This window comes from Enterobacter cloacae complex sp. 677-3DZ2D5B, assembly GCF_004136695.1.
In the GTDB taxonomy this organism is placed as follows: Bacteria; Pseudomonadota; Gammaproteobacteria; order Enterobacterales; family Enterobacteriaceae; genus Enterobacter; species Enterobacter hormaechei_C.
The window spans coordinates 114,703-172,373 of the sequence record NZ_QFLS01000001.1 but is presented as its reverse complement, the minus strand read 5'-3'; the positions used below and the strand labels follow the sequence as shown (position 1 = coordinate 172,373).

The window sequence follows — 57,671 nt, the reverse complement described above, 5'->3', positions numbered from 1 at the left end:
CAGACTTTTCAACAACTCTAACATGGTTTTCTCCAGATCTTGTGAACGGCTTATTCTACCCTGAAAAGTAAGAAAAACATCCCCTTTTGTGCGGTGCGCTTTCCGCCCCCGGGCATTTGGGTCACAATAGCCTTTTTGCCGGGACACTGTTATGCAGGCCGAAATTCTCCTCACCCTACGACTTCAGCAGAAGCTTTTCGCCGATCCGCGACGTATCGCCCTGTTAAAACAAATAGAACAAACTGGCTCGATTAGCCAGGGAGCAAAAAACGCCGGCATCAGCTATAAAAGCGCCTGGGATGCGATTAACGACATGAACACCCTGAGTGAACACACGCTGGTTGAGCGCGCCACCGGCGGGAAAGGCGGCGGCGGCGCCGTGTTGACGCGTTACGGGCAACGTCTGATCCAGCTCTACGATTTACTGGCGCAGATCCAGCAAAAAGCATTTGATGTGCTGAGCGATGACGACAACCTGCCGCTGGACAGCCTGCTGGGCGCCATCTCCCGTTTCTCTTTGCAGACCAGCGCCCGTAACCAGTGGTTTGGTACGGTGACGGGGCGCGATCATTCGCAGGTGCAGGAGCATATTGAGATCCTGCTCGCGGACGGCACGACGCGCCTGAAAGCCGCCATCACCGCGCAAAGTGGTCAACGCCTTGGGCTGAACGAAGGTCAGGAGGTGCTGGTATTACTCAAAGCCCCCTGGATCAGCATCACGCTTAACCCTGAGCAGGCCGCAGAGGCCGACAACCAGCTGCGGGGACGCATCAGCCACATCGAGCGCGGCGCAGAACAGTGTGAAGTGCTGATGACCCTGCCGGATGGACAGTTGCTCTGCGCCACCGTTCCGGTGAACGACGCGACCGAATTAGACGAAGGTGCTGTGGTGACCGCATATTTCAATGCAGACAGGGTAATTATCGCCACATTGTGCTAAGCGCATTGACAACCCTGCTTACACTGAGTATCCCTGACATCTGTTGCTGCAAAAAATGGGATAACACATGTCATCATTGCATATTTCGCAAGGCACGTTTCGTCTTAGCGATACCCGTACCTTATCGCTGCCAGAGTTAACCCTTCGCGCCGGAGAAAGCTGGGCGTTTGTGGGCTCTAATGGCAGCGGAAAATCCGCGCTGGCCCGCGCTTTGGCAGGCGAATTAACCCAACTGAAGGGTGAACGTCGGTGCACCTTTACCCGGCTGACGCGCCTTTCCTTCGAACAGCTGCAAAAGCTGGTCAGCGATGAGTGGCAGCGTAACAATACCGATTTGCTCAGCCCCGGCGAAGAAGATACCGGCCGCACGACGGCGGAAATTATCCAGGATGAGATAAAAGATCCTGCCCGCTGTCAGCAGCTGGCGGAGCAATTTGGCATTACCGCCCTGCTTAACCGCCGTTTCAAATATCTTTCTACCGGTGAGACGCGCAAAACGCTGCTGTGTCAGGCGCTGATGAGCGAGCCGGAACTCTTGATCCTGGATGAACCGTTTGACGGACTGGATGTACAGTCCCGCGCGCAGCTGGCAGCGTTGCTGGCGTCGCTTAACCAGCAGGGATACACCCTTGTACTGGTCCTGAACCGCTTTGATGAGATCCCGGATTTCGTACATTATGCAGGCGTGCTGGCGGACTGTAGCCTGACCGAAACCGGCGAGAAAGCCGTACTGCTTCGGCAGGCGCTGATTGCGCAGCTGGCCCACAGCGAGAAACTGGACGGTATTGCCCTGCCGGAGCCGGATGCGCCTTCGGCGCGCCACGGGCTGGATCCTGACCAGCCGCGCATTGTGCTGCGCGATGGGGTGGTTGCTTACGACGATCGCCCTATTCTTAATCACCTCAGCTGGACGGTTAATCCTGGTGAGCACTGGCAGATCGTCGGCCCCAACGGGGCGGGTAAATCCACGCTGCTGAGCCTGATCACCGGGGATCACCCGCAGGGATACAGCAACGATCTCACCCTGTTCGGCCGTCGCCGCGGCAGCGGGGAAACCATCTGGGATATCAAAAAGCACATCGGCTATGTCAGCAGCAGCCTGCATCTGGACTACCGGGTGAGCACCACGGTGCGAAACGTGATCCTCTCTGGCTTCTTCGACTCCATTGGTATTTATCAGGCGGTATCCGACAAGCAGCACAAGCTGGCGCAGCAGTGGCTGGATATTCTGGGTATGGATAACCGGGTCGCCGATGCACCCTTCCACAGCCTGTCGTGGGGGCAGCAGCGGCTGGCATTGATCGTCCGCGCGCTGGTCAAGCACCCTACGCTGCTGATTCTGGATGAACCGTTGCAGGGGCTGGATCCGCTCAACCGTCAGCTGATCCGCCGCTTTGTGGATGTCCTGATTAGCGAAGGTGAAACCCAGCTGCTGTTTGTGTCCCACCATGCTGAAGATGCCCCGTCCTGCATCACCCATCGGCTGGAATTTGTGCCTGACGGCGAGCAATACCGCTACCTGCTGAGCAAAATCGATTAACGCTCGGAGGGCGCTGCCCTCCGCTTTTCAGACAACCTGCAACAATACATCTCTATCTCTTTGATCTACAATGCACTCAGTCTGAGAAAAAGCGCGTGTGAAAACCAGTGTAAACGATACCACTATTTTATCCCATGTCACACTTTTCGCGTCTCTGATATGCTATGGTTAATTCATACCATAAGCCTAATGGAGCGAAATATGCGAGTTCTGGTAACAGGTGGTAGCGGTTACATAGGAAGTCATACCTGTGTGCAACTGCTGCAAAGCGGCCACGATGTTGTCATTCTTGATAACCTGTGCAACAGTAAGCGCAGCGTGCTGCCGGTCATTGAACGCCTTTCGGGTAAACAGCCGACTTTCGTGGAAGGCGATATCCGCAATGAAGCATTGATGACTGAAATCCTTCACGATCACGCGATTGAAACCGTTATCCACTTCGCGGGCCTGAAAGCGGTTGGCGAATCGGTGGCAAAACCGCTTGAGTACTATGACAACAACGTCAACGGTACCCTGCGTCTGATCTCCGCCATGCGTGCGGCCAACGTTAAAAACTTTATCTTCAGCTCTTCCGCAACCGTCTACGGCGATCAGCCAAAAATTCCTTACGTTGAAAGCTTCCCGACCGGTACGCCGCAAAGCCCGTATGGCAAAAGCAAGCTGATGGTAGAGCAGATCCTGACCGACCTGCAAAAAGCCCAGCCTGAGTGGAGCATCGCGTTGCTGCGCTACTTCAATCCGGTCGGCGCGCATCCTTCAGGTGATATGGGCGAAGATCCGCAGGGCATTCCTAACAACCTGATGCCGTATATCGCGCAGGTTGCCGTAGGGCGCCGCGATTCCCTGGCGATTTTTGGTAACGATTATCCCACCGAAGATGGCACCGGCGTGCGCGATTACATTCACGTCATGGATCTGGCCGACGGCCACGTGGCGGCGATGCAGCAGCTGGCGGACAAACCGGGCGTGCATATTTACAACCTCGGCGCCGGGGTTGGCAGCAGCGTGCTGGATGTGGTGAATGCCTTCAGTAAAGCCTGCGGCAAGCCAGTGAAGTATCACTTCGCTCCCCGCCGTGATGGCGACCTCCCGGCTTACTGGGCCGATGCCACCAAAGCGGATAAAGAGCTCAACTGGCGTGTCACCCGCACGCTCGATGAAATGGCACAGGATACCTGGCACTGGCAATCACGCCATCCGCAGGGCTATCCGGACTAAGGATTTGTCATGACGCAATTCAATCCCGTCGATCACCCGCATCGTCGTTTTAACCCGCTCAGCGGGCAATGGATTTTAGTTTCACCGCATCGCGCCAAGCGCCCCTGGCAGGGGGCGCAAGAGACGCCTGCCAAACAGACGCTGCCGCAGCATGATCCGGACTGTTTCCTCTGCCCGGGCAATACCCGCGTGACGGGCGATAAAAACCCGGACTACAAAGGCACCTTCGTGTTTACTAACGACTTTGCCGCGCTGATGACCGATACGCCGGACGCGCCGGAAAGCCATGACCCGCTGATGCGCTGCGAAAGCGCCCGCGGCACCAGCCGCGTGATCTGCTTCTCGCCCGATCACAGCAAAACGCTGCCGGAGCTGAGCGTGGATGCCCTGAAAGAGGTGGTCAGCACCTGGCAGGTGCAAACCGCGGAGCTGGGCCAGAGCTATCCGTGGGTGCAGGTGTTTGAAAATAAAGGCGCGGCGATGGGCTGCTCCAACCCACATCCGCACGGTCAGATCTGGGCGAACAGCTTCCTGCCGAACGAAGCCGAGCGTGAGGACCGACTGCAAAAAGCGTATTTCGCCCAGAACGGTTCGCCTATGCTGGTGGATTACACCCAGCGTGAGCTGGCGGATGGCAGCCGTACCGTGGTGGAAACCGAACACTGGCTTGCGGTAGTCCCTTACTGGGCGGCGTGGCCATTTGAGACGCTGCTGCTGCCGAAAGCCCATGTTCAGCGCATTACCGAACTCAGCGACGCCCAGCGTGACGACCTGGCGCTGGCGCTGAAAAAACTGACCAGCCGCTACGACAACCTCTTCCAGTGCTCCTTCCCCTACTCCATGGGCTGGCACGGCGCGCCGTTTAACGGCGAAGAGAATCAACACTGGCAGTTACATGCACACTTCTACCCGCCGCTGCTGCGCTCAGCAACGGTACGTAAATTCATGGTGGGCTATGAAATGCTGGCGGAAACCCAGCGCGACCTGACGGCGGAACAGGCGGCAGAACGTCTGCGTGCCGTTAGCGACGTCCATTACCGCGAATCAGGAGTCTAAAAATGAGTCTGAAAGATAAAACACAATCCCTGTTTGCTGAAAAATTTGGCTACCCTGCCACCCATGTTATCCAGGCGCCAGGCCGCGTTAATCTGATCGGCGAGCACACCGACTATAACGACGGTTTTGTCCTGCCGTGTGCCATCGACTACCAGACGGTGATCAGCTGTGCGAAACGCGACGATCGTCATGTGCGAGTAATCGCCGCGGATTACGGCAACGAAATTGACGAATTTTCCCTCGATGCGCCGATCGTGACCCACGACAGCCAGCAGTGGTCGAACTATGTTCGCGGCGTGGTGAAGCACCTGCAAAAGCGTAACAAGAATTTCGGCGGGGCCGATCTGGTGATCAGCGGCAACGTGCCGCAGGGGGCGGGATTAAGCTCTTCCGCATCTCTGGAAGTGGCGGTCGGCACCGTGTTCCAGCAGCTTTATCATCTGCCGCTGGACGGGGCGCAGATCGCCCTGAACGGTCAGGAAGCGGAAAACCAGTTCGTGGGCTGCAACTGCGGCATTATGGATCAGCTGATTTCCGCGCTGGGCAAGAAAGAACACGCTTTGCTGATTGACTGTCGCTCCCTCGGGACCAAAGCGGTTCCGCTGCCTAAAGGTGCGGCTGTGGTGATCATCAACAGCAACTTCAAACGCACCCTGGTGGGCAGCGAGTACAACACCCGTCGCGAACAGTGCGAAACCGGCGCGCGCTTCTTCCAGCAGCCAGCCCTGCGTGATGTCTCACTTGATGAATTTAACAAGGTCGCCCACGAGCTGGACCCGGTTGTCACGAAGCGCGTGCGCCATATACTGACCGAAAATGCCCGTACCGTAGAAGCCGCCTCCGCGCTGGCGAAAGGTGACCTGAAACGGATGGGCGAGCTGATGGCCGAATCGCATGCCTCCATGCGTGACGATTTCGAAATCACCGTGCCGCAAATCGACACCCTGGTTGAAATTGTGAAAGCCACGATTGGCGACAAAGGCGGCGTGCGTATGACCGGCGGCGGATTTGGCGGGTGCGTCGTCGCCCTCGTGCCGGAAGAGCTGGTCCCTGCCGTCCAGGACGCCGTGGCTAAGCAGTACGAAGCCAAAACGGGCATCAAAGAAACTTTCTACGTCTGTAAAGCATCACAAGGAGCCGGACAGTGCTAAACGAAATACCTACACTCGCACCGGATGGTCTGCCGTATCGCCTGTTAACCCTGCGCAACAGCGCCGGGATGGTGGTTACGCTGATGGACTGGGGCGCAACGTTACTTTCTGCCCGCGTACCGATGCCTGACGGCAGCGTGCGCGAAACCCTGCTCGGCTGCGCATCGCCGGAGCAGTATATCGAGCAGACCGCTTTTCTGGGCGCATCCATAGGCCGCTACGCTAACCGCATCGCCAGAAGCCGGTTTACGCTGGACGGCGTAACGTATTCCCTGCTTGCCAGCCAGGGCGAAAATCAGCTGCACGGCGGCCCGGAAGGGTTTGATAAACGTCGCTGGAAGATTGTGCAGCAAAATGACGCTGAGGTCTGGTTCTCTCTGGACTCCCTCGATGGAGACCAGGGTTTCCCGGGCAATCTCACCGCAACGGCGCGCTTCACCCTGACCGAAGATAATCGCATCGCCATTGAGTACCGCGCGACCGTCGATAAGCCGTGCCCGGTCAACCTGACTAACCACGCCTATTTCAACCTTGACGGTAATCAGACCGATGTCCGCAGCCACAAACTCCAGATCCTGTCGGACGAGTATCTGCCGGTCGATGAGATGGGTATCCCTTATCAGGGGCTGAAACCGGTAAGCGGTAATAGCTTTGATTTTCGTCAGCCGAAAACCATCGCCCAGGATTTCCTGAGTGATGACGATCAGCGCAAGGTGAAAGGCTACGACCACGCGTTCCTGTTGCAGGCGAAAGGCGATCTTTCTCAACCTGCCGCACAGGTCTGGTCTGCTGATGAGAAATTACAGATGACGGTCTACACCACCGCCCCCGCCCTACAGTTCTATTCCGGTAACTATCTGGAGGGTACCACGGCGCGCGAACATGACGCCTACGGCGCCTGGCAAGGACTGGCGCTGGAGAGCGAGTTCCTGCCGGACACGCCTAACCATCCTGAATGGCCGCAGCCGGACTGCGTGCTACGTCCGGGTGAAGAGTACGTAAGCGTCACCGAGTATCATTTCATTCCGCGCGCTTAATGTCCGGCGGCGCACGGGCCTACAAATGTAGGCCTGATAAGCGAAGCGCCATCCGGCAAAAAAGCCTGGCCCTCACCGCGAGGGCTTTTTTATCTCCGCCTTGCTGAAAATAGCGGCGATCGCAGACAAAATCATAACCCTGGATTCACATGCATCTTACACTCTCGAACTATTTTCGCTATGGTTAGGGTTAAGCGTTGCTGCTGGCACAGTCACGGCAATATAATGAGAATTGTTATCATTCAAAATGCTTGAGGAGTAAGAAATGGCTAATACTAAGCTTGTCCTGGTGCGCCACGGCGAAAGCCAGTGGAACAACGAAAACCGCTTCACCGGTTGGTATGACGTTGATCTGTCCGAGAAAGGCGTGAGCGAAGCAAAAGCGGCAGGTAAACTGCTGAAAGAAGAAGGCTTCACCTTTGACTTTGCTTACACCTCTGTGCTGAAACGTGCCATCCATACCCTGTGGAACATTCTGGACGAGCTGGATCAGGCCTGGCTGCCGGTTGAGAAATCCTGGAAACTGAACGAGCGTCACTACGGTGCGCTGCAAGGTCTGAACAAAGCGGAAACCGCAGAAAAATACGGTGACGAGCAGGTTAAGCAGTGGCGTCGTGGTTTTGCGGTTACGCCTCCAGAGCTGAGCAAAGATGACGAGCGCTACCCGGGCCACGATCCGCGTTACGCGAAGCTGACTGAGGCTGAACTGCCGCAGACCGAAAGCCTGGCGCTGACCATCGACCGCGTTGTGCCTTACTGGAACGAAACCATTCTGCCACGCCTGAAAAGCGGCGAGCGCGTCATTATCGCTGCTCACGGTAACTCCCTGCGTGCGCTGGTGAAATACCTGGACAACATGGGTGAAGATGAAATCCTCGAGCTGAACATCCCTACCGGCGTGCCGCTGGTGTACGAGTTCGACGAAAACTTCAAGCCAGTTAAACATTACTACCTGGGTAACGCCGACGAAATCGCTGCAAAAGCGGCAGCCGTGGCGAACCAGGGTAAAGCGAAGTAATATTTGCCGGACATAAAAAAAGCGTGGAGAAATCCACGCTTTTTTATTACCCGCGACATACTTAGCCGCGACGCGCTTTAACCGCATCCGCCAGCTGACGAAGGATCGCATCGGTATCGTCCCAGCCAATGCAGGCATCCGTCACGCTCTTACCGTAGACCAGCGGCTCGCTGCCCTCCAGGTTCTGGTTGCCTTCAACCAGATGGCTCTCAATCATCACCCCAATCACTGCGCGTTCACCGCTGGCGATTTGCTGACACACATCTGCGCCGACTTCCATCTGCTTTTTGAACTGTTTGCTGGAGTTGGCATGGCTGAAATCGATCATCACCTGCGGTGCCAGACCTGCTTTCTCCAGCCCTGCTTTTACCTCCGCTACGTGTTTAGCGCTATAGTTAGGCTCTTTACCGCCGCGCAGTATGATATGGCAATCGCCATTACCGCTGGTATTCACGATAGCCGAGTGGCCCCACTTGGTCACCGACAGGAAGCAGTGCGGCGCGCCCGCCGCATTAATGGCGTCAATGGCGACCTTGATGGTGCCATCAGTGCCATTTTTGAAACCCACCGGGCATGACAGGCCAGACGCCAGCTCGCGGTGAACCTGAGATTCAGTCGTACGCGCACCAATAGCGCCCCAGCTCATCAGGTCAGCCAGATACTGCGGGGTGATCATATCGAGGAATTCTCCGGCAGCAGGCAGCCCGCTGTCGTTGATCTCCAGCAGCAGCTTACGCGCAATGCGCAGGCCGTCGTTAATCTGGAAACTGTTGTCCATATGCGGATCGTTGATTAACCCTTTCCAGCCCACGGTGGTACGCGGTTTTTCGAAATAAACGCGCATCACGATTTCCAGTTCGCCTTTCAGCTCTTCACGCAGGGCGAGCAGACGCGACGCATACTCTTTGGCCGCAGCAGGATCGTGAATGGAGCATGGCCCGATCACTACCAGAAGACGATCGTCGCTACCTTTCAGGATCTTGTGGATCGCCTTGCGGGCATGAGACACCGTGTTGGCGGCATTTTCGGTGGCGGGGAATTTTTCAAGGAGCGCTACGGGAGGTAATAACTCATTGATCTCTTTAATGCGTAAATCGTCGTTCTGATAATTCATCTTCTTTCCGGCTCTGCCATATCTTTAGTAATGAAAGCAATCCTTTCAATCTAACTTGTCGGCCACGAAGTGTAAACGGGCTTTTACACTTCGCGCAGATAATTCCTGGAATTCGCCTAAAATACGCAACAAAATAGCGAAAAATGAGATCTGGCCTAAGCTTTTTACTTGTAACGACTGTTTATAAATATTTATACGCGATTCCATCCTGACATAATTCAGGAGTCCGGAATCTTTCGCCACTGAACAAGATGCACTGTTGGAGAATGTTATCCAGCGTAACGATAAGAACAGGAGCACCATGATGAAAATGACGAAACTGACTACGCTTTTCCTGACGGCAACCCTTACCCTGGCAAGCGGTAGCGTACTGGCTGCTGATGCAGGCTCATCCGGCAGCAACGGCGACGCGAATGCCGCTGCCGAAGCAGGCCAGGTTGCGCCGGATGCAAAACAGAATATCGCGCCAAACAATGTTGATAACAGTAATATCAACACGGGCAATACCAATACTGGCGGGACGAACACAGGCACAATGAACCATGAGGGTATGACTACCGACGAGGTGCATAAAAACTCAGTCTGTAAAGACGGGAAATGCCCGGACCCGAATGACAAAGTGGGCAGCGATGCCAATACCAAAACGGACGGTACTACCCAGTAACCTTCCATAAGGTAAAACAGGGAGAGCGAATGCTCTCCTTTTTTATTTAAGCTCTTAAAAACGCTACACTAAAAATTATAATAAATCAGGAACGATACCATGGCGCACTCCCACTCCCATTCCCACTCCACTGGCGATGAAAATGCCAAACGGCTTTTGCTGGCTTTTGGCGTCACTGCCACCTTTATGATTATTGAGGTCACAGGCGGGCTGATATCCGGATCGCTGGCGCTGCTGGCCGATGCCGGGCATATGCTGACCGACGCTGCCGCGCTCCTGTTTGCTCTGCTGGCCGTGCAGTTTGCCCGTCGCCCTCCCAATACCCGCCACACCTTTGGCTGGCTCAGACTGACCACGCTTGCCGCCTTTGTGAATGCGATTGCACTGGTGGTCATTACTATTCTTATCGTCTGGGAGGCTTTTCAGCGCTTTCGGCATCCACAACCGATAGCCGGGACGACAATGATGGTTATCGCCATTGCCGGGTTGGTCGCCAATATTCTGGCGTTCTGGATATTGCACCGCGGCAGCAGTGAAAAAAATCTGAACGTACGGGCCGCGGCGCTTCATGTGCTGGGCGATCTGCTGGGTTCTGTTGGTGCGATTGTGGCCGCGCTGATCATTATGGGCACGGGCTGGACCCCTATCGACCCGATTCTTTCCGTGCTGGTATCGTGCCTGGTATTGCGCAGCGCCTGGCGGCTGTTAAAAGAGAGCGTCAATGAGCTGCTGGAAGGCGCGCCCACATCACTGGATATTGGCGAACTGAAGCGCAACCTGAGTCGCTCCATTCCTGAGGTTCGTAACGTCCATCACGTTCACGTCTGGCTGGTGGGTGAGAAACCTCTTATGACGCTGCACGTTCAGGTTGTTCCACCCCACGATCACGACGCGCTGCTTGAACGTATTCAGCATTTCCTCGAGCATCACTATGAGATTGCGCACTCCACTATCCAGATGGAGTACCAGCCTTGCAGCGGGCCAGACTGCCACCTTAACGAGGCGCAGTCCGGCCACTCACACGCACATCATCATTAACGGGAAAGCGCGCGAGAGCCACGCTCACGCGCGCTGTTAATCCACATGCGGCTGCCGTTGAGAGCAATGAAGGTCAGGAGCATATACTCCAGCGACATGGCATAAACGCCCTGAAGGGCAAAAATCACCACGCTAATCACGTTAATCACCACCCACAACAGCCAGTTCTCAACGTATTTACGGGTCATCAGGATCATTGCGGCAATCGACAGCACCATCATGCAGGAATCCCAGAACGGGAAGGCATCCGGCTGAAGCTCAGGCAGGGTGACGTTCAATCCCAGCCCCGACATCACCGAGACCGCCACGCGCGTCAGGAAGGCAAATACCGGATCAATAAAGACGGTCATAAAGCCGATAGCCACCACGCAGGCCGCGAACCAGGCGATGGCTTTAGGCAACGGCAGCCAGCGGATTTGCAACTCCGCCTCCTGCTGGCTGTTTTGCCGAGACCAGGCGTACCAGCCATAGATATTGGCCGCGAAGAAGAACAGCTGTAGAAGCAGGCTGGCGTAGAGCTGGATCTGGAAGAAGATGATCGCAAACAGCGTGACGTTTATCAGCCCGAACGCATAGTTGCTGATCTTCTCAAGGCTGGCCAGCCAGATACAGAGTAAACCGGCCAGCGTACCCACCGCTTCAATCCACGACAGGTCATAGCCGCCCGCACCAATCGGGATATGAACCAGGATGTTCTGTGTGCTAAAAAAATCCATTTTTTCTCCGGGGCGTAATAAGTTAAGTACGTAGTGTAGCCGCAAAATCCAGCATACGGTTAAGTGGAATTAACGCGCCTTCACGCAGAGCGGCATCCACGTGGATCTCATGCGCTGCGCCACCGTTCTCAAGCGCCTCCGAAATCGCTTTGAGCCCATTCATCGCCATCCACGGGCAATGCGCGCAGCTTCGGCAGCTCGCCCCTTCTCCGGCGGTTGGCGCTTCAAGCAGCTCTTTTTCCGGCACGGCCTGCTGCATCTTGTAGAAGATACCGCGATCGGTCGCCACGATGAGCTGCTTGTTCGGCAGGGTTTTCGCAGCATGAATAAGCTGGCTGGTTGACCCGACGGCATCCGCCATGTCGACGATGGACTGCGGGGATTCCGGGTGCACCAGAATCGCGGCCTGCGGGTATAAGCCTTTCATCCGGGTCAGCGCCTGGGTCTTGAACTCATCGTGGACGATACAGGCGCCCTGCCAGCACAGCACATCAGCACCGGTCTGTTTTTGTACGTAGTTTCCCAGGTGACGATCGGGCGCCCAGATGATTTTCTCCCCCAGGCTGTCCAGATGTTCAATCAGCTCAACGGCGATACTGGACGTCACTACCCAGTCCGCCCGGGCTTTCACCGCCGCAGACGTGTTGGCATAGACCACCACGGTACGGTCAGGGTGGGCATCACAGAAGGCGGTGAACTCATCAATCGGGCAACCGAGGTCAAGGGAGCAGTCGGCATTCAGCGTCGGCATCAGTATGGTTTTTTCCGGGCTGAGAATTTTTGCCGTTTCGCCCATGAAGCGCACACCTGCAACCAGCAGCGTGGAGGCAGGATGTTTAGCGCCGAAACGCGCCATCTCAAGCGAGTCTGAGATACAGCCGCCCGTCTCCTCTGCCAACTGCTGAATTTCCGGGTCAGTGTAGTAATGCGCCACCATCACCGCATCACGCTCTTTAAGAAGGCGCTTAATTTTCTCACGATAGAACTGCTTCTCATCCCGGCTTAGCGGCGCTGGCTTCGGCGGGAAGGGATAGATTGCGGTTTCGGGATCAAACATCACACTCATTATGGCTTCTCGTTTTACTGGCTTAACAATATTGCCTTTGTTTTGCGGTAGATAGCAAAAATGACGGCAATGGTGTTTTATATACTAAACAAGATAGCGAATATTAGGTGGAATGTCATCGGGAATTGGTGCCGGCAGCATTTGTCGGGTGGCGGCTTCGCCTTACCCGACCTACAAAGCACTGGGGAACGACAGATAGCAAAAAGGCGCCTTTAGGGCGCCTTTTTACATTGGTGGGTCGTGCAGGATTCGAACCTGCGACCAATTGATTAAAAGTCAACTGCTCTACCAACTGAGCTAACGACCCCTTACGGGATGTACTTCAAATCTATTCAGGCTGGTGGGTCGTGCAGGATTCGAACCTGCGACCAATTGATTAAAAGTCAACTGCTCTACCAACTGAGCTAACGACCCATTCGGGTGTTGCCTGAATTATCACTCGGTACCAATAAAATTGGTGGGTCGTGCAGGATTCGAACCTGCGACCAATTGATTAAAAGTCAACTGCTCTACCAACTGAGCTAACGACCCGAGTGGTGGGTGATGACGGGCTCGAACCGCCGACCCCCTCCGTGTAAAGGAGATGCTCTACCAACTGAGCTAATCACCCACTCTGTACTGCCGGAACTGCTTTAAGTGGTGGGTCGTGCAGGATTCGAACCTGCGACCAATTGATTAAAAGTCAACTGCTCTACCAACTGAGCTAACGACCCACTTTTGCGCTGCTTTCACGTTGTTTGATATCCCGTGGCAACGGCGGCATATATTACTGATTTAAGAATTCTGCGCAACAAAAATTTCGATGAAGATCACTTAACTGCTTAGGAATCATGCTGCACGACCAGAAATAACGCGATTTCTGGTCATGCGATAATCAACCCATCGAACTCAAACGTTTTTGTGCCTGTTTGGCGCCGTCTGTACCCGGGAATTTCGCAACCACCTGCTGATAAACCGCTTTGGCTTTTGCAGTGTCGCCTTTGTCCTGCATGATCACGCCGACTTTATACATCGCATCAGGCGCTTTCGGTGATTTCGGGTAATTTTTCACCACAGAGGCAAAATAAAACGCCGCATCATCCTTTTTACCCTTGTTGTAATTCAACTGACCCAGCCAGTAGTTCGCATTTGGCTGGTAAGTGGAATCAGGGTACTTCTTAACGAAGTTCTGAAACGCAACGATAGCATCGTCCTGGCGCGATTTGTCCTGCACCAGGGCAATGGCCGCGTTGTAGTCCGTATTCGCGTCACCGCTCTGTACAGGCGCACCAGACGACGCGGAGGCATCTGCCGCAGGTGCAGGCGTCGCCGCACCGCTTTGATCGCCTGCTGCTGGCTGTGCTGCTGCTCCGCCGCTGTTCAGGCTATCCATCTGCAACAAAATTTGCTTCTGGCGCTCCACAACCTGATTAAGCTGATACTGACTCTCCTGGATCTGACCACGAAGGGAATCAATATCATTCTGGTTATCGGAAAGCTGCTGCTGGAGTTGAGTTAAAAGCTGGCTGTGAGCGTTAGAAATACGCTCGAGTTGAGTGACTCGATCTTCTACCGAGCCTGAGCCGACACTACTGATTGGTGCCTGAGCAAAAGCGGCCCAGGGGGCCGCTATTCCAACCAGTAACGACAGACTCATCAGATGATGTCTGAAGTTACTGCTCATGCAATTCTCTTAGTAAACGAGTACGGCACGACGGTTTTTGGAGTAAGCCGCTTCGTCGTGACCCAGTACTGCTGGTTTTTCTTTACCGTAAGAAACGATGGAGATCTGGTCAGCAGAAACGCCTTTACCCTGGAGGTACATTTTAACAGCGTTTGCACGACGTTCACCCAGGGAGATGTTGTACTCCGGAGTACCACGTTCGTCCGCATGACCTTCTACGGTGACTTTGTAAGACGGGTTGCTACGCAGGAAGTTTGCGTGCGCATCCAGCATTGCAGCGAAGTCAGAACGAATGTCGTATTTATCCAGATCGAAGTAAACGATGTTGTTCTGCTGTAACTGCTGCATCTGAAGACGCGCTTGCTCTTCAGAAGACATATTGCCATTGCCGTTAGCGTCCATACCGGTGCCGGCACCCATCATGCCTTCGCCGCTCTGGTCATTGCTTGCGTTCTTGTTAGAAGAACACGCTGCGATTGCCATAACAGGCAGAGCGATCATCAGCCCCTTCAGCACTTTGTTCAGTTGCATTTCTAAGATTCCTTTAGTAATCAATTAATTATTATTACAGATACGGCGACCAGGCAGGTGATTTTACCTGTCCATCAGTTGCCGGAAGACGCGCTTTGAAACGCCCATCTGTAGAAACCAGATTCAGCACGGATCCCATCCCCTGAGAAGAGCTGTAGATTACCATGGTGCCGTTAGGTGCCAGACTTGGCGTTTCATCCAGGAACGTTGACGACAGTACTTGTACGCCCCCCGTTACCAGATCTTGTTTGGCAATGTGCTGCTGACCACCCGCAGTACTGACCATTACCATTGTTTTACCATCGGCACTGACGTCAGCATCCTGGTTCTGAGAACCTTCCCAGGTAATACGCTGCGCTGCTCCGCCGTTGATATTCACTTTATAAACTTGTGGACGACCTGCCTGGTCAGACGTAAATGCCAGATTCTGGCTGTCCGGGAACCAGGTTGGCTCAGTGTTGTTGCTACGACCATCCGTGACCTGACGGATCTGACCAGAACCAATATCCATCACGTACAGGTTCAGGCTACCGGTTTTAGACAAGGCAAACGCCAGCTTGGTACCGTCCGGAGAGAACGCAGGCGCACCGTTGTGACGTGGGAATGACGCAACCTGACGCACAGCACCGTTAGACAGTGTCTGGATAACCAGCGCGGAACGGCCGCTTTCGAAGGTCACGTACGCCAGCTTAGAGCCATCCGGAGACCATGCCGGAGACATCAGCGGCTGTGGTGAACGGTGTACGGTGAACTGGTTGTAACCATCGTAGTCAGAGACGCGCAGCTCATAAGGGAACTGGCCGCCGTTGGTCTGTACTACGTACGCGATACGGGTACGGAACGCACCTTTAATACCGGTCAGCTTCTCAAACACTTCGTCACTCGCCGTGTGGCCTGCATAACGCAGCCACTGCTTGTTCACCTTATACGTGTTTTGAGCCAGAACGGTACCCGGCGCACCGCCGGTATCCACCAGCTGATAAGCGACGTTATAGCCGCCGTCTGGCGCAGGAGTAACCTGTCCGACAACCACGGCATCAATACCCAGTGCAGACCATGCAGCAGGTTGAACTTCCTGAGCTGTACCCGGCTGCTGCGGCAGACGAGAACGATCCAGGGGGTTAAATTTACCGCTGTTACGCAGGTCAGCTGCAACAATGCCGCCAATATCTTCAGGCGCAGCGCCCGGGCCTGCCCACTGGAACGGAACGACACCGATTGGACGCGCTGAGTCGTTCCAGTCGGTAATGTCGATGCTTACTGTGGCATGCACTGCTGACGTCAACAGTACTAAAAAACCAAAAGCTAATCGTAATGCCTGCTTCATCATATCTCCCTTATCCGAACAATAAGTCCTGGATAATTTAGCAGAAGGTTAACAAACTCAAATACACAAAACTATCAGAACCGGATAACAGCAGCTCTGCTTATGGCTTAAAGTTCAGCGAAGCGTCTTTGAACACTTCATAGACAGCCTGTGATGGAGGTTTTGGCAGTTTTGCCTGATTCACTGCCACAAGTGCAGCCTGGCATAACGCTTCATCTCCCCCTTCTGACTCAACGCTCAGCACCATACCATCCGTAGCCAGTTTAATATGCAGTCGGCACGTTTTCCCGGTATAGAGCGATTTATCGTTAAGTCTGCTGGCAATAGCCGCGGCAATCTGATTCTTATAGTCATTGATCTCAGCGCCAGAAGCACCGTTGTTCTTAGTGTTACCACTTCCTGCCGGTGCTGCGTTACTTCCTTTCGCCCCTCCGCCCGTTTTCGGTGCATTCTTACCGGAGCTCAGATCGCCCAGCAGATCGTCAACCCCTGCGGCAGCGGCTTTTTCCGCAGCAGCGGCCTTCTTAGCTGCGGCTTTTTCAGCAGCAGCTTTCTTATCAGCAGCGGCTTTCTCAGCTGCCGCTTTTTTTTCCGCAGCGGCTTTTTCCGCAGCGGCGGCTTTTTCTGCCGCAGCTTTCTCGGCGGCGGCCGCTTTTTTCGCAGCATCGGCAGCCGCTTTCTTCTCTGCTTCCTGCGCAGCTTTTTTGGCGGCTTCCGCTTCGGCTTTCTTCTGTGCGTCAGCGGCAGCTTTTTTCGCCGCTTCGGCTTCTGCTTTCTTCTTCGCATCAGCAGCGGCTTTCTTCGCCGCTTCGGCTTCCGCTTTCTTCTGCGCATCAGCAGCCGCTTTCTTCGCGGCTTCTGCGGCTAACTTAGCCTGAGCATCTGCCTGCGCCTTCGCGTCTGCCGCGGCTTTGGCTGCCGCCTCTTCCGCCTGCTTCTGCTGTTCCTGAGCTTTCTTCGCTGCGGCTTCAGCCTGTTTCTGCTGCTCCGCCTGCTCTTTAGCGGCTTCCTGCGCCTGCAAACGCTCTTTCTCAAGCTGCTTCAGACGTTCCTGCTCGGCGGCCTGCTTTTCACGCAGCTCTTCCGCCTGCTGTTGCGCCTGTTTTTCACGCTGTTCTTCCGCGCGTTTTGCGCTCGCCTGCTGCTGTTGCTGGCGATTATAGTTCTGCACTACCGCACCGGGATCCACCATGACGGCGTCGATGGACGAGCCCCCACCGCCGCCTGATGCATCAAGGTGCTCATCGAACGAACTCCAGATCAGCGCTGCAAAAAGAATTACGTGCAGCACTGCGGAGACGATTATCGCTCGCTTAAGCTTGTCGTTCTGTTCGGTTGCCTTTGACACTATCGGTTCCCAAAAACTACGCAGATGATCAAATAGGCTGAGTCATTAAGCCAACTGACTTAACGCCCGCGCTATGTAGCAAGTTCAGCGCTTTGATAATTTCATCGTATGGTACGTCTTTCGCACCACCGATTAAGAAGACCGTCTTCGGATTTGACTCCAGACGTCGTTGCGCTTCAGCAATAACCTGCTCTGGCGGAAGCTGATCCATACGATCTTTCTCTACCACCACGCTGTACTGCCCTACGCCGGAAACCTCAATGATGACCGGAGGATCGTCATTGGTGCTTACCGCCTGTGATTCTGTCGCATCCGGCAGATCAACTTGCACGCTCTGGGTGATGATGGGCGCTGTCGCCATAAAGATCAGCAGCAGCACCAGCAGCACGTCCAGTAACGGAACGATATTGATTTCGGACTTGAGCTCGCGACGACCTCGTCCACGCGATCTGGCCATGGTTTACCCCTTGTTGCTCTCGGTGCTGGTAAACGCCTGACGATGCAGAATCGCGGTGAACTCTTCCATAAAGTTGTCGTAGTTCAGTTCCAGTTTGTTCACGCGCTGGTTCAGACGGTTGTACGCCATTACCGCCGGAATTGCGGCGAACAGACCGATTGCGGTCGCGATCAGTGCTTCTGCGATACCCGGTGCAACCATCTGCAACGTTGCCTGCTTCACCGCCCCCAGGGCGATAAAGGCGTGCATGATCCCCCACACCGTACCAAACAGGCCGATATACGGGCTGATGGAGCCAACGGTTCCGAGGAAAGGAATATGCGTTTCAAGATTTTCCAGTTCGCGGTTCATGGAGATGCGCATCGCACGCGACGCCCCTTCTACCACGGCTTCCGGCGCATGGCTGTTAGCGCGATGTAAGCGAGCGAACTCTTTGAAACCGCTGTAGAAAATTTGTTCGGAGCCTGAAAGGTTATCACGGCGTCCCTGGCTTTCCTGGTACAGACGAGAAAGCTCAATTCCCGACCAGAACTTATCTTCAAACGCTTCGGCTTCGCGGCCGGCGGCATTAAGGATACGCGTTCTCTGGATGATGATGGCCCAGGATGCGATTGAAAAACCAATCAAAATCAACATGATAAGTTTAACCAGAAGGCTTGCCTTCAGGAACAAATCAAGGATATTCATGTCAGTCACTGCTTAAACTCCGCGACAATAGACTTAGGAAGCGCACGAGGCTTCATTATGGTTGGATCAACACAGACAATCAGGACTTCAGCTGAGTTCAGTACCGTGTTCTCTGCATTGACTATCCGCTGCGTGAAAACCAGTGAAGTTCCGCGCATTGATGTAATTTCTGTTTGAACTTCGAGCATATCGTCGAGTCTGGCAGGCGCAAAATACTCAAGCGTCATCTTGCGTACCACGAAGGCAACTCGCTCAGCCAACAGCACCTGTTGACTAAAGTGATGATGGCGCAGCATCTCTGTGCGTGCCCGTTCATAAAAAGCAACGTAGCTGGCGTGGTAGACCACACCACCGGCATCGGTATCTTCGTAATAGACACGTACCGGCCATCGAAACAGCGTTGTATTCACTTTACATCCCGGTAATACAAGAAAAGTTGGAGCTTTCAAACTTCGCTACTATACGCGCGGGAATGATGGTTTGGAATGGGGGAAAGTAAACGGAGAGTAAATTTTTATGGGCCATGGTAAGCCCATAACGTTAACGGACATTTCTTATTCAGAAGAAGAAGAAAATCAAACCGGCGAGGAGAACCAGATCGGCAATCAGTGGGCAGAAGATGCCCTGCCAGTGTAGCGCTTTCGGACGAAAGCCGACACCGTGAATCACGCCTGCGCACACAGCCCACATAATCAGGAAACCGTGCCAGATTTCAAGCTCGCTGGTTTTCGCCGCGAAGCGCGACGGGTCCCAGAAGATACAGCCTGCCAGCAGTAATGCCATAATGAGGGAAAGCGCCCTCAAGGGGCGCTTATCCATTACCGCATATAAGGTTGCGATAATATTCATTAGTGCTTTTCTTCACCTGCTTTGGTCGCTTCTACATGCTCAAGCGCCAGGGCAGTGATGACACCAAACGCACAGGCAAGAAGCGTCCCTAAAATCCATGCGAAATACCACATATTCAGCTCCTTACTTAGTACATAGAGTGGGTGTTGCTTTCGATATGTTCTTTAGTGATGCGACCGAACATTTTCCAGTAACACCAGGTGGTGTAGAGCAGGATAATCGGTACGAACACGCAAGCAACATAGGTCATTAAGTTCAGCGTCAACTGACTGGACGTTGCATCCCACATGGTCAGGCTGGCATTCATCATGGTGCTGGATGGCATCACGAACGGGAACATCGCAATCCCCGCCGTCAGGATGATGCACGCCAGCGTCAGTGAAGAGAATACGAACGCCAGAGCGCCTTTCTCCAGACGAGACGTCAGCACGGTCAGCAGCGGCAGCAGCACACCCAGAGCCGGGATAGCCCACAGCGCAGGAGTATTGTTGAAGTTCACCAGCCATGCACCGGCCTGACGCGCCACTTCTTTGGTCAGCGGGTTAGACGGTGCAGTATGGTTGATCGCGGAGGTCACCACGTAACCATCAATACCGTACACCACCCACACGCCAGCCAGCGCGAAGCAGACCAGCGTCACCAGCGCCGCCACCTGAGCGGTAGCGCGGGAACGCAGGTGCAGTTCACCTACGGTACGCATCTGGAGATAGGTTGCGCCCTGGGTGATGATCATCGCCACGCTCACCACGCCCGCCAGCAGACCAAACGGATTCAGCAACTGGAAGAAGTTACCGGTGTAGAACAGACGCATATATTCGTCGACGTGGAACGGTACGCCCTGCAACAGGTTACCGAACGCCACACCAATGACCAGCGGTGGAACGAAGCTACCGATGAAGATGCCCCAGTCCCACATGTTACGCCAGCGGGTGTCTTCAATCTTGGAACGGTAGTCGAAACCCACCGGACGGAAGAATAAAGAGGCCAGCACCAGAATCATCGCCACATAGAAGCCGGAGAACGCAGCCGCGTAGACCATCGGCCAGGCAGCGAACAGCGCGCCGCCTGCGGTGATCAGCCACACCTGGTTACCGTCCCAGTGCGGGGCGATGGAGTTGATCATGATTCGACGCTCGGTGTCATTACGACCGAGGAAACGGGTGAGCATGCCCACGCCCATGTCGAAACCATCGGTGACCGCGAAACCAATCAGCAGAACACCGATCAGCAGCCACCAGATAAAACGCAATACTTCATAATCGATCATTTGATGACTCCTGTCTTAGCGTGCCGGCTGAGTAGTCGCAACAGACTGCTCGTAGTGATAGCGACCGGTTTTCAGGCTGCTTGGGCCAAGGCGCGCGAACTTGAACATCAGGAACAGTTCAGCCACCAGGAACAGGGTGTACAGACCGCAAATGAGCAGCATGGAGAAGATCAGGTCGCCTGCGGTCAGGGAGGAGTTCGCTACCGCTGTTGGCAGCACCTCACCGATCGCCCACGGCTGACGGCCATATTCCGCAACAAACCAGCCGGACTCGATAGCAATCCATGGCAGTGGGATACCGTAAAGCGCGGTGCGCAGCAGCCATTTTTTCTCACCGATACGGTTACGAATGACTGACCAGAACGAGGCCGCGATGATCAGCAGCATGATAATGCCGCAACCCACCATGATGCGGAACGCGAAGTACAGCGGCGCAACGCGTGGAATAGAGTCTTTGGTTGCCATCTGAATCTGCGCTTCCGTCGCGTCAGAGACGTTCGGGGTATAGCGTTTCAGCAGCAGACCGTAACCGAGGTCTTTCTTCACGTCGTTAAATTGATCGCGAACGGCCTGGTCGGTAGAGCCGGCGCGCAGCTGTTCCAGCAGCGAGTAAGCTTTCATCCCGTTACGGATACGCTCTTCATGCTGCACCATCAGATCTTTCAGGCCAGTCACCTGTTTGTCGACGGAGCGCGTGGCGATAATACCCAGAGCGTAAGGAATTTGAATGGCGAAGCGGTTTTCCTGCGCTTCCTGGTCAGGCACGCCGAACAGGGTAAACGCTGCCGGTGCCGGCTGGGTTTCCCATTCAGCTTCAATTGCGGCGAGTTTGGTTTTCTGCACGTCGCCCATTTCGTAACCGGATTCATCACCCAGAACAATAACGGACAGAATCGCGGCCATACCGAAGCTTGCTGCAATAGCAAAAGAACGCTTGGCGAACGCGAAGTCACGGCCGCGCAGCATATAGTAGGAGCTGATGCCCAGCACGAACATCGCGCCGCACACATAGCCAGACGCCACGGTGTGAACGAATTTAACCTGGGCAACCGGGTTCAGGACCAGCTCAGCGAAGCTGACCATCTCCATACGCATGGTTTCGAAGTTGAAATCAGATGCGATTGGGTTTTGCATCCAGCCGTTCGCCACCAGGATCCACAGTGCGGACAAGTTGGAGCCTAATGCCACCAGCCAGGTTACCGCCATATGCTGGACTTTACCCAGACGGTCCCAACCGAAGAAGAACAGACCTACAAAGGTGGATTCGAGGAAGAAGGCCATCAGACCTTCAATGGCCAGCGGCGCACCGAAAATATCCCCCACATAGTGGGAATAGTAAGACCAGTTTGTCCCGAACTGGAACTCCATGGTCAGACCGGTTGCCACGCCCAGCGCAAAGTTGATACCAAACAACTTGCCCCAGAACTTGGTCATATCTTTATAAATCTGTTTGCCGGAGAGGACGTAAACCGTTTCCATGATGGCCAGCAGGAACGCCATACCGAGCGTCAGCGGCACAAACAGGAAGTGGTACATCGCGGTCAAGGCAAACTGTAAGCGCGACAGTTCGACTACGTCTAACATTATGACTCCTTGCTCATCGCATGAAGACTCCGAGAGTGAACCCCGTTAGATAAGGATCCACACGCATGCCCCAATACAAAGTTATCTGCTTCCCTTCTTCGTTGCTTATTCTCTACAAGAGGAAAAAGCAATGATGAAAGGTTACAAATACGTTAAGAAAAAACCAAATTGATCCCGTAAATATAATACGCTGCAAAACCCTTACAATAAACAGGTTTTTATTCGAACAGATTTACGTTTTTCGACGGCGATCAATTTATAGCAAAATTACCACTTTTCGGCCATTTTGATCGGGAACAATTTAACGCCTTTTGGAGCCTTTTTCCAAGGATTAAACATTGATTTAAATCAAAAACGGCCAGAGCTGTTAATGATGTTTCTTTGTGGTGCGGATAGTAAAAACCTTGTTAATGATATGTACATTTAAAGGCGTTGATGGTTATAAAAGCCAGAAGATAATATAAACAGTTGTGATTTTTATTAACGCGCGTGAAAAAACGCATTTTGCCGGAAGATAAACATATAATGTTATCTGCTTCACAGTATTTTTCTTTCGCTTTGCTACCTGCCGAAACGATTACATTTTATTCACTTTTAATAATCTTAAAATTAACACCCTTTCGTGACTATTTGATGAAATAAAGGCCGCAGGAATGCGGCCTTTATTTTATTTTGAGGATTACCTTTCAATTTTCATGCTGAAGGTACGTGACTGGCCTGGCCGGAAAGACCCCATAATGGCTGAGCCCTCTTCCCCTTGCGCCTTGTACACCTCATTCATGTCCGTTTCGCAGCAGGCCTGGACCTCACGGTTCACAGACAAAGCCACGTCACAGGAGCGGGTCTCCGAAGGGTTGTACAGACGAAGAATCATCTCGTCACGATCCTCCGCTTTTTTCAGCACACTGAGTACGCATCCGTTAGGGGGCAGTGTTAGCAGGCTATAGCTACAGGGGGTGGTGAAAGAGGCGCGGTTAAGCTTCATCGCATCCCACGGAATTTTGTTATAACAGTGCACTGGCGTTAACCACGACTTCGCCTGCTGCGCAACGCCAGCACTGACGGGCAAACCATTAAAACTGAACAGGCTAAAGCGACAGGTTAACTGGCCCCGCATCTGCGAATCAGGCACCGGCATTTTGATCCCGGACGGTCTGCCGGGGCGCAGAAGTAAGTCTTCCTTCCCAAGCACCCCCACGCCGCGAAGCAACGTCAGGGCAAACGTTTTTTGACGCTCGCCAGTCACTTCAAATTCGCGTAACCCTTCGGTAAACAGCGCCATCCCGTTACGCCGTTCCTGGAGCACCGCGTAGTTAAGCAGATTCCACACCGGCAGCGGCGCTTCCTTCCAGCCCTCCTCCTGCCAGTTCGCCATCGCTTCATCCTGTACAGGTCGCGTCAGCGAACCGAACTGGGTATCAGCTAACACCGTGTCTGCGGTGAAGGGCGTCGGGATCAACACCCGAACACGGTGGTCATCCGCGTGATTTCCGAGACGCGCCTCAATGTCGATACGTCGGCTGTTATGGCTGAGCGTGACCGTGAGTTCTGCCTCAAGCGTTCCCGTCTGCTGACGCGCAGAACGTTCAGCGAGATCCGCCGGCACCGCCATGCGATGGCGGATCACCGCCCTGCTCTGCCAGACCTCGTGGATCACCTCAACCTCATGCTCGCCCTGCGCGGAAGTGAGTCTCCACTCTTCCCGTGAAGGCGAGTAGTCGTACTCATCGCCATCATCCGAGCTCTCTTCTATTTCCAGCGCGCGGTCATAGATAAGCCCGGACGCTTTATCGAGCAGACGCAGGGTGCCGTCGTCGTTTAACGTTATTTCCCAGAAAGCATTTTCCAGTAATGCCTCCGACGTTGTTTCTGGCGCCAGCAGCTTGCCAGCCACGTGCGGCTCGATATAGAGCGTGCGGTAACCCATTGATGGCAGGATCTGGTTGAGCTGGATATCAAACTCCATAAAGGGATCGTAGTTGCCGTAATGCACAATCTGCCGGTCTATTAAGCCGGGGTCGATTTCACGCGCGCTGCGCAGGCAGTAAGGGATTTCATTCCCCCTATCGTCCAGCAGGCGGAACTGGCTGGCGCGCAGACGTATCGTAGTGTTAATCACTTCCTCACGCGGCCAGGGCGTGAGGTTAAACATCACCAGTTTGTCTTCCTCGCACTGCGGCATGTTGTCGACAATCTTGCGCATATAGAAGCATGTCAGGTTATCGGCCATGTCTTCCGCCAGCTCGAAGCGTGACATCACCTCACGATGCACTTTGTCACTACAGCAGCAGCCGATACTGTCATGGGCGTGATTCTTGAGGATCTCTTTCCACATTTTTTCCAGCAAGCCGTGGTGATACTCAAAGCCCAGCGTCCAGGCAAGCGTGGCCAGCGGCTCAAGGACATTGACGATTTTATGCTCTATCCGGGCGTGGGCGATTTTGATGTCCATTCGCGTGGAGCCTATTGTCCGGTGCACCCGCATATATTTACCGTCAATAAACTCTCCTTTCAGCGTCGCCAGTTCATCGCGGTGCTCGTCAATGTGGTCAAACACCTCCTCGAAGCGGCTCATCACAAACTGACGCTGCGGATAGATTTCGCGCAGCTTATCCATCACCGCAAAGATGTTCTGCTGGAGCGGCATCTGATCATGGCCGTTAGGCAGCAAAATTTCTTTCGTCACGGAGGCTTTTTCCAGCACCTCGAAGTACGTGTCGAGCCGTTTGCGCAGCCCGGCCTCATCCTCCGGTAAGTACTTACCAATCGCGTAGCCCAGCGGTAGCACCTGTGCCGTCACTTCACTGCCGTCCTGACTTTGCCAGAGAAATTCGGTTTTATCGGTACCATGCCGCTCGGAACACCCGCGCCAGAACATGGTGCGCGTGATGCCAAAACCGTTGTAAATGTGTGGCAGCTGGGAAGACATGCCGAAGGAGTCCGGCAGATAGCCAATTTTCATCGGCTCGCCAAAGGCCAGACAGTCGCGAATGCCGTACATCAGATTTCGGACAATCGACTCGCCGGAGACAAGGGTGGTGTCCGTCTGGGTATACCACGGCCCGATAATCAGCTTCCCGGCCGCCACCAGCGCCTTCACGCGTGGCCTGTTTTCCGGTTTCACGGCAAAATAATCTTCCAGCACCGCCGTCTGGCCGTCGAGAACGTAGTATTTATACTCTGCGTCCTGCTCAAGACGGGTAAGGATCTCTTCCATATTATTGACCAGAAGAATACGTGACGCTTCGGTGGTGAAGTACCACTCCCGGTCCCAATGCATATGTGGCGTGATATGAACGCGAGATACAGCTTTCATCTTCGTTTCCTGTCAGTGCGTGTTTAGGATGTTATGTCTTCAGTCACGTAGGTGCCGCTCTTCACGGCCTGGCGTCGCCAGAGGAGTAAAATGAGCGTAGAGATTGCGGCGCCAATCAGCGCGGCGCCAAACCAGCCGGCAGCGGCCAGCACGCCGCCCAGCCCGGCATCATGCAGTAAGAAGAGAGAGAAAATGCCCGCGCCCGGGGTGGATAGCCCAATCCCCATCGCCCCGACAATCGCTCCGGTCGCCATTGACCCCAGAACAAATGAGCCGATGACCCGCAACGGATCCTCGATAGCCATCGGAATTGCTCCTTCGGTGATGCCCGCCAGCCCCAGCAGCCAGGTGGACTTGCCGGTTTCAATTTCGAACTGTTTGAACAGGTTCGGAGCCAGCATCGTTGATGCCGTCACGGTAAAGGCCGATACCATTTTGACGGAGGCAAAAATCGCATAAGGCCCGTATACGCCATTGGCCATCGCCCCCAGACAGAACGCGTAAGAGGCTTTGTTGACCGGACCGCCCAGATCGAACGAGCACATAAAGCCCAGGATCGCCCCCAGCAGCAGCGCGTTCGCGCCGGACAGACCGTTAAGCCAGGCGGTGAGGGCGTTATTGATCCAGGCCACCGGTTCGCCGATCACAAACAGCATCAGGCTGCCTGCGCCCAGCACGCCAATCACCGGATAAAGATAAAAGGTCAGAAAGCCGTTGTAGCGGCTACTCAGCCGGATGTGGTTTTTCACCCAGCGCATCAGGTAGCCCGCAATCAGCCCGCCGACGATGGCCCCCAGAAAGCCGGAGCCGATCATATTGGCGGCAAGACCCGCCGCAAAGCCTGGCGTTAGCGCAGGTTTATCCGCCAGCGAGTAAGCGGTGTAGGCCGCCAGAACAGGCACCATCAGAATACCGAGCATCCCGCCGCCCAGTTTGCGGTACATCCACAGCCACGAATTTTCCTGATCGAACAGATGCTGCAAGCCCAGGATTTGCGCCAGCAGTACCGACACGGCCAGCACCGTGCCGCCAGCGACAATCAGCGGCACCGCAAAGGAGATACCGCTGAGCAGCGCCTGCTTGAGTTCGGTTTTAACGCACTTTTTCGCGTCCGTGTCGACGTGTGCAGGACGCACATCGGATACAGGCTGTAGCGCCAGCGCACGCTCAATGAGCGCTTCCGCATGGCGCAAGGGTTCCGCGACGGGCACGGAAATGGCGGGGATCCCCTGAAAACGCTCGCGCTCTTTAATCGCCACTTCCGCCGCGAAGATACACGCTTTTGCCTCCTGCAACTGCTGCGCGGTGATGCGCCCCTCAATACCGTTTGCCCCCTGCTTTTCGACCACCACATTGACGCCGAGCTTTCGTCCCGCTTTTTCGAGATACTCCGCTGCCATGTAGGTATGGGCGATCCCGGCCGGACAGGCGGTAACGCAGACGATCGTCGGGGCATTCTCCGCAACGGCGGTTTCTTGCGCCTCAGGCGCCGTTTCCAGCGCTGCAAGCACCGCTTCCGCGCTGGTCGCCGTCATCACGCGCGCCCTGAGATCGTCATCCGCCAGGCGAGACGTCAGTTCCGTCAGGACCTGAATATGCGTTGACCCCGCTTGTGCGGGGGGAATGGCGAGCAGAAAAATCAGCTCGACCTCCTCCGGTCCGTCTACGCCTTCCCAGGCCAGCGGCTCGCACAGTGTGGCCACGGCAAAAGCCGCTTCCTTTACCGCCGCTGATTTACCATGAGGTACGGCCAGCCCCTCGCCCAGCGCCGTCGGGCCAAGCGATTCGCGATGGAAAACCTCTGCCAGAAACGTATCGGCGTCGGCTATTTTGCCCAACGCTACCAGCCGCGTCGCAAGCTGACGGATTGCCTCATCACGGCTGGTAAACTGCGCCTGCACGCAGACAGCACGGGGGTCGGTCAGAGTCGTCAGGTTCATAAAGATCCTCACCTATCCAAAGTTATTGTCTGGGGAGGATTGTGGCAGAGCGAATAATACATTTATGTGATCATTTTCACTAACACCGAAATTTGTATCTTATTTGTATTATTTACAAATCCGACGCTGAAGGCATAATTCCCTGAAAAGGTATTAAATAGGCGTGACCCAATGGGCAATAAACCGATGTACCGGCAGATCGCCGATGCGTTCCGCGAGAAAATTAATGCCGGTGAGTTAAAACCTGGCGACGCGCTGCCGACAGAATCCAGCCTTCAGGAGGCGTTTAGCGTCAGCCGTGTCACCGTGCGGCAGGCGTTGAAGCTGCTCGCCGACGAGCAGATCATCGAAAGCATTCAGGGCAGCGGCTCGTATGTAAAAGAGGAGCGGGTGAATTACGATATTTATCAGCTTACCGGCTTTTACGAAAAACTGGCGGATCGCAACGTTGATACGCACAGCGACGTCAGCGTCTTCGAAGTGGTGAAAGCCGATGAGCGGCTCGCGGCAAAACTGGCGCTCAATCCAAATGATAAGGTCTGGCACGTCAAGCGCGTACGCTTCATCAGGGAAAAGCCGGTGAATCTGGAAGAGACATGGATGCCGCTGGCGATGTTCCCCGACCTCACCTGGGAAGTGATGGAACAGTCGAAATACCATTACATTGAGCAGATCAAAAAGATGGTTATCGATCGCAGCGAGCAGGAGCTGGTGCCAGTCATGCCATCGGACGAGGCGATTGCCGCCCTGGCGCTCGATCCGGCAAAACCGATTCTGGAAAAAGTCTCCCGTGGCTTTCTGAAAGACGGCCGGATATTTGAATACAGTCGCAACGTGTTTAACTCCGACGACTATAAATTCACTCTGGTGGCTAAACGCAGACAATAAAAAAAGGCCGCTTTACAGCGGCCAACCATGTCGAAACGGACATTTTTTTATACTTCAACGCGCCCCATACGGGGAGCAGAGAGGACTTACTTAATGATGGATTTCAGTGCTTCACCGATATCCGCCAGGCTGCGAACGGTTTTCACGCCTGCGGCTTCCAGTGCTGCGAATTTCTCATCAGCCGTACCTTTACCGCCTGCGATAATCGCGCCCGCGTGACCCATACGTTTGCCTTTCGGCGCGGTCACACCCGCGATGTAACCCACCACCGGCTTGGTCACATGATCTTTGATGTAAGCAGCCGCTTCTTCTTCCGCGCTACCACCGATCTCACCGATCATCACGATCGCTTCGGTCTGTGGATCTTCCTGGAACAGCTTCAGGATGTCGATGAAGTTAGAGCCCGGGATCGGGTCACCGCCGATGCCCACGCAGGTGGACTGGCCGAAACCGTAGTCGGTGGTCTGCTTAACCGCTTCATAGGTCAGGGTACCGGAACGGGACACAATGCCCACTTTGCCTGGGCGATGAATGTGGCCCGGCATGATGCCGATTTTGCATTCGCCCGGGGTGATAACGCCTGGGCAGTTCGGGCCGATCATGCGCACGCCTGCTTCGTCCAGCTTCACCTTCACGGTCAGCATATCCAGCGTCGGGATACCTTCGGTGATGGTGATGATCAGCTTAATGCCTGCGTCGATCGCTTCCAGAATAGAGTCTTTGCAGAACGGCGCCGGAACGTAGATCACGGTCGCGGTCGCGCCCGTCGCTTCTACCGCTTCACGCACGGTGTTGAACACCGGCAGGCCCAGATGCGTGGTGCCGCCTTTACCTGGCGTTACGCCGCCTACCATCTGCGTACCGTAGGCAATTGCCTGTTCGGAGTGGAAAGTCCCCTGGCTACCGGTGAAGCCCTGGCAGATAACCTTGGTATCTTTATTAATTAAAACGGACATTATTTCCCCTCCACTGCGGCAACAACCTGCTGAGCTGCATCCGTCAGACTTTTCGCTGCAATAATATTCAGGCCGCTGTCAGCCAGTTTTTTCGCGCCGAGTTCAGCGTTGTTCCCTTCCAGACGTACAACAACCGGAACGTTAACGCCCACTTCTTCTACCGCGCCGATGATACCGTCGGCGATCAGGTCGCAACGTACGATACCGCCGAAGATGTTCACCAGAACCGCTTTCACGTTGCTGTCAGAGAGAATGATTTTGAACGCTTCGGTTACGCGCTCTTTGGTTGCGCCACCGCCCACGTCGAGGAAGTTCGCTGGCTCACCGCCGTGCAGCTTAACGATGTCCATGGTGCCCATTGCCAGACCCGCACCGTTAACCATGCAGCCGATGTTACCATCCAGCGCCACGTAGTTCAGTTCCCACTGTGCAGCCTGCGCTTCACGCGGATCTTCCTGAGACTGGTCGCGCATTTCGCGCAGATCGGACTGGCGGAACAGCGCGTTGCCGTCAGCGCCCAGCTTGCCGTCGAGGCAGATCAGGTCGCCCTGGGTGGTGATCACCAGCGGGTTGATCTCGATCAGCGCCAGATCGCGTTCCAGGAAGATGGTCGCCAGACCCATGAAGATCTTGGTGAACTGCTGAACCAGCTTGCCTTCCAGACCCAGTTTGAACGCCAGCTCACGACCCTGGTAAGGCATTGGGCCCGCCAGCGGATCGATAGCCACTTTGTGGATCAGGTGCGGGGTCTCTTCCGCCACTTTTTCGATTTCCACACCGCCTTCGGTAGACGCCATGAACACCACGCGACGGGAGCTACGGTCTACGACTGCGCCGAGGTACAGTTCTTTCGCGATGTCGGTCGCCGCTTCAACCAGGATCTGGTTAACCGGCTGGCCGTTCGCATCTGTCTGGTAGGTTACCAGACGCTTGCCGAGCCAATGTTCAGCAAACGCACGGATCTCTTCTTTGCTCTTAACAACCTTCACACCGCCCGCTTTACCACGGCCACCAGCGTGAACCTGACATTTAACTACCCACGGGCCGGCACCGATTTTAGACGCGGCTTCTTCTGCTTCACGCGGGGTAGTACAGGCATAACCCACCGGAGCCGGTAAGCCATACCGGGCAAACAGCTGTTTGGCCTGATATTCATGTAAGTTCATGTGTTCTATCCATCCTTCAGGTAATCGTTAGGTAGTGCTTTTGTAAGCCCGGCAAGCAACGCGCCGCCGGGCAAGACTGCAAAAACTAGACGTCCAGCAGCAGACGCGTTGGATCTTCCAGCAGCTCTTTAATGGCAACCAGGAAGCCCACGGATTCGCGGCCATCGATCAGACGGTGATCGTAAGAGAGCGCCAGGTACATCATCGGCAGGATCTCCACTTTACCGTCTACCGCCATTGGACGATCTTTAATGGCGTGCATACCCAGGATCGCGCTCTGCGGCGGGTTGATGATCGGGGTAGACATCAGCGAGCCGAACACGCCGCCGTTGGTAATGGTGAAGTTACCGCCGGTCAGGTCCTCAACGGTCAGCTTGCCGTCGCGGCCTTTCACGGCCAGCTCTTTGATTTTCTTCTCAATGTCAGCCATACCCAGGGTATCTACGTCACGCAGAACCGGGGTCACCAGGCCGCGTGGAGTAGAAACCGCCATGCTGACATCGAAGTAGTTGTGGTAAACCACGTCATCGCCATCGATAGACGCGTTCACTTCCGGGTAGCGTTTCAGCGCTTCAACTACCGCTTTCACGTAGAAGGACATGAAGCCCAGACGGATACCGTGACGTTTTTCAAACGCGTCACCGTACTGCTTGCGCAGGTCCATGATTGGTTTCATGTTGACTTCGTTGAAGGTAGTCAGCATCGCGGTGGAATTTTTCGCTTCCAGCAGACGCTCGGCCACGCGCTTACGCAGGCGGGTCATTGGCACGCGTTTTTCGCTACGTGCGCCCAGAGCGGGCTGTGCCGCTGGTGCTGCCGCAGGGGCTTCCGCTTTCGCCTCAGAAGGCGCTTTTGCCAGATGCTTGTCGATGTCTTCGCGCGTCAGACGGCCACCCACGCCGGTGCCTTTGATGGCTGCCGGATCGAGGCTGTGCTCAGCCAGCAGGCGACGGATCGCCGGGCTGAGCGCGTCGTTGGTCTGATCGGACAGAGACGCCTGCTGGCGCTGGGCCGGGGTAGACGCTTTTTCTTCAGATTTGGCGCTGGACTCTTTGCCCGCGCTATTGCCTTCACGCAGGCGACCCAGGATCTGGCGAGAAGTGACGGTCGTACCTTCATCTTCCAGGACTGCATCCAGAATGCCATCCGCTGAAGCCGGTACTTCCAGTACCACTTTGTCAGTTTCGATTTCTACCAGCACTTCGTCACGGGTTACCGCGTCGCCTGGTTTTTTGTGCCAGGTGGCGACGGTTGCATCTGCTACGGACTCAGGCAGGTCGGGAACAAGAATATCTACGCTACTCATTATGTATCCTTTAATTAATCGACGTTCAGCGCGTCATTGACCAGATCTTGTTGCTGCTTCTGGTGAACGGACATATACCCTACCGCCGGAGAGGCGGAGGCCGGGCGACCTGCATAACGCAGGGCAGACCCAAATGGAATCACTTCACGGAAATGATGCTGGCTGCAATACCATGCGCCCTGGTTGAGCGGCTCTTCCTGGCACCAGACAAAATCATGAACGTGAGCGTACTGTTTCAGCACTTCCTGCATCGCCTGATGCGGGAACGGATAAAGCTGCTCGATACGCACGATGGCGACATCTTTTTGATCGTTTTTACGGCGCTGTTCCAGCAGGTCGTAATAAACCTTACCAGAACACATTACGACACGCTTAACGGCCTGCGGATCCAGCTCGTCAATTTCACCGATGGCCGGCAGGAAGGTGCCGTTTGCCAGCTCTTCCAGGCTGGAGACCGCCAGTGGATGGCGCAGCAGGGATTTTGGCGACATGACTACCAGCGGACGGCGCATACCGCGCAGCGCCTGACGACGCAGCATGTGGTAAACCTGAGCCGGAGTGGACGGCACGCAAACCTGCATGTTCTGCTCGGCGCAGAGTTGCAGATAACGCTCCAGACGCGCGGAGGAGTGCTCCGGCCCTTGTCCTTCATAGCCGTGCGGCAGCAGCATCACCAGACCGCACATACGGCCCCACTTCTGCTCACCGGAGGAGATGAACTGGTCGATAACCACCTGCGCACCGTTGGCGAAGTCACCGAACTGCGCTTCCCAGATAGTCAGGGTGCGGGGTTCTGCGGTGGCATAGCCGTATTCGAAGGCCAGAACCGCTTCTTCTGACAGCACGGAGTCCCAGACCTTGAACTGGCCCTGACCGTTATGCACGTGCTGAAGCGGAGTATACGTTGAACCGTTAGACTGGTTATGCACAACCGCGTGACGGTGGAAGAAGGTGCCACGACCCGCATCTTCACCGGACAGACGAACCGGAATACCTTCGTCAACCAGCGTCGCATAGGCCAGCGTTTCCGCCCCGCCCCAGTCGAACAGCTTCTCACCCGCCGCCATGGCCTGGCGATCGCCATAGATCTTGGCCACGCGGGACTGCATCTCGATCGCTTCCGGCACGGTGCTGATGCGTTTAGCCAGCTCCTGCAAACGCTTCATCTCAACCTTGTTCGGGTAGCTCTCGTCCCACTCGTGGTTGAGGTACGGCGACCAGGTAAAGGAGTGCATGTTCATTGGGCGCAGCTCTTTCACTACGCATTCACCCGCGTCCAGCGCGTCGCGGTAGAGGTTGACCATCTCGGTCGCATCTTCCAGCGTCGCCACTTTTTCGCTTTCCAGCTTGTCAGCATAGATTTTACGCGGCGTCGGATGTTTTTTGATTTTCTGGTACATCAGCGGCTGGGTTGCACTTGGCTCATCCGCTTCGTTGTGGCCGTGACGGCGGTAGCAGAAGAGGTCAATGAATACGTCGCGCTTGAAGGTGTTACGGAAGTCCAGCGCCAGACGGGTAACGAAAGCAACGGCTTCAGGATCATCCGCGTTAACGTGGAAAATTGGCGCCTGAACCATTTTACCGATGTCGGTGCAGTACGGGGTGGAACGCGCATCCAGCGGGTTAGAGGTGGTGAAGCCCACCTGGTTGTTGATTACGATGCGAACGGTACCGCCCACTTCATAACCACGCGCTTTCGACATATTCAGGGTTTCCTGAACCACGCCCTGCCCTGTGACCGCCGCATCACCGTGAATGGTGATTGGCAGCACTTTATTGCTGCTCGGCTCGTCCAGACGATCCAGACGCGCACGCACGGAACCGATAACCACCGGGCTAACGATTTCCAGGTGCGACGGGTTAAATGCCAGCGCCAGGTGAACCTGACCGCCCTCGGTTTCGATATCAGACGAGAAGCCCATGTGGTACTTCACGTCACCGGTGCCGAGGTGCTCTTTATGTTTACCCGCAAATTCGTCGAACAGATCCTGCGGCTTTTTACCCAGCACGTTAACCAGCACGTTAAGGCGTCCACGGTGCGCCATGCCCAGCACCACTTCGCGCGTACCGCTCTTACCGGCATGACGAATCAGCTCTTTCAGCATCGGGACTAACGCATCGCCGCCCTCCAGTGAGAAGCGTTTTGCGCCAGGGAATTTCGCGCCCAGATAGCGCTCAAGTCCTTCCGCTGCGGTCAGTTCGCTGAGGAAACGTTTTTTCTCTTCTGCTGAGAAATTCGCGTGGCCTGCCACGGATTCGATACGCTGCTGGATCCAGCGTTTCTCTTCGGTGGAGGTAATGTGCATATATTCCGCGCCGATGGAGCCGCAGTAGGTTTGCTTGAGCGCGTCAATCAGATCGCCCAGCTTCATCGTGTCTTTGCCGATGGCAAAAGAACCTACGTTAAAGCTTTCCTGGAAATCGGCCTCGGTCAGATCGTGATAAGCCGGATCGAGATCCGCTACACGTTCCTGCTGCCACAGTCCCAGCGGATCGAGATTCGCATGCTGGTGACCACGGAAGCGATAAGCGTTGATAAGTTGCAGGACTTTTACCTGCTTCGCATTGGTGTCAGGGTCGGAAATCGCAGAAGAGTAACGTGAGGCATCCTTCGCCAGACGACGGAAATAATCACGTGTTTTTGAATGGAATTGATCCGGTTTGACCCCTGTACCAGGCAACTGCTGGAACATGGAACGCCAGTTTGCGTCCACTGAGTCAGGATCGGTTAAGAAGTCTTCATAGAGCTGTTCTATCCAGCTCTGGTTTGAACCAGAGAGGTAAGAAGAGTCCAGCCAGGCTTTCATTGCGCCGTTCTGCATCGTGATCCCTTAAGCATTTTTATGCTTACTTTCGCCGTAGAAACTACCACGCACACCACGTGTACGTGCCGGGGTTCACCTGCGAGCTCTTTTCATTTGGCCCGCGAAGGAACCTTTAGAAACTGTCTAAACTTCAGGGCAGTTTTTAAAGGTTTCTGCAATCTGTCCCCTCTCCCTTTGGGAGAGGGTTAGGGTGAGGGGAACAGCGCTCCCCTCTCACTACTTACGCACTGCGCTGCAACAACATCGACTTAATATGACCGATGGCGCGCGTTGGGTTCAGCCCCTTAGGACACACACTGACGCAGTTCATGATGCTATGGCAGCGGAATACGCTGAAAGCGTCACTTAGCCCTTCCAGACGATTCTCGGTTTCGGTATCGCGGCTGTCGATCAGGAAGCGATAGGCAGCCAGCAGACCCGCAGGGCCGATAAATTTATCCGGATTCCACCAGAACGACGGGCATGACGTTGAACAGCATGCACAGAGAATACACTCGTACAACCCATCGAGTTTTTCACGCTGCTCAGGAGACTGTAAGTGCTCGCGAGCGGGTGGATTTTGCCCATTATTCAATAAGTAAGGCTTAATCTTCTCATATTGTGCATAGAATTGCCCCATGTCCACCACCAAATCACGCACGACCGGCAGGCCAGGCAGAGGACGGATAACAATTTTCTGGCCAGGGCGGTTTAGCGCAGAAATTGGCGTGATGCAGGCCAGGCCATTTTTGCCGTTCATGTTCACACCGTCAGAACCACACACCCCTTCACGGCAGGAGCGGCGGAACGACAGCGTAGGATCTTTCTCTTTCAGCTGGATTAAGGCATCCAGCAGCATCATGTCGCGACCTTCTTCCGCTTCGAGGGTGTAATCCTGCATACGCGGAGCATCGTCTACATCCGGGTTATAACGATAAACTGAGAATTCGAGTTTCATTATCCTGACTCCGCATTAGTAAGTACGAATCTTCGGCGGGAACGCCGGACGCAGTTTCGGTTCCATATTAACGCTACGACGCGTCATGGTTTCCGACTCTGGCAGATACAGGGAATGGCACAGCCAGTTTTCGTCATCACGATCCGGGAAGTCGAAGCGGCTATGGGCGCCACGGCTTTCGGTACGGAAGTTTGCCGACATCGCAGTGGCGAACGCGGTTTCCATCAGGTTATCCAGCTCAAGGCACTCAACGCGCTGGGTGTTGAACTCGCTGGAGGTATCGTCCAGACGGGCATTCTTCAGACGCTCGCGAATCGCTTTCAGCTGCTCAAGCCCTTTGGCCATCGCGTCACCTTCCCGGAATACCGAGAAGTTGTGCTGCATACACTCTTGCAGCGCTTTACGAATTTCCACCGGATCTTCGCCGTTACGGTTGCCGTTCCAGCGGTTGAGGCGCTCAAGAGAGGCATCGATTTCGTCGTCGGTCGCATCACGCAGCGCGCCCTGCTCGGCAATAGATTCCTGGAGATGCAGCCCCACCGCACGACCAAATACCACCAGGTCCAGCAGGGAGTTGCCGCCCAGACGGTTTGCGCCGTGCACGGATACGCAGGCTATTTCGCCTACCGCGAACAGGCCTGGGATGACCACGTCTTCGCCCTGCTCGTTCACGGTCAGCGCCTGACCGGTCACTTTGGTCGGAATACCGCCCATCATGTAGTGACAGGTTGGGATAACCGGAATTGGCTCTTTCACCGGGTCGACGTGCGCGAAGGTGCGGGACAGCTCCAGAATGCCCGGCAGACGGGATTCCAGCACTTCTTTACCCAGATGGTCGAGTTTCAGCTTCGCGTGTGGACCCCAAGGGCCGTCACAGCCGCGGCCTTCACGAATTTCGATCATGATGGAACGCGCCACCACGTCACGGCCCGCCAGGTCTTTCGCGTTTGGCGCATAACGCTCCATGAAGCGCTCGCCATGTTTGTTCAGCAGGTAGCCACCTTCACCACGGCAGCCTTCTGTCACCAGTACGCCCGCCCCGGCGATACCGGTTGGGTGGAACTGCCACATCTCCATGTCCTGGACCGGCACGCCCGCGCGGATAGCCATACCGACACCATCACCGGTGTTGATGTGGGCGTTGGTGGTGGACTGGTAAATACGGCCTGCACCGCCGGTCGCCAGCACCGTAGCGCGGGCTTTGAAGTAGACCACTTCACCAGTTTCGATGCACAGGGCGGTACAACCCACCACGGCGCCATCGGCGTTTTTCACCAGATCCAGCGCATACCACTCGGAGAAGATGGTGGTGTGGTTTTTCAGGTTCTGCTGATATAACGTGTGCAGCAGCGCGTGGCCGGTACGGTCAGCCGCCGCTGCGGTACGTGCCGCCTGCTCGCCGCCGAAGTTTTTCGACTGGCCGCCAAACGGACGCTGATAGATGGTGCCATTTTCCAGACGGGAGAACGGCAGACCCATGTGGTCCAGCTCCAGAATCGCTTCCGGGCCGGTTTTACACATATATTCGATGGCATCCTGGTCACCGATGTAATCGGAACCTTTTACCGTATCGTACATGTGCCATTCCCAGTTATCTTCATGGGAATTACCCAGCGCAACGGTGATACCGCCCTGCGCAGACACTGTGTGGGAACGGGTCGGGAATACTTTAGAGAGCAGCGCACAGGTCTGGCCGCTCTGGGAAATTTGCAGTGCGGCGCGCATACCTGCGCCACCCGCACCAATCACAACAGCATCAAATTCTCTGACTGGCAGTTTCATTACACACCCCACACCACAACAAATCCATAAATGACGTAAACCAGCAGAGCAACAACAATAATCAGTTGCAGCGGAAGGCGAATCGCCAGCGGTTTAACGTAATCGGTCAACACCTGCCACATGCCAATCCAGGCATGAATAAGGATGGAGAACAGGGCCAGCAGGGTGAACACTTTGGTGAAGGCCGATCCGAAGAAACCACTCCAGATTTCCCACGTCAGCGTCCCGCTGGTCGCGAAGAAACCGATCATATAGATGATGTAAAGGGTGAGAACGATGGCGGTAGCACGGACCAGGATGAAGTCATGTACGCCGTTGCGTCCTAATGCGGAGGCGTTGCTTACCATACGAGAACTCCTGCGAGAAGTGAAAGCACGACAGTGATCACAAATGAAATGTTAGCGGTACGTTTACCGGCCTCGAACGTCTCTTCCAGGTAGCCAAAGTCCATCAGCATATGGCGAACGCCACCAACCACGTGATAGGCCAGCGCGGTCAGAATGCCCCACATGATAAATTTCACGAAGAAGCTGTTCATGATGGCTGAGGCCTGGAGGAATCCTTCAGGGGATGAGAGGCTGGTTCCCAGTAACCACAGCAAGATACCGACCGCCACAAACGTAATCACACCAGAAACACGGTGCAGAATGGACGCTATTGCTGTTACAGGGAATCGGATCGTTTTGAGATCCAGATTGACAGGTCTTTGTTTTTTCACATTTCTTATCATGAATAACGCCCACATGCTGTTCTTATTGTTTCCTTCCTCCGGACTGCGATGCGGGTCAGACAGCGTTCCTTTTCTATAACTGCGCGTCATGCAAAACATTGCTTCCAAATGCTAAAACGACACGTTACAACGCTGGGTGGCTCGGGATTGCAGGGTGTTCCGGAGACCTGGCGGCAGTATAGGCCGTTCACAAAATCATTACAATTAACCTACATACAGTTTGTTGGGTTTTCTCTGGAACAGTGATCGGGGTCACGATAACAACATCTTTTTAAATTTTAATCATCTGATTTGACAAATGTTAAACAATATTGTTACAAACGTCATCAGAAAAGGCATATAATGCGCAAAAGTTATGAGGTCTCTCTTTCACCTGACAAATAGTTATGTAACAGTGTGATGGTATTGACCGAAGTTATCAGGACAGTTATTAGTGATATACAGGTTTGAATAATTCGGACTGCAAAAACGCTGATTTGCTGTTGTTTCACTGATATTTCATTCGTTTACCTGCAAGGCGCCATAGCTCTGTACCCTGGTTTCTCCTCGTGAGCTGAGCGGTAAGCCAAATAACAATCTGGTAACGATGATTAACAGCTGAAAGCAAATCCGGTAAAGCGCAGTCTTAAGCATAAGGCGCTAAGGAGACCGTAAATGGCTGATACAAAGGCAAAACTCACCCTAAATGGTGATGATGCTATTGAACTGGATGTGCTAAAAGGCACGCTCGGTCAGGATGTTATTGATATCCGTACGCTGGGTTCCAAAGGGGTATTCACCTTTGACCCTGGATTCACCTCCACCGCATCTTGCGAATCCAAAATCACCTACATTGACGGTGACGAAGGTATCCTGCTCCATCGCGGCTTCCCCATCGATCAGTTAGCCACCGAATCCAACTATCTGGAAGTGTGCTACATCCTGCTGAACGGCGAAAAACCGACGCAGGCTCAATACGATGAATTTAAAACCACCGTGACCCGTCACACCATGATCCATGAGCAGATTACCCGTCTGTTCCATGCGTTCCGTCGTGACTCTCATCCGATGGCGGTTATGTGCGGTATTACCGGTGCGCTGGCGGCGTTCTACCACGATTCTCTGGACGTGAATAACCCACGTCACCGTGATATCGCGGCGTTCCGTCTGCTCTCCAAAATGCCTACCATGGCGGCGATGTGTTACAAATACTCTATCGGTCAGCCGTTTGTGTATCCACGCAACGACCTCTCCTACGCGGGTAACTTCCTGCGCATGATGTTCTCCACGCCGTGCGAAGAGTATGAAGTGAACCCGGTGCTGGAGCGCGCGATGGACCGTATTCTGATCCTGCACGCTGACCACGAACAGAACGCCTCGACCTCTACCGTCCGTACCGCAGGCTCTTCCGGCGCGAACCCGTTTGCCTGTATCGCTGCGGGTATCGCCTCCCTGTGGGGACCGGCGCACGGCGGCGCGAACGAAGCAGCACTGAAGATGCTGGAAGAGATCAGCTCCGTTGAGCATATTCCTGAGTTCGTGCGCCGCGCGAAAGACAAGAATGACTCCTTCCGTCTGATGGGCTTCGGTCATCGTGTTTACAAAAACTACGACCCTCGCGCGACCGTCATGCGTGAGACCTGCCACGAAGTGCTGAAAGAGCTGGGCACCAAAGATGATCTGCTGGAAGTGGCGATGGAGCTGGAACACATCGCGCTGAACGACCCGTACTTCATCGAGAAGAAACTCTACCCGAACGTCGATTTCTACTCTGGCATTATTCTGAAAGCGATGGGCATTCCGTCTTCCATGTTCACCGTGATCTTCGCCATGGCGCGTACCGTGGGCTGGATTGCGCACTGGAACGAAATGCACAGCGAAGGCATGAAAATCGCCCGTCCTCGTCAGCTGTATACCGGCTACGAGCAGCGTGATTTTAAGTCTGACCTGAAGCGCTAAAAGTTAAGCCCGGTGGCGCTACCGCTTACCGGGCCTACAAATACGAAACGTAGGCCGGGTAAGGCGTAGCCGCCACCCGGCTTTTTTATTTTTGACAATGTGGACACCAGTAAAAGGGTCTCGAAGAGAGCATAATCCTGTCGATAATCCCGCCGCACCGCTCGCACTTCTTCCCCGCCCGATGAAACACCTTGAACCGGAACAGCGCCCCGTGGTGCTTGTTTTCATCTACGATGCCACGCGTGTTGTACGACAGCCGCGGGATGTCCAGCAGCGCGTGGGACAGCGCCTCCAGCTGTTCATCGCTCAGCTGAGAAGCTTTGTGCTGCGGTGCCAGCCCGACTTCCCAGAGGATCTCCACCCGCAGGTAGTTTCCCAGCCCCGCCAGAAATGCCTGATCGAGCAACAGCCCGGAAAACTGCCGGTTGCGGAATGTGGGCGATAGCAGTCGGGCCTTCACATCGCTCGCCGTCAGGCGCATATCCAGCACGTCCGGCCCAACCCGCTGTAAGAACGGGTGCGTGAGCAACTGCTCCGGCGTTAACATTTCGATATCAGAGGCGCTGTAGAGCAGGATCGCCTTATCCGCCGTTTGTAGCCGCACGCGTAGCACGCGGGTCGTTTGCGGCTGTTCACCCGCCTCCACCACCCGCCAGACGCCGTAAAGCTGATTATGGCTGTATAACGTCAGGTTATGGGAAAAGTGGGTGAGTAACGCTTTGCCGCGCGTTTCAATGTGGGTCACCGTCTGCCCCACCAGCTGCGATTCAAACGGCTTGAGTTGAGGAAAGGCAAACCAGACGTGTGTCAGAGGTTTGCCCTTTATCGCCGCCTCCAGGCTATCCGCCGCGCGGCGGATCTCCGGACCTTCTGGCATGTTATTGTCCTTTCATGATTTTTCTGCGCTGACAACAATGCCCTCTTCCGAGAACGCCGCCCGCAGACGTCGCGCAAACTGGAGCGCATGCTCGCCGTCACCGTGTAAGCACACCGTATCAGCCTGAACGTTTGCCGTTGTACCCTCCGTTGAGGTTACTCGCCCGAAGCGCACCATCTCCAGCGTCTGCGCCAACGCTTTACCTTCGTCGGTGATCAGCGCACCGGCCTGCGTGCGCGGAACCAGGCTGCCGTCCGGCAGGTATCCCCGATCGGCAAACACTTCCTGCCGCGTGCTCAGCCCCAGCCGTTCGCCGGCACGGATAAGCTCGCTGCCCGCCAGGCCAACCAGCACCAGACGCGGATTGCAGTCCCGCACCGCGCGGGCAATGGCATCTGCCAGCGCCGGATCTTTCGCCGCCTGGTTATAGAGCATGCCGTGCGGCTTGACGTGGCGCAACACGCCATTCTCAGCGCGCACTATCGCCTCCAGCGCGCCGATCTGGTAGAGCATTTGCGCGTAAACCGTCTCAGGCGGCAGATCCATCGCCGTGCGGCCAAAGTTTTCCCGGTCCGGAAAGCTGGGGTGAGCGCCTATCGCCACGCCGTTTTTCATGGCATTGCGCACGCTCGCCAGCATGGTCTGCGCATCGCCGGCATGAAACCCGCAGGCGATATTCACCGAGGAGACCAGCGTCATCAGCGCCGCATCGGCGCTGCTGCCCTCTCCCAGATCGGCGTTTAAATCAATCTTTACCATCGAGCCTCCACGCCAGCTGTTCGAGATAACGCTGCTGATCCTGCCGGGCTTTCAGTGCCTCCTCCAGCGAACACTGCACAAAATGAATTGGCTGACCGAGAGGAATTTGCGCCAGATGGTAGCGATCGGCATCGATAATGCAGGCAATACGCGGATATCCTCCCGTGGTTTGCGCATCGTTCATCAGTACGATGGGCTGTCCGTTGCCTGGCACTTGAATCACCCCCGGCAACAGACCATGGGAAAGCAGCTCCCGGTCAGTCGTGCGGGTCAGCGGCTGTCCCTGAAGCCGGTAACCCATGCGGTTACTCTGCGGGCTGATCTTCCACGGCGAGCGCCAGAAAGACTCTTTCGCGGCTTCATCAAACTCCTGGTATTCCGGTCCTGGTAAGGCGCGGATCACGTTCCTCCACAGCAGCTGTTTCACGCCCTGCGTGGTGGTGAAATGGCGCGTTGAGGTCTTTATCCGCAGACGATCGCCGTCACGCAGCAGCCGTCCTTCATGGCCGCCCATTCCCGCTTTCTGGTCGGTGCTGGATGAGCCCAGCACCTCCGGCACGTCGATCCCCCCCGCTACCGCAAGATAGCTACGCACGCCGTGCAGAGGACGCTTGAGCGTCAGACGCTGCCCGGCCTTCGCCCGCAGGCGCCAGCCGGTCCACACCGCTTTGCCGTCCAGCGTCGCGTCACAGCCCGCGCCGGTTAAGGCAAACCAGGTTTCCTGACCAAACTCAATCACGCACTGACCCAGCGTAATTTCTAACGCCGCCGTGCTGCCTGCGTTACCTACCAGCAGGTTGGCAATCTCCAGCGAAGGGCGATCGAGCGCACCGCAGTAGCTCACGCCCGACTGACGCAGCCCAAAACGCCCGGCATCCTGTACCGAGGTGTAAAGCCCTGCGCGAATAAGCGTTAACATACTCCCTCCTTCTGTGGGATAAAGCGCAGCGTATCCCCCGGCCGCAGGAGTATGGGCGCGTCCTGGCCTGGTTCAAATAACGGCGTGGACGTGTGCCCAATCAGCTGCCAGCCTCCCGGTGAAGCGAGCGGATAAATTCCAGTTTGCTCGCCACCAATCGCCACGCTGCCCGCCGGTACGCTCAGGCGCGGCTCAGCCCGGCGCGGCGTATGCAGCTGGGGCGATAACCCGCCCAGATAGGGGAAACCCGGCTGAAATCCCAAAAACCAGACAACATAGTCGACTGAGCTATGCAGCTCCACAACCTGCTTCTCCGTTAATCCACAGTGCTCGGCCACCACGCCAAGGTCGGGGCCTCCCTTGCCGCCATAGACAACCGGGATCTCAATCGTCCGCGATTCCGGCTCCAGCGCCTCGCTCTCCTCCCACCAGCGTTGCAGACGCTCAATGGCATCCAGCGCCCCCGTGTGCGGATCACGCAGCACCACGGTGATATTATTCATACCCGGAATAGCTTCAACCACGCCGGGTAGCTCGGGCAGTCGCTGAGCCAGACGCCAGATACGCTTTTGCGTGGCAAGCGTCACCGGAGGCTCAAGTTCCAGAACCACTGCGGTTTCACCCAGAAGATAACAACGCGCTCGCTGCACTTAACTACCTCTCATCAGGCCGGATTAGGGATATCAATAAACGTCACATCCAGATCGGTATTTTCCGTCAGCCACTCGCTGAGGGCGCGGATGCCGCCACGCTCGGTGGCGTGATGGCCCGCCGCGTAAAAATGCAGGCCTTGTTCACGGGCTGAGTGGATAGTCTGCTCGGAGACTTCGCCGGTAATGAAGGCGTCGACACCAAAACGCGCCGCGCTGTCAATAAAGCCCTGGCCGCCGCCGGTGCACCATGCCACGCGCTTCACGGTATCCGGCCCGGTGTCGCCGCACCACAGCGGACGACGCCCCAGGCGCGCTTCGATCCACGAGGCCAGCTCCAAACCCGGAACTGGCATCGACAGTTCGCCCCACGGCACCAGGGGTTCAATTTCACCCATCACGGTAATCCCCAGCAGCTGCGCAAGCTGAACGTTGTTCCCCAGCTCAGGATGCGCATCGAGCGGCAGGTGATAGCCGTACAGGTTGATGTCATTCGCCAGCAGCGTTTTGAGTCGGTTGCGCTTCATGCCGCGAATAATCGGTGATTCGTTTTTCCAGAAATAACCGTGGTGGACAATCACCGCATCGGCTTCCTGACGCACCGCCTCATCCAGCAGCGCCTGGCTTGCCGTCACGCCGGTGATGATTTTTTGCACCGTCTCGCGCCCCTCCACCTGCAAGCCATTCGGGCCGTAGTCGCTAAACGAAGCCGTGTTGAGTTTTTCGTTAATCAGGCGTTCCAGTTCACTGTTTTTCATCATCATTCTCTCAAACTTTTCGGGCGGCTTCGTACGCCGCCAGCGTGGCGACGCGCGCCTGTTTATGGTCGACAATGGGACGGGGATAGTTCAGGGTAACACGCTGTTTATCCGCCCATACCCAGGGTTCATGAATGGCTTTGGCCGGGACATCCTTAAGCTCAGGCAGCCAGCGGCGGATAAACTCGCCGTCGGCGTCAAATCGTTGTCCCTGCGTGGTCGGATTGAAGATCCGAAAATAGGGAGCCGCATCCGTTCCGGTGGAGGCCGCCCACTGCCAGCCGCCGTTATTCGCCGCCAGATCGCCATCGATCAGCTGAGAGATAAAATAACGCTCTCCGGTTCGCCAGTCGATAAGCAGATCCTTCACCAGGAAGCTGGCGGTAATCATACGCAGACGGTTATGCATCCACCCGGTTTCATTGAGCTGCCGCATAGCTGCATCAACAATCGGGAAGCCGGTAAGCCCATGCTGCCATGCCTTAAGCAGCTTCTCATTCGACTGCCACTGTACCTGTTCGGTCCAACGAATAAAGGGCCGATGTTTACACAAATCAGGATGATACGTCATCAGATGGCGATAGAACTCACGCCAGATCAGTTCGTTCAGCCACACTGCGCCCGCCCCCCCGTCTAACGCCTGAGGCTGTTCCGCCAGCAGGCGATGTAAACACTGGCGCGGAGAGAGCGCGCCCAGCGCTAGACAGGCCGACAAGCGGCTGGTGCCTTCAATCGCTGGAAAATCCCGACACGCCTCGTACTCAACCGCCCCCTGCGCGCAGAACTGACGCAACCGGGCGATAGCCGCTTTCTCGCTGGCGGGGAACACTGTTTCATCGAACGACTGCTGGGGATAATTCAGCCTGATCGCCGGCAGATCCGTTATCGTTTCCCCTCTCACGGACGGGGCGGTAACGCACTCAGGTAGTCCCTCTTTCAGGCGTTTGATAAAGGCATTTTTAAACGGCGTGAAAACTTTATACATCTCGTGACTGCCGGTCATTACGCTGCCAGGCGCGAGCATCACGCTGTCATCAAAGCCTTCACAGACCACGCCCGCGAGGGATTTCTCCAGCTGACGATCCCGCTGCTGCTCGTTGAATTCATACTGATAGTTGTAATAAAGATGCGTTACTGCGTACTGCTGGCAGATTGCCTGCACCGTCTGACGCTGAGCGGCAAAATCATGGGCCTCTTTATAGATCAGCGGAATGCCTTTTTCGGCCAGTGAATGTTGCAGGTCATTCAGATACGCGCTGAGCAGTGCCGCTTGCCGGGGCGCCATGTCATGCTGCCGCCACTGTTCAGGCGTGGCGATAAACAGGGCCAGCACATTCGCGTCTTTAGCGCGGCAGGCCGCCGCGAGAGCGAAGTTGTCGTGAATGCGTAAATCCGCGCGAAACCAAACCAGATGGGTGGGCATAAAACTCCTGGCAATTGTCCATTATGTCCGTAAGGGCATGCCGTAAAAGGAAAAAGGCATGCATTGAACTACTTTGCCATGAAGTGTAGACGGGATGAAATAAAAAAGGCCGCCCGAGGCGGCCTTAACGCTACTTGTCCTGCACTATCGGGGTAAAGGCAATAAACACATCCGGTTTATCACTCTTTACAACGAGTGCGCTGGCGACAGTGAACGCAATGCATAAATAGCGTTTCACTATGCGGTCCCTGCTGCTAACCGCTCCACCTATCACCACCGGTGATAAATCGGTGGACACAAGCCCGGGTAGGTGGGCTGCTTTACGGCTATGGATACACCTTTCCCAGGACCGATGCCCATTTGCGAGATGGCGGAAAGGGACGTGGCATCATAATTAACACCAACGCCAAAAGTAAGTTATTTCAGTAAAATTAGGAATTTATAAAGGTGAAGTGGATTGCGAACTTTTTAAAGAAGGGTATGATAAAAATCCCGGGTAGGGGCTGCAAGATTACCCAACGGACCGCGAATCCCGAGGGACAAAAAAACCGCCACTTTGCTGTAGGCGGTTTTTTTATGGCTAAGATGTCACACCGTATCAGTAGAAATCGCAGGTTGCTTTCTCGGCCTGATCCATCCACACCGGCTTCTCGCTGGTTTTCGCCCAGACGCGATGCAGGTAACTGTAGAAACGTGCGCGATCTTTCCAGAACAGCATCACCGGCAGGGCCAGCACGCCAGCCACAACGGCGAAAGTGCGACGCATGAAAATGATATGAGCCGGAAACTCTTTATAAAGATCCATATTTTTCTCCCCTGTAGTTGGCCGGAAACCGTCTCCGGAAAATGTGAAATCTGTGACCTGGTTAAAATAATACCGCTTTGTTTGTAATTTTACTACTCATCCGACCACTTATTTTCATCCATTTCGTGAATATTTACATTCATGCCTGTAATTAAGTTACAAAAAAGTTAACGATTTACTTACCAATAGTTAAATTGTGGCTTTTCCCTTTTTTATACTTTTTTTACACCTGCCCTTCTGATTTTTGCGAAATCTTTGCGCCACAAATCCTACCGTTTGTACAACAACAAAAGTCACCCGGAGGTGGAGTGTGAGTGCAGGTCTGATTGCCGGCATCGTGCTGGTGTTCCTGTTATTGGGTTATCTGATTTATGCCCTGATTAATGCGGAGGCATTCTGATGGCTGCTCAGGCGTTTTTGCTTATTGCCAGCTTTTTACTGGTACTGTTTGTGTTCGCCAGGCCGCTGGGAACAGCGCTGGCGCGGCTGATAAACAACGTGCCATTGCCGGGCACGCGAAATATTGAAAATGTGCTCTGGCGCATTTCAGGTATCAGCGACCGGGAAATGAACTGGCGCCAATACCTGATGGCGATACTGCTTCTGAATATCGTGGGGCTTATTGCTCTCTTTACGCTGCTAATACTCCAGGGCAGTCTGCCGTTGAACCCGCAGCATTTACCGGGGTTATCCTGGCATCTGGCACTGAACACGGCGGTCAGCTTTGTCACCAACACCAACTGGCAGTCTTACGCCGGTGAAACCACGCTCAGCTACTTCAGCCAGATGGCCGGGTTAACCGTGCAGAACTTTCTTTCTGCGGCCAGCGGTATCGCGGTGATCTTCGCCCTGACGCGCGCGTTTGCCCGTCAGAATGTCAGCACTCTCGGCAACGCCTGGGTTGATGTCACACGCATCACCCTTTGGATCCTGGTGCCTGTTGCGCTGATTATTGCCCTGTTCTTTATTCAGCAAGGCACTCTGCAAAACCTGCTGCCTTATACCCCTTTCACCTCGCTTGAAGGGGCCAGGGAACTCCTGCCAATGGGGCCGGTGGCGTCGCAGGAAGCAATCAAGATGCTGGGCACCAATGGGGGCGGCTTCTTCAACGCCAATTCATCGCATCCGTTTGAAAACCCAACGGCGTTAACCAATTTTGTACAGATGCTGACGATCTTCCTGATCCCCACCGCGCTCTGCTTCGCCTTTGGCGATGTAGTTAACGATCGCCGCCAGGGCCGTACGCTGCTGTGGGCCATGTCGTTAATCTTCGTGGTCTGCGTAGCACTGGTGATGTGGGCCGAATGGAACGGCAACAGCCACTTCATGCAGCTGGGGGCTAACAGCAATATCAACCTGGAAGGCAAAGAGAGCCGCTTCGGCATTCTTGCCAGCAGCCTCTATGCGGTGGTCACCACGGCGGCCTCCTGCGGGGCGGTGAACGCCATGCATGACTCTTTCACCGCGCTCGGCGGCATGATCCCGATGTGGCTGATGCAGATTGGCGAGGTAGTTTTCGGTGGGGTCGGTTCGGGGCTGTACGGCATGCTGTTGTTCGTCCTGCTCGCCGTGTTTATCGCCGGGCTGATGATCGGCCGCACGCCGGAATATCTCGGCAAAAAAATCGACGTCCGCGAAATGAAATTAACCGCGCTGGCGATCCTGGTCACCCCCGCCCTTGTGCTGCTCGGTACCGCGCTGGCGCTGATGACCGACGCCGGGCGCAGCGGCATCTTTAACCCGGGCATTCACGGCTTTAGCGAAGTGCTTTACGCCGTTTCGTCTGCCGCAAACAACAACGGCAGCGCCTTTGCAGGGTTAAGCGCCAACTCACCGTTCTGGAACTGTCTGCTGGCGTTCTGCATGTTCGTCGGTCGTTTCGGCGTGATTATTCCCGTCATGGCGATCGCCGGAACACTGGTGAATAAGAAGATCCAGCCGACCACCACCGGTACGTTACCGACTCACGGCGCGCTGTTCGTCGGCCTGCTGATTGGCACCGTTCTGCTGGTAGGTGCCCTGACCTTTATCCCCGCCCTCGCGTTAGGCCCGGTTGCGGAATATCTCTCTTTACGCTGATTTTGCGGAGAATTTTTCATGAGTCGTAAACAACTGGCCCTGCTCGAACCGACCTTAGTTCGTCAGGCCCTCATGGATGCGGTAAAAAAACTGAGCCCGCGCGTCCAGTGGCACAACCCGGTGATGTTTATTGTCTGGACTGGAAGTTTACTCACCACCGTACTGGCGATTGCCATGGGAACGGGACACCTTTTGGGGAATGCAACCTTTACCGGCGCCATCAGCCTGTGGCTGTGGTTTACCGTGCTGTTCGCCAACTTCGCCGAAGCGCTGGCGGAAGGCCGCAGTAAAGCGCAGGCCAACAGTCTGAAAGGGGTCAAAAAAACCGCCTTTGCGCGCAAATTACGCGAACCTAAATACGGCGCGCAGATGGACCACGTACCGGCGGATGAACTGCGTAAAGGTGACGTGGTGCTGGTGGAAGCCGGCGACATCATCCCCTGCGACGGGGAAGTGATTGAGGGCGGCGCGTCGGTAGACGAAAGCGCCATTACCGGGGAATCCGCACCGGTGATCCGTGAGTCGGGCGGAGATTTCGCCTCAGTTACCGGCGGAACGCGCATTCTTTCCGACTGGCTGGTGATCCAGTGCAGCGTTAACCCGGGCGAAACCTTTCTCGACCGGATGATCGCCATGGTGGAAGGCGCACAGCGTCGTAAAACGCCGAACGAGATCGCCCTGACCATTCTGCTGGTGGCGCTCACCATTGTCTTCCTGCTGGCAACGGCGACCCTGTGGCCCTTCTCCGCCTACGGCGGTACAGCGGTCAGCATCACCGTACTGATCGCCCTGCTGGTCTGTCTGATCCCCACCACTATTGGTGGCCTGCTTTCCGCGATTGGCGTGGCGGGGATGAGCCGGATGCTGGGCGCGAACGTCATCGCCACCAGCGGACGCGCCGTTGAAGCGGCGGGGGACGTAGACGTTCTGCTGCTGGATAAAACCGGGACCATCACCCTGGGCAATCGTCAGGCCTCTGACTTTTTACCTGCTCCCGGCGTGGATGAAAAAACGCTGGCTGACGCGGCGCAGCTTTCCTCGCTGGCTGATGAAACGCCGGAAGGCCGCAGTATCGTGATCCTCGCCAAGCAGCGCTTTAACCTGCGTCAGCGCGACGTACAAAGCCTGCACGCCACGTTCGTTCCCTTCACGGCGCAAACCCGCATGAGCGGCATTAACATTCAGGACCGGATGATCCGTAAAGGGTCCGTTGATGCCATTCGCCGTCATATTGAAGCCAATAATGGACACTTCCCCCCGGAAGTCGACCATCTGGTGGAAAGCGTGGCGCGTCAGGGGGCAACCCCGCTGGTGGTGGCGGAAGGTGCAAGCGTTCTGGGGGTGATCGCTCTGAAGGATATCGTTAAAGGCGGTATAAAAGAGCGTTTCGCCCAGATGCGTAAGATGGGCATTAAAACGGTGATGATCACCGGGGATAACCGTCTGACTGCGGCGGCCATTGCCGCCGAAGCGGGCGTGGATGATTTCCTTTCCGAAGCGACGCCGGAAGCGAAGCTGGCGCTCATTCGCCAGTATCAGGCGGAAGGTCGTCTGGTGGCGATGACCGGCGACGGCACCAACGACGCCCCGGCGCTGGCGCAGGCCGACGTGGCGGTGGCAATGAACTCCGGTACCCAGGCGGCAAAAGAGGCGGGCAACATGGTGGATCTCGACTCGAACCCGACCAAGCTGATCGAGGTGGTGCACATCGGGAAGCAGATGCTGATGACGCGCGGCTCGCTGACCACGTTCAGTATCGCCAACGACGTGGCAAAGTATTTCGCCATCATTCCGGCGGCGTTTGCGGCAACCTACCCGCAGCTAAATGCCCTGAACGTGATGCACCTGCACTCTCCGGCCTCGGCCATTCTGAGCGCGGTGATCTTCAACGCGCTGATTATTGTCTTTCTTATTCCGCTGGCGCTGAAAGGGGTGAGCTATAAGCCGCTGACGGCCGCCGCCATGCTGCGCCGTAACCTGTGGATTTACGGTCTGGGTGGGCTGGTGGTGCCCTTTATTGGGATCAAGGTTATCGACATGTTGCTAACGCTGTTCGGGCTGGTTTAAAAGGTGGATCCAATGACGATGTTACGTCCCGCTATACTGTTGTTTATTCTGCTGTCTCTGATTACCGGCGGGCTTTACCCGCTGATGACTACCGCGCTGGGCCAGTGGTGGTTTCAGGATCAGGCCAACGGCTCGCTGATTATCCAGAACGGTGAAAACCGCGGCTCGCGTCTGATTGGGCAGAACTTTACGGACCCACGCTACTTCCAGGGACGCCCTTCCGCCACTGCGGAAAGCCCGTATAATCCAATGGCCTCCGGCGGCAGCAATCTGGCGGGCAGTAACCCTGACCTGGACAAAGCCATTGCTGAACGCGTTGCCGCCCTGCGCGCTGCGAATCCGCAGGCCAGCCGTGAGGTGCCGGTTGAGCTGGTCACCGCCTCCGCGAGCGGGCTGGATTACAGCCTGACGCCGGACGCGGTGGTCTGGCAGATCCCACGCGTGGCCGCCGCCCGTCAGCTGACCGTCGAGCAGGTGAGCCAGCTGGTTGCAGAACATACGCAAAAGCCGCTGGTCAGCTTCATCGGCATGCCGGTAGTGAACATTGTTGAGCTGAATCTGGCGCTGGATGCGCTAAGGAAGAACTAAATGACCGACGAGCCCATGCGCCCGGATCCGGACAGGCTGCTTGAACAGACGGCTGAAGCCCACCGTGGCAAGCTGAAAATTTTTTTCGGCGCCTGCGCGGGTGTCGGGAAAACCTTCGCCATGCTGATGGAAGCCCAGCGGCTTCGGGCGCAGGGGCTTGATATTCTCATCGGCGTGGTGGAAACCCACGGTCGCAAAGAGACGGCTGCGCTGCTGACGGGGCTGGCGACGCAGCCGCCCCAGCGTATCAGCCATCGCGGGCGGCTGGTCACGGAGTTTGATCTTGATGCCGCCCTTGCCCGCCGCCCTGCCCTGATCCTGATGGACGAACTGGCGCACAGCAATGCGCCAGGCTCCCGCCATCCGAAGCGCTGGCAGGATGTTGAGGAGCTGCTTGAGGCAGGCATTGACGTCTTCACCACGGTGAATGTTCAGCATCTGGAAAGCCTGAACGACGTGGTGAGCGGCGTAACCGGTATCCAGGTGCGGGAAACCGTCCCCGATCCGTTTTTTGATTCTGCCGATGAAGTCGTACTGGTTGACCTGCCGCCGGACGATCTGCGCCAGCGCCTGCATGAAGGCAAAGTGTATATTGCCGGCCAGGCCGAACGCGCCATCGAACATTTTTTCCGCAAAGGAAACCTGATTGCCCTGCGCGAGCTGGCCCTGCGCCGCACCGCCGATCGCGTTGATGACCAGATGCGCGCCTGGCGAGACCTACAGGGACAAGAGCGCGTCTGGCACACGCGGGACGCCATTCTGTTATGCATTGGTCACGGCAGCGGCAACGAAAAACTGGTTCGCACCGCCGCCCGGCTTGCAGCGAAGTTTGGCAGCGTCTGGCACGCGGTCTACGTCGAAACGCCGCAGCTGCATGGCCTGCCGGAAAATCAGCGCCGCGCCATTTTGAGCGCGCTGCGGCTGGCGCAGGAGCTGGGCGCCGAAACCGCAACCCTTTCCGATCCGCAGGAAGATAAAGCCATTCTGCGCTACGCGCGGGAGCACAACCTGGGCAAGATTGTCATTGGACGTCGCCAGCACCGCCGCTGGTTTAGCCGCGAATCTTTTGCCGACAGGCTGGCCCGCCGCGCGCCGGATCTTGATTTAGTCATCGTCGCGCTGGATGACAAGCCCGCCCCCCTGCCCAACCGTACGCCGGACGCTCGCACCTTTGGCGATAAATGGCGCATTCAGATCCGGGGCTGCATGGTGGCCGTGGTCCTCTGCGCCCTGATTACGGTGATTGCCAGCCAGTGGCTCATCGCCTTCGACGCCGCCAATCTGGTCATGATTTATCTGCTCGGCGTCGTTGTGGTCGCGCTCTTTTATGGCCGCTGGCCGTCGGTGCTGGCGACGGTGATCAACGTCATCAGCTTCGATCTCTTCTTTATTGCTCCGCGCGGGACGCTTGCTGTCTCGGACGTGCAGTACATTCTGACCTTTGCCGTGATGCTTACCGTCGGGCTGGTGATCGGGAATCTGACGGCAGGCGTGCGCTACCAGGCACGCATTGCCCGCTATCGCGAGCAGCGCACGCGCCATCTGTATGAAATGTCAAAATCGCTGGCGGTTGGCCGCACGCAGCGAGATATCGTGCAGACCAGCGAGCAGTTTATCCGTTCGACCTTTCATGCCAGTAACCTGATTTTGCTCCCCGACGAACAAGGGCGCCTTCGCCCGCTGACCTCCCCTTCGGGGATGACGCCCTGGGATGAAGCGATTGCCCGCTGGAGTTTCGATAAGGGTTTACCTGCCGGCGCCGGCACCGACACGCTGCCCGGCGTGCCTTACCAGATCCTGCCGCTGCGCAGCGCGGATAAAAATCACGGGCTGGTCATCGTCGAGCCGTCTAACCTGCGTCAGCTGATGATCCCCGAGCAGCAGCGCCTGCTTGAAACCTTCACCCTGCTGGTCGCCAGCGCCCTTGAACGGCTGGCGCTCACCGCCAGCGAAGAGCAGGCGCGGCTGGCAAGCGAGCGCGAAAGTATTCGCAACTCGCTGCTGGCAGCGCTGTCTCACGATTTGCGCACGCCGCTTACCGTGCTGTTTGGCCAGTCCGAAATTCTGACGCTGGATCTGGCGGCGGAAGGATCAAAGCACGCGATGCAGGCCAGCGAAATTCGCCAGCACGTGCTGAATACCACGCGCCTGGTGAACAACCTGCTGGACATGGCGCGCATTCAGTCCGGCGGGTTTAACCTCAAAAAAGAGTGGCTCACCCTTGAGGAGGTTGTCGGCAGTGCGCTGAAGATGCTGGAGCCGGGTCTCGGCGGGCGCCATATTGAGCTGGACATGCCGGAACCCCTGACGTTAATCCATGTGGATGGCCCGCTGTTTGAGCGCGTGCTGATTAATCTTCTGGAAAATGCCGCTAAATACGCCGGGGCAAAGGCCCGGCTGGGGATTGCTGCCAGGGTGGATAAACGTGTGCTGCGGCTCGACGTCTGGGATAACGGGCCGGGTATTCCGGCCGGTCAGGAGCGCGCCATATTCGAAAAATTTGCGCGCGGTAATAAGGAATCCGCCATTCCTGGCGTTGGGCTGGGGCTGGCGATCTGCCAGGCGATTGTCGACGTGCATGGCGGCACCATTTCCGCAGAGAACCGCCCGGAAGGTGGGGCACGCTTTTGTGTTACACTTCCTCTGGAAAGCCCACCAGAACTTGATGAATTACCAGAGGATTTGTGATTAACGTTCTGATTGTTGAAGATGAGCTCGCTATCAGCCGATTTCTGCGTACCGCGCTGGAAGGCGACGGTTTGCGCGTTCATGAAGCCGGAACGCTTCAACGAGGGTTGATTGAAGCCGCGACCCGCAAGCCAGATCTGGTGATCCTGGATCTGGGACTTCCGGATGGCGACGGCATCGATTTTATTCGTGAGGTGCGTCAGTGGAGCCAGATGCCTATTCTGGTGCTCTCTGCCCGCACCGAAGAGACGGATAAAATCGCCGCGCTGGATGCCGGAGCGGATGATTATCTGATCAAACCGTTTGGCATTGGCGAGTTACAGGCCCGGCTTCGTGTGGCGCTGCGTCGACACAGTGCCACCTCCCCTTCCGACCCGGTGTACGCCTTTGGCGATATCCGCGTCGATCTTGCTGCACGCCGCATTGTAAGAGGAGAAGAAGAGATCCACCTTACGCCTATTGAGTTTCGTCTGCTGGCCGTGCTGCTCAATAACCATGGTAAAGTGTTAACGCAGCGACAGCTGTTAAGCCAGGTCTGGGGGCCGAATGCTGTCGAGCATAGTCACTATTTACGCATTTATATGGGACACCTTCGCCAGAAGCTTGAAGCCGATCCCGCGCGTCCTCGTCATTTATTAACAGAAACCGGTATCGGATATCGGTTTATGATCTGAATAAGTATTCACTTTAATTTTAAATAAAAACTTACCAGCCTGAATATAGCCATGAAAATAACGATGAGATTATTTTCACGGCTATATTCGCCCTCCTTAAACACAATTAAAACATCCATTTAACACCGAACCAACAAAACAGCATTTTGATCTGCGTTATTCACTCAAAACGACTAATTATTTCTGAAATGATCGGTTATTGGTGATCTGTTTCACAGTTAATCCCTTTTCCCTGGATAAAATGACCATGCTTTCAATTACTGAAAGGAAACTGAACATGGAAAACAATAATCGTTTAATGCCCCATATAAGGCGGACAACACATATCATGATGTTTGCCCACCGAAACTGTTTTGACTTTCATCTCTTTAACGCCCGGTAGTCCTTCGACTTCTGGCGCATCTGCTTACAGGTCATCCTGAAAAACGCTATTTTACAGGCTGTTGCCTGTGAACACCTGCGCTCATTCCTTGTGATTCAGATTCTCCGCAACCGGGCGGACTGAATTCTACTCAGCAAAAAAGCAATTAACTGATTTCGTATCAGCGGACACGCTTTGCTTTTTTTTCCGGAAATAATCGATTTCTTTACCGCAAGAAGTCGAGGGCCCCATATTGCCTGAAATAAAGAGATAAAGATGAAAACGTTAAAAATTGCCGTCAGCCGTGCCTGCCCTGAATGCTTTACCACTTCGCGCGACATTGTGGATATCACCGCATCGGATTATATTGATGTGGCAGCCGTGGTTCTGGCCGTCAGCGATATTTTCAATGGCGCCATAGAAGAAATAGAAGCCACGGGATTCGGTATTCCGGTGTTTATTGCCACGCATAAAGAAGAAAGGGTTCCGGCTGAATTTCTGTCGCGTATTCACGGCGTTTTTGAGTACTCCGACACCAGCAATGCGTACTACGGACGCCAGCTTGAAGCGGCTGCGCAGAAGTACGAAACCCAGCTCCGCCCGCCGTTCTTCCGCGCGCTGGTCGATTACATCCAGCAGGGGAACAGTGCGTTTGACTGCCCCGGACATCAGGGAGGCCAGTTCTTCCGCCGCCATCCGGCCGGAAACCAGTTTGTCGATTTCTTTGGCGAAACGCTTTTCCGCGCCGATCTGTGCAATGCCGACGTGGCAATGGGCGATCTGCTGATCCATGAAGGCGCGCCATGCATCGCCCAACAGCATGCGGCAAAAGTCTTTAATGCGGATAAAACCTACTTCGTGCTGAACGGCACCTCCTCTTCCAACAAAGTGGTGCTCAATGCCCTCCTCACGCCAGGCGATCTGGTGCTGTTCGATCGCAATAACCATAAATCTAATCACCACGGAGCACTGTTACAGGCAGGCGCGACGCCGGTGTATCTGGAAACGGCGCGCAACCCGTACGGGTTTATCGGCGGTATTGACGCACACTGTTTCGACGAGAGTTACCTGCGGGAACTGGTGTCAGAGGTCGCGCCTGGTCGCGCGCGGGATGAACGTCCCTTCCGTCTGGCGGTGATCCAGCTGGGCACCTACGACGGTACCATTTATAACGCCCGTCAGGTGGTGGATAAGATTGGTCACCTGTGCGATTACATTCTGTTTGACTCCGCCTGGGTGGGTTACGAGCAGTTTATCCCGATGATGGCCGACTGCTCACCGCTGCTGCTGGAGCTGAACGAAAACGATCCAGGCATTCTGGTTACCCAGTCGGTGCATAAGCAGCAGGCGGGCTTCTCGCAAACCTCGCAAATCCATAAGAAGGACAGCCATATAAAAGGCCAGGCGCGCTATGTCCCGCATAAGCGCCTCAACAACGCCTTTATGATGCACGCCTCCACCAGCCCGTTCTATCCGCTGTTTGCCGCCCTGGATATCAACGCCCGCATGCACGAGGGGCAAAGTGGGCGCAACATGTGGATGGACTGCGTGGTGACCGGTATCGAAGCGCGAAAACTGATCCTTCAGAACTGTCAGTTTATTCGTCCGTTCGTGCCAGAGACGGTGGATGGCCGTCCATGGGAAAGCTGGGATACGGCAGAGATTGCTACCGATCTGCGCTTCTTCCATTTTGTTCCGGGCGAACGCTGGCACGCCTTTGAGGGATATGCCGAGCATCAGTATTTTATCGATCCCTGCAAACTGCTGCTGACCACGCCAGGCATCAACGCCCGCACCGGCGAGTACGATGATTTCGGCGTGCCCGCCACCATCCTCGCCAACTTCCTGCGTGAAAACGGCATCGTGCCGGAAAAATGCGACCTCAATTCCATTCTGTTCCTGCTCACCCCGGCGGAGGACATGGGCAAATTGCAGCAGCTCGTCGCCCAGCTGGTGCGCTTCGAAAAACTGCTCCAGAGCGATGTGCCGCTGAAAGAGGTTCTGCCCTCTCTTTATAAGCAACATCCGGAACGTTATGCAGATTATACCCTGCGTCAGATTTGTCAGGAGATGCACGACCTCTATGCCCGCCATAACGTGAAGCAGCTGCAAAAAGAGATGTTCCGCAGGTCTCACTTCCCGCGCGTCATGATGAACCCGCAGGAGGCGAACTATGCCTATCTGCGCGGTGAGGTCGAGCTGGTGTCCCTGCGCGACGCGGAAGGCCGTATCGCCGCGGAAGGCGCGCTGCCTTACCCACCGGGGGTGTTGTGCGTGGTTCCGGGGGAAGTCTGGGGCGGTTCCGTGCTGCGCTACTTCGCCGCGCTGGAAGACGGGATCAATCTGCTGCCGGGCTTTGCGCCGGAGTTACAGGGGGTTTACGTCGAGGAGTGTGACGGTCGCAAACAGGTGCGCTGCTACGTCATCAAACAACCTGCCGCTCAGCCATCGCTGCTGAAAGGAGAAAAATTATGAGTAAGGCCAACAAGATGGGCGTGGTGCAACTCACTATTCTCACCATGGTGAATATGATGGGTTCGGGGATCATCATGCTGCCCACCAAGCTCGCTGAAGTGGGGACGATTTCGATTATCTCCTGGCTTGTTACCGCCGTGGGTTCGATGGCGCTGGCATGGGCCTTTGCCAAGTGCGGAATGTTCAGCCGCAAGTCCGGCGGGATGGGTGGCTATGCCGAATATGCGTTCGGTAAGTCCGGTAACTTTATGGCGAACTATACCTACGGCGTGTCGCTGCTGATCGCCAACGTGGCGATTGCCATTTCCGCTGTCGGTTACGGTACGGAGCTGTTTGGGGCGACGCTGACCCCGGTGCAGATTGGGCTGGCAACCATCGGCGTGCTGTGGATCTGTACCGTCGCCAACTTTGGCGGCGCGCGCATCACCGGACAACTTAGCAGCATTACCGTCTGGGGCGTGATCATCCCGGTTGTCGGCCTGTGCATCATCGG

The 57,671-nt window shown here is 55.5% G+C and carries 52 protein-coding genes and 5 tRNA genes (2 of these 57 only partly in view); 20 read left to right on the top strand and 37 right to left on the bottom strand.

Annotation, left to right across the window (positions count from 1 at the left end; translation table 11 throughout):
* Positions 1-24 carry the start of an AcrZ family multidrug efflux pump-associated protein gene (locus DD597_RS00875; RefSeq protein ID WP_003858549.1) on the bottom strand. It extends 129 nt beyond the left edge of the window, so 24 of the gene's 153 nt are visible here — the first part of the coding sequence; the start codon lies at positions 22-24; its stop codon lies beyond the left edge, outside the window.
* Between the two features lie 127 nt (positions 25-151).
* Between DD597_RS00875 and modE the strand changes: the two genes are divergently transcribed.
* The 7 genes from modE to gpmA all read left to right on the top strand — a co-directional run bounded on the left by modE (position 152) and on the right by gpmA (position 7,960).
* A complete protein-coding gene (modE, locus tag DD597_RS00870) occupies positions 152-940 on the top strand; it encodes a molybdenum-dependent transcriptional regulator (protein WP_023324338.1) in 789 nt (262 codons plus the stop codon).
* Positions 941-1,007: 67 nt separating this feature from the next.
* Positions 1,008-2,480 (top strand): molybdate ABC transporter ATP-binding protein ModF, encoded by a 1,473-nt coding sequence (modF, locus tag DD597_RS00865; RefSeq protein ID WP_045894957.1) that lies wholly within the window; start codon positions 1,008-1,010, stop codon positions 2,478-2,480.
* Between the two features lie 201 nt (positions 2,481-2,681).
* Positions 2,682-3,698, top strand: coding sequence for a UDP-glucose 4-epimerase GalE (galE, locus tag DD597_RS00860; protein WP_023299622.1), 1,017 nt, complete (start codon positions 2,682-2,684; stop codon positions 3,696-3,698).
* Positions 3,699-3,707: 9 nt separating this feature from the next.
* A complete protein-coding gene (gene galT / locus DD597_RS00855) occupies positions 3,708-4,754 on the top strand; it encodes a galactose-1-phosphate uridylyltransferase (RefSeq protein ID WP_045336995.1) in 1,047 nt (348 codons plus the stop codon).
* A 2-nt stretch (positions 4,755-4,756) separates the two neighbouring features.
* Positions 4,757-5,905 carry a galactokinase gene (gene galK, locus DD597_RS00850; RefSeq protein ID WP_003858559.1) on the top strand — a complete coding sequence of 383 codons (1,149 nt, stop codon included), beginning with the start codon at positions 4,757-4,759 and terminating at the stop codon, positions 5,903-5,905.
* Positions 5,899-6,942 (top strand): galactose-1-epimerase, encoded by a 1,044-nt coding sequence (gene galM, locus DD597_RS00845; RefSeq protein ID WP_045894960.1) that lies wholly within the window; start codon positions 5,899-5,901, stop codon positions 6,940-6,942. The genes galK and galM overlap by 7 nt, the downstream gene beginning before the upstream one ends.
* A gap of 265 nt (positions 6,943-7,207) precedes the next feature.
* A complete protein-coding gene (gpmA, locus tag DD597_RS00840; protein WP_003858562.1) occupies positions 7,208-7,960 on the top strand; it encodes a 2,3-diphosphoglycerate-dependent phosphoglycerate mutase in 753 nt (250 codons plus the stop codon).
* 61 nt (positions 7,961-8,021) lie between these two features.
* Here the strand turns inward: gpmA and aroG are convergent, their stop codons facing one another.
* Positions 8,022-9,074, bottom strand: a complete 1,053-nt coding sequence (gene aroG / locus DD597_RS00835; RefSeq protein WP_003858564.1) for a 3-deoxy-7-phosphoheptulonate synthase AroG — start codon at positions 9,072-9,074, stop codon at positions 8,022-8,024.
* 304 nt (positions 9,075-9,378) lie between these two features.
* Between aroG and DD597_RS00830 the strand changes: the two genes are divergently transcribed.
* A complete protein-coding gene (locus DD597_RS00830; RefSeq protein WP_003858566.1) occupies positions 9,379-9,738 on the top strand; it encodes a protein YbgS in 360 nt (119 codons plus the stop codon).
* Positions 9,739-9,837: 99 nt separating this feature from the next.
* Positions 9,838-10,776 carry a CDF family zinc transporter ZitB gene (zitB, locus tag DD597_RS00825; RefSeq protein ID WP_045894962.1) on the top strand — a complete coding sequence of 313 codons (939 nt, stop codon included), beginning with the start codon at positions 9,838-9,840 and terminating at the stop codon, positions 10,774-10,776.
* On the opposite strand, the gene pnuC is transcribed toward zitB, so the two are convergent.
* The 20 genes from pnuC to mngA form a co-directional block, all read right to left on the bottom strand.
* The gene (gene pnuC, locus DD597_RS00820) at positions 10,773-11,492 is read right to left on the bottom strand and encodes a nicotinamide riboside transporter PnuC (RefSeq protein WP_045894963.1); all 720 of its coding nucleotides are present in this window, start codon (positions 11,490-11,492) and stop codon (positions 10,773-10,775) included. The two genes, zitB and pnuC, sit on opposite strands and share 4 nt — an antisense overlap.
* 22 nt (positions 11,493-11,514) lie before the next feature.
* A complete protein-coding gene (gene nadA, locus DD597_RS00815) occupies positions 11,515-12,558 on the bottom strand; it encodes a quinolinate synthase NadA (RefSeq protein WP_045894965.1) in 1,044 nt (347 codons plus the stop codon).
* Between the two features lie 231 nt (positions 12,559-12,789).
* A tRNA-Lys gene (locus tag DD597_RS00810) sits at positions 12,790-12,865 on the bottom strand.
* A gap of 31 nt (positions 12,866-12,896) precedes the next feature.
* Positions 12,897-12,972: transfer RNA gene (locus tag DD597_RS00805), tRNA-Lys, on the bottom strand.
* 41 nt (positions 12,973-13,013) lie between these two features.
* A tRNA-Lys gene (locus tag DD597_RS00800) sits at positions 13,014-13,089 on the bottom strand.
* Positions 13,090-13,092: 3 nt separating this feature from the next.
* Positions 13,093-13,168: transfer RNA gene (locus tag DD597_RS00795), tRNA-Val, on the bottom strand.
* Positions 13,169-13,195: 27 nt separating this feature from the next.
* Positions 13,196-13,271: transfer RNA gene (locus tag DD597_RS00790), tRNA-Lys, on the bottom strand.
* A gap of 161 nt (positions 13,272-13,432) precedes the next feature.
* Positions 13,433-14,221 (bottom strand): cell division protein CpoB, encoded by a 789-nt coding sequence (gene cpoB, locus DD597_RS00785; protein WP_003858574.1) that lies wholly within the window; start codon positions 14,219-14,221, stop codon positions 13,433-13,435.
* Positions 14,222-14,230: 9 nt separating this feature from the next.
* Positions 14,231-14,752 carry a peptidoglycan-associated lipoprotein Pal gene (gene pal / locus DD597_RS00780; RefSeq protein ID WP_003858578.1) on the bottom strand — a complete coding sequence of 174 codons (522 nt, stop codon included), beginning with the start codon at positions 14,750-14,752 and terminating at the stop codon, positions 14,231-14,233.
* A gap of 34 nt (positions 14,753-14,786) precedes the next feature.
* The gene (tolB, locus tag DD597_RS00775; protein WP_017384962.1) at positions 14,787-16,079 is read right to left on the bottom strand and encodes a Tol-Pal system beta propeller repeat protein TolB; all 1,293 of its coding nucleotides are present in this window, start codon (positions 16,077-16,079) and stop codon (positions 14,787-14,789) included.
* 100 nt (positions 16,080-16,179) lie between these two features.
* Positions 16,180-17,427 (bottom strand): cell envelope integrity protein TolA, encoded by a 1,248-nt coding sequence (gene tolA, locus DD597_RS00770; protein ID WP_045896418.1) that lies wholly within the window; start codon positions 17,425-17,427, stop codon positions 16,180-16,182.
* Positions 17,428-17,455: 28 nt separating this feature from the next.
* The gene (gene tolR / locus DD597_RS00765) at positions 17,456-17,884 is read right to left on the bottom strand and encodes a colicin uptake protein TolR (RefSeq protein ID WP_045896416.1); all 429 of its coding nucleotides are present in this window, start codon (positions 17,882-17,884) and stop codon (positions 17,456-17,458) included.
* A gap of 3 nt (positions 17,885-17,887) precedes the next feature.
* Entirely contained in the window at positions 17,888-18,580 is a 693-nt protein-coding gene (gene tolQ, locus DD597_RS00760) for a Tol-Pal system protein TolQ (RefSeq protein ID WP_003858590.1), read from the bottom strand.
* Positions 18,577-18,981, bottom strand: coding sequence for a tol-pal system-associated acyl-CoA thioesterase (gene ybgC, locus DD597_RS00755; protein WP_003858593.1), 405 nt, complete (start codon positions 18,979-18,981; stop codon positions 18,577-18,579). The genes tolQ and ybgC overlap by 4 nt, the downstream gene beginning before the upstream one ends.
* Before the next feature lie 148 nt (positions 18,982-19,129).
* Entirely contained in the window at positions 19,130-19,420 is a 291-nt protein-coding gene (gene ybgE / locus DD597_RS00750) for a cyd operon protein YbgE (RefSeq protein WP_003858596.1), read from the bottom strand.
* On the bottom strand, positions 19,420-19,533 hold the full coding sequence (gene cydX, locus DD597_RS00745; RefSeq protein ID WP_003858598.1) for a cytochrome bd-I oxidase subunit CydX: 114 nt from the start codon (positions 19,531-19,533) through the stop codon (positions 19,420-19,422). Before cydX ends, ybgE begins: the two co-directional genes overlap by 1 nt.
* 14 nt (positions 19,534-19,547) lie before the next feature.
* On the bottom strand, positions 19,548-20,687 hold the full coding sequence (gene cydB, locus DD597_RS00740; RefSeq protein ID WP_003858599.1) for a cytochrome d ubiquinol oxidase subunit II: 1,140 nt from the start codon (positions 20,685-20,687) through the stop codon (positions 19,548-19,550).
* 15 nt (positions 20,688-20,702) lie between these two features.
* Complete coding sequence (gene cydA, locus DD597_RS00735; protein WP_003858601.1) at positions 20,703-22,271, bottom strand: cytochrome ubiquinol oxidase subunit I; 1,569 nt, start codon at positions 22,269-22,271, stop codon at positions 20,703-20,705.
* A gap of 679 nt (positions 22,272-22,950) precedes the next feature.
* Positions 22,951-25,587: a mannosylglycerate hydrolase gene (gene mngB, locus DD597_RS00730; RefSeq protein WP_059294774.1), complete on the bottom strand. Its 2,637-nt coding sequence runs from the start codon at positions 25,585-25,587 to the stop codon at positions 22,951-22,953.
* A 23-nt stretch (positions 25,588-25,610) separates the two neighbouring features.
* Positions 25,611-27,527: a PTS 2-O-a-mannosyl-D-glycerate transporter subunit IIABC gene (gene mngA / locus DD597_RS00725; RefSeq protein WP_059294773.1), complete on the bottom strand. Its 1,917-nt coding sequence runs from the start codon at positions 27,525-27,527 to the stop codon at positions 25,611-25,613.
* Positions 27,528-27,698: 171 nt separating this feature from the next.
* Here mngA and DD597_RS00720 point away from each other — a divergent pair, with 171 nt between their 5' ends.
* A complete protein-coding gene (locus tag DD597_RS00720; protein WP_032665443.1) occupies positions 27,699-28,415 on the top strand; it encodes a GntR family transcriptional regulator in 717 nt (238 codons plus the stop codon).
* Positions 28,416-28,501: 86 nt separating this feature from the next.
* On the opposite strand, the gene sucD is transcribed toward DD597_RS00720, so the two are convergent.
* The 8 genes from sucD to sdhC form a co-directional block, all read right to left on the bottom strand.
* On the bottom strand, positions 28,502-29,371 hold the full coding sequence (gene sucD / locus DD597_RS00715; RefSeq protein WP_003858609.1) for a succinate--CoA ligase subunit alpha: 870 nt from the start codon (positions 29,369-29,371) through the stop codon (positions 28,502-28,504).
* Positions 29,371-30,537, bottom strand: a complete 1,167-nt coding sequence (gene sucC, locus DD597_RS00710; protein WP_003858611.1) for an ADP-forming succinate--CoA ligase subunit beta — start codon at positions 30,535-30,537, stop codon at positions 29,371-29,373. The genes sucD and sucC overlap by 1 nt, the downstream gene beginning before the upstream one ends.
* An 85-nt stretch (positions 30,538-30,622) precedes the next feature.
* Positions 30,623-31,843 (bottom strand): 2-oxoglutarate dehydrogenase complex dihydrolipoyllysine-residue succinyltransferase, encoded by a 1,221-nt coding sequence (gene odhB / locus DD597_RS00705; RefSeq protein ID WP_050870160.1) that lies wholly within the window; start codon positions 31,841-31,843, stop codon positions 30,623-30,625.
* A 14-nt stretch (positions 31,844-31,857) separates the two neighbouring features.
* A complete protein-coding gene (gene sucA, locus DD597_RS00700) occupies positions 31,858-34,665 on the bottom strand; it encodes a 2-oxoglutarate dehydrogenase E1 component (protein ID WP_003858615.1) in 2,808 nt (935 codons plus the stop codon).
* Positions 34,666-34,888: 223 nt separating this feature from the next.
* A complete protein-coding gene (gene sdhB, locus DD597_RS00695) occupies positions 34,889-35,605 on the bottom strand; it encodes a succinate dehydrogenase iron-sulfur subunit SdhB (RefSeq protein ID WP_003858617.1) in 717 nt (238 codons plus the stop codon).
* 15 nt (positions 35,606-35,620) lie between these two features.
* Entirely contained in the window at positions 35,621-37,387 is a 1,767-nt protein-coding gene (gene sdhA / locus DD597_RS00690; RefSeq protein ID WP_003858619.1) for a succinate dehydrogenase flavoprotein subunit, read from the bottom strand.
* Positions 37,387-37,734: a succinate dehydrogenase membrane anchor subunit gene (sdhD, locus tag DD597_RS00685; RefSeq protein ID WP_003858621.1), complete on the bottom strand. Its 348-nt coding sequence runs from the start codon at positions 37,732-37,734 to the stop codon at positions 37,387-37,389. The genes sdhA and sdhD overlap by 1 nt, the downstream gene beginning before the upstream one ends.
* Complete coding sequence (sdhC, locus tag DD597_RS00680; protein ID WP_026080740.1) at positions 37,728-38,132, bottom strand: succinate dehydrogenase cytochrome b556 subunit; 405 nt, start codon at positions 38,130-38,132, stop codon at positions 37,728-37,730. Before sdhC ends, sdhD begins: the two co-directional genes overlap by 7 nt.
* 639 nt (positions 38,133-38,771) lie before the next feature.
* Between sdhC and DD597_RS00675 the strand changes: the two genes are divergently transcribed.
* A complete protein-coding gene (locus DD597_RS00675; protein WP_003858624.1) occupies positions 38,772-40,055 on the top strand; it encodes a citrate synthase in 1,284 nt (427 codons plus the stop codon).
* Between the two features lie 85 nt (positions 40,056-40,140).
* On the opposite strand, the gene nei is transcribed toward DD597_RS00675, so the two are convergent.
* The 7 genes from nei to DD597_RS00640 all read right to left on the bottom strand — a co-directional run bounded on the left by nei (position 40,141) and on the right by DD597_RS00640 (position 46,246).
* Positions 40,141-40,932, bottom strand: coding sequence for an endonuclease VIII (nei, locus tag DD597_RS00670; RefSeq protein ID WP_129255866.1), 792 nt, complete (start codon positions 40,930-40,932; stop codon positions 40,141-40,143).
* A gap of 12 nt (positions 40,933-40,944) precedes the next feature.
* The gene (gene pxpA, locus DD597_RS00665; RefSeq protein WP_129255865.1) at positions 40,945-41,691 is read right to left on the bottom strand and encodes a 5-oxoprolinase subunit PxpA; all 747 of its coding nucleotides are present in this window, start codon (positions 41,689-41,691) and stop codon (positions 40,945-40,947) included.
* Positions 41,678-42,610 (bottom strand): 5-oxoprolinase subunit PxpC, encoded by a 933-nt coding sequence (pxpC, locus tag DD597_RS00660; protein ID WP_129255864.1) that lies wholly within the window; start codon positions 42,608-42,610, stop codon positions 41,678-41,680. The genes pxpA and pxpC overlap by 14 nt, the downstream gene beginning before the upstream one ends.
* On the bottom strand, positions 42,604-43,260 hold the full coding sequence (gene pxpB / locus DD597_RS00655; RefSeq protein WP_003858633.1) for a 5-oxoprolinase subunit PxpB: 657 nt from the start codon (positions 43,258-43,260) through the stop codon (positions 42,604-42,606). The genes pxpC and pxpB overlap by 7 nt, the downstream gene beginning before the upstream one ends.
* 14 nt (positions 43,261-43,274) lie before the next feature.
* The gene (locus DD597_RS00650; protein WP_003858635.1) at positions 43,275-44,018 is read right to left on the bottom strand and encodes a type 2 GTP cyclohydrolase I; all 744 of its coding nucleotides are present in this window, start codon (positions 44,016-44,018) and stop codon (positions 43,275-43,277) included.
* A 10-nt stretch (positions 44,019-44,028) separates the two neighbouring features.
* Positions 44,029-45,441, bottom strand: a complete 1,413-nt coding sequence (phrB, locus tag DD597_RS00645) for a deoxyribodipyrimidine photo-lyase (RefSeq protein WP_129255863.1) — start codon at positions 45,439-45,441, stop codon at positions 44,029-44,031.
* 598 nt (positions 45,442-46,039) lie between these two features.
* Positions 46,040-46,246 carry a YbfA family protein gene (locus DD597_RS00640; RefSeq protein WP_003858637.1) on the bottom strand — a complete coding sequence of 69 codons (207 nt, stop codon included), beginning with the start codon at positions 46,244-46,246 and terminating at the stop codon, positions 46,040-46,042.
* A gap of 310 nt (positions 46,247-46,556) precedes the next feature.
* On the opposite strand from DD597_RS00640, the gene kdpF reads away from it, so the two are divergent.
* From kdpF to potE, 9 genes are all read left to right on the top strand, one after another.
* Positions 46,557-46,646 (top strand): K(+)-transporting ATPase subunit F, encoded by a 90-nt coding sequence (kdpF, locus tag DD597_RS00635; RefSeq protein WP_003858638.1) that lies wholly within the window; start codon positions 46,557-46,559, stop codon positions 46,644-46,646.
* The gene (gene kdpA / locus DD597_RS00630; RefSeq protein WP_063401314.1) at positions 46,646-48,325 is read left to right on the top strand and encodes a potassium-transporting ATPase subunit KdpA; all 1,680 of its coding nucleotides are present in this window, start codon (positions 46,646-46,648) and stop codon (positions 48,323-48,325) included. The genes kdpF and kdpA overlap by 1 nt, the downstream gene beginning before the upstream one ends.
* 18 nt (positions 48,326-48,343) lie before the next feature.
* Positions 48,344-50,392, top strand: coding sequence for a potassium-transporting ATPase subunit KdpB (kdpB, locus tag DD597_RS00625; RefSeq protein WP_022650611.1), 2,049 nt, complete (start codon positions 48,344-48,346; stop codon positions 50,390-50,392).
* Between the two features lie 12 nt (positions 50,393-50,404).
* Positions 50,405-50,980, top strand: coding sequence for a potassium-transporting ATPase subunit KdpC (gene kdpC / locus DD597_RS00620; protein WP_003858641.1), 576 nt, complete (start codon positions 50,405-50,407; stop codon positions 50,978-50,980).
* A complete protein-coding gene (gene kdpD / locus DD597_RS00615) occupies positions 50,981-53,668 on the top strand; it encodes a two-component system sensor histidine kinase KdpD (protein WP_023324324.1) in 2,688 nt (895 codons plus the stop codon).
* A complete protein-coding gene (gene kdpE, locus DD597_RS00610) occupies positions 53,665-54,342 on the top strand; it encodes a two-component system response regulator KdpE (RefSeq protein ID WP_003858643.1) in 678 nt (225 codons plus the stop codon). The genes kdpD and kdpE overlap by 4 nt, the downstream gene beginning before the upstream one ends.
* A gap of 277 nt (positions 54,343-54,619) precedes the next feature.
* A complete protein-coding gene (gene speFL / locus DD597_RS00605) occupies positions 54,620-54,724 on the top strand; it encodes a leader peptide SpeFL (protein WP_003858645.1) in 105 nt (34 codons plus the stop codon).
* Between the two features lie 255 nt (positions 54,725-54,979).
* Positions 54,980-57,178 (top strand): ornithine decarboxylase SpeF, encoded by a 2,199-nt coding sequence (gene speF / locus DD597_RS00600; RefSeq protein ID WP_126296961.1) that lies wholly within the window; start codon positions 54,980-54,982, stop codon positions 57,176-57,178.
* Positions 57,175-57,671: the beginning of a putrescine-ornithine antiporter gene (gene potE, locus DD597_RS00595; RefSeq protein WP_063855161.1), read on the top strand. Its footprint extends 817 nt past the window's final position; the window shows 497 of its 1,314 coding nt (coding positions 1-497); it begins with the start codon at positions 57,175-57,177; the stop codon falls past the right edge of the window. The genes speF and potE overlap by 4 nt, the downstream gene beginning before the upstream one ends.

What these genes read in the sequence shown, in the direction of transcription:
- sdhC (WP_026080740.1), bottom strand. Translation starts at nt 38,132, where the DNA reads ATGTGGGCGTTATTCATGATAAGAAATGTGAAAAAACAAAGACCTGTC.
- modE (WP_023324338.1), top strand. Translation starts at nt 152, where the DNA reads ATGCAGGCCGAAATTCTCCTCACCCTACGACTTCAGCAGAAGCTTTTC.
- speF (WP_126296961.1), top strand. Translation starts at nt 54,980, where the DNA reads ATGAAAACGTTAAAAATTGCCGTCAGCCGTGCCTGCCCTGAATGCTTT.
- sucC (WP_003858611.1), bottom strand. Translation starts at nt 30,537, where the DNA reads ATGAACTTACATGAATATCAGGCCAAACAGCTGTTTGCCCGGTATGGC.
- DD597_RS00675 (WP_003858624.1), top strand. Translation starts at nt 38,772, where the DNA reads ATGGCTGATACAAAGGCAAAACTCACCCTAAATGGTGATGATGCTATT.
- zitB (WP_045894962.1), top strand. Translation starts at nt 9,838, where the DNA reads ATGGCGCACTCCCACTCCCATTCCCACTCCACTGGCGATGAAAATGCC.
- cydB (WP_003858599.1), bottom strand. Translation starts at nt 20,687, where the DNA reads ATGATCGATTATGAAGTATTGCGTTTTATCTGGTGGCTGCTGATCGGT.
- nei (WP_129255866.1), bottom strand. Translation starts at nt 40,932, where the DNA reads ATGCCAGAAGGTCCGGAGATCCGCCGCGCGGCGGATAGCCTGGAGGCG.
- cpoB (WP_003858574.1), bottom strand. Translation starts at nt 14,221, where the DNA reads ATGAGCAGTAACTTCAGACATCATCTGATGAGTCTGTCGTTACTGGTT.
- tolR (WP_045896416.1), bottom strand. Translation starts at nt 17,884, where the DNA reads ATGGCCAGATCGCGTGGACGAGGTCGTCGCGAGCTCAAGTCCGAAATC.
- cydX (WP_003858598.1), bottom strand. Translation starts at nt 19,533, where the DNA reads ATGTGGTATTTCGCATGGATTTTAGGGACGCTTCTTGCCTGTGCGTTT.
- sucA (WP_003858615.1), bottom strand. Translation starts at nt 34,665, where the DNA reads ATGCAGAACGGCGCAATGAAAGCCTGGCTGGACTCTTCTTACCTCTCT.
- kdpA (WP_063401314.1), top strand. Translation starts at nt 46,646, where the DNA reads ATGGCTGCTCAGGCGTTTTTGCTTATTGCCAGCTTTTTACTGGTACTG.
- sucD (WP_003858609.1), bottom strand. Translation starts at nt 29,371, where the DNA reads ATGTCCGTTTTAATTAATAAAGATACCAAGGTTATCTGCCAGGGCTTC.
- cydA (WP_003858601.1), bottom strand. Translation starts at nt 22,271, where the DNA reads ATGTTAGACGTAGTCGAACTGTCGCGCTTACAGTTTGCCTTGACCGCG.
- gpmA (WP_003858562.1), top strand. Translation starts at nt 7,208, where the DNA reads ATGGCTAATACTAAGCTTGTCCTGGTGCGCCACGGCGAAAGCCAGTGG.
- aroG (WP_003858564.1), bottom strand. Translation starts at nt 9,074, where the DNA reads ATGAATTATCAGAACGACGATTTACGCATTAAAGAGATCAATGAGTTA.
- mngA (WP_059294773.1), bottom strand. Translation starts at nt 27,527, where the DNA reads ATGAACCTGACGACTCTGACCGACCCCCGTGCTGTCTGCGTGCAGGCG.
- DD597_RS00650 (WP_003858635.1), bottom strand. Translation starts at nt 44,018, where the DNA reads ATGAAAAACAGTGAACTGGAACGCCTGATTAACGAAAAACTCAACACG.
- kdpD (WP_023324324.1), top strand. Translation starts at nt 50,981, where the DNA reads ATGACCGACGAGCCCATGCGCCCGGATCCGGACAGGCTGCTTGAACAG.
- speFL (WP_003858645.1), top strand. Translation starts at nt 54,620, where the DNA reads ATGGAAAACAATAATCGTTTAATGCCCCATATAAGGCGGACAACACAT.
- DD597_RS00830 (WP_003858566.1), top strand. Translation starts at nt 9,379, where the DNA reads ATGAAAATGACGAAACTGACTACGCTTTTCCTGACGGCAACCCTTACC.
- pxpA (WP_129255865.1), bottom strand. Translation starts at nt 41,691, where the DNA reads ATGGTAAAGATTGATTTAAACGCCGATCTGGGAGAGGGCAGCAGCGCC.
- galT (WP_045336995.1), top strand. Translation starts at nt 3,708, where the DNA reads ATGACGCAATTCAATCCCGTCGATCACCCGCATCGTCGTTTTAACCCG.
- sdhA (WP_003858619.1), bottom strand. Translation starts at nt 37,387, where the DNA reads ATGAAACTGCCAGTCAGAGAATTTGATGCTGTTGTGATTGGTGCGGGT.
- odhB (WP_050870160.1), bottom strand. Translation starts at nt 31,843, where the DNA reads ATGAGTAGCGTAGATATTCTTGTTCCCGACCTGCCTGAGTCCGTAGCA.
- mngB (WP_059294774.1), bottom strand. Translation starts at nt 25,587, where the DNA reads ATGAAAGCTGTATCTCGCGTTCATATCACGCCACATATGCATTGGGAC.
- sdhB (WP_003858617.1), bottom strand. Translation starts at nt 35,605, where the DNA reads ATGAAACTCGAATTCTCAGTTTATCGTTATAACCCGGATGTAGACGAT.
- DD597_RS00720 (WP_032665443.1), top strand. Translation starts at nt 27,699, where the DNA reads ATGGGCAATAAACCGATGTACCGGCAGATCGCCGATGCGTTCCGCGAG.
- ybgE (WP_003858596.1), bottom strand. Translation starts at nt 19,420, where the DNA reads ATGAATATTATCGCAACCTTATATGCGGTAATGGATAAGCGCCCCTTG.
- phrB (WP_129255863.1), bottom strand. Translation starts at nt 45,441, where the DNA reads ATGCCCACCCATCTGGTTTGGTTTCGCGCGGATTTACGCATTCACGAC.
- tolB (WP_017384962.1), bottom strand. Translation starts at nt 16,079, where the DNA reads ATGAAGCAGGCATTACGATTAGCTTTTGGTTTTTTAGTACTGTTGACG.
- kdpC (WP_003858641.1), top strand. Translation starts at nt 50,405, where the DNA reads ATGACGATGTTACGTCCCGCTATACTGTTGTTTATTCTGCTGTCTCTG.
- galE (WP_023299622.1), top strand. Translation starts at nt 2,682, where the DNA reads ATGCGAGTTCTGGTAACAGGTGGTAGCGGTTACATAGGAAGTCATACC.
- sdhD (WP_003858621.1), bottom strand. Translation starts at nt 37,734, where the DNA reads ATGGTAAGCAACGCCTCCGCATTAGGACGCAACGGCGTACATGACTTC.
- modF (WP_045894957.1), top strand. Translation starts at nt 1,008, where the DNA reads ATGTCATCATTGCATATTTCGCAAGGCACGTTTCGTCTTAGCGATACC.
- pnuC (WP_045894963.1), bottom strand. Translation starts at nt 11,492, where the DNA reads ATGGATTTTTTTAGCACACAGAACATCCTGGTTCATATCCCGATTGGT.
- pal (WP_003858578.1), bottom strand. Translation starts at nt 14,752, where the DNA reads ATGCAACTGAACAAAGTGCTGAAGGGGCTGATGATCGCTCTGCCTGTT.
- pxpC (WP_129255864.1), bottom strand. Translation starts at nt 42,610, where the DNA reads ATGTTAACGCTTATTCGCGCAGGGCTTTACACCTCGGTACAGGATGCC.
- DD597_RS00640 (WP_003858637.1), bottom strand. Translation starts at nt 46,246, where the DNA reads ATGGATCTTTATAAAGAGTTTCCGGCTCATATCATTTTCATGCGTCGC.
- galK (WP_003858559.1), top strand. Translation starts at nt 4,757, where the DNA reads ATGAGTCTGAAAGATAAAACACAATCCCTGTTTGCTGAAAAATTTGGC.
- kdpB (WP_022650611.1), top strand. Translation starts at nt 48,344, where the DNA reads ATGAGTCGTAAACAACTGGCCCTGCTCGAACCGACCTTAGTTCGTCAG.
- nadA (WP_045894965.1), bottom strand. Translation starts at nt 12,558, where the DNA reads ATGAGTGTGATGTTTGATCCCGAAACCGCAATCTATCCCTTCCCGCCG.